The sequence below is a fragment of the Planomicrobium sp. YIM 101495 genome (assembly GCF_009707665.1).
In the GTDB taxonomy this organism is placed as follows: domain Bacteria; phylum Bacillota; class Bacilli; order Bacillales_A; family Planococcaceae; genus Planococcus.
Window position 1 is genome coordinate 1,786,630 of sequence record NZ_WLZW01000001.1, and the last position, 57,671, is coordinate 1,844,300.

Below are 57,671 nucleotides of genomic sequence, written 5' to 3' on the forward strand. Positions count from 1 at the left end.
AAGTAATTGTATTTTTTCGCGTTTGGATACACGTGCGGATTTTGCGCGTAGATGCCGTCAATATCCGTCAAGATAATCAATTCATTCGCATGGACGATGCCGCTGACGAGAGCCGACAACATATCGTTATCTCCGAATGTCAGTCCCTTGACCGACACGGAGTCATTTTCATTGATGATCGGCAGCACTTGCCGCTTCAATAATTCCTTGAGCGCACCGTTAACGTTTTGGTAAAGCTCTTTGTACAGCAAGTTCTGTCGTGTCAAAAGGAGCTGCGCTGTCGTAATGCCGTGCTTGCCGAATTGTTCGGTGTATTTCTGCATCAGCTGCCCTTGCCCGACAGCAGCGGCCGCTTGCTTCCCTGATATTGTTACGGGACGCGAGCTATAGCCCAAATCCTTGAATCCGGCTGCCACTGCACCGGAAGACACGAGAATTACTTCATGTCCTGCCGACTTCAGCTTCGCCATTGCCTCCACATGTTCCTGAAGTTTTACTTCATCCAATTCCCCGTCAACTGTCGTCAATGAGCTGCTGCCGATTTTGACAACCACTCTCTTTTTCTTCAACAACTGTCACCTTCCATTCCTCATTCTCACTTTTCAAACATTAGTATTATTATTCACTCTTACGTATAATAAGTCAATATTGATTCATTAGATTGCATAAAAAATTAACGATCAAAACGAAAGCAAGCGGAGATACCCAATGAGCACTCTCCGCTTGTTGTTTATGTTCGATATAAATGACTTGAAAGAGGGAGGGAGAAAGGAAACCATCCTACAACTCGTTATTCCACTTCGACCGTCCAGTTGAACGTATCTTCCACGCTGCCGTTTTGGATGCCTGTAATCGTGTCGTAGATCTTTTGGGATAATTCGCCGATCTCGCCATTGTTGACTTTCATCGTCCGTTCTTTCCAGCTCAGCTCGCCGACCGGAGAAACGATGGCAGCTGTACCTGTGCCGAATACTTCTTCGACTTTGCCTTGCTCGTACAAGTCGAAGAGTTCATCGATTGCAATTTTTCGCTGACTCACTTTCATTCCCCATGATTCCAGCAATTCAATAACAGACTTACGTGTGATGCCGTGCAGGATACTGCCGTTCATCGCAGGCGTCACGACTTCCCCATCGATCTTGAAGAAAATGTTCATGCTACCGACTTCCTCGATGTAACGCTTCTCGATGCCGTCAAGCCACAGTACGTCGGCTTTCCCTGCTTCTTTCGCAGCTGCTTGTGCCTGGTAGGCCGCTGAGTAGTTGCCAGCTGTCTTTGCCATACCTGTTCCGCCTTTAACTGCACGTGTGAAGCTGTCTTCCGCGTGGATGACGACTGGCGTCAAGCCCCCTGGGAAATAAGAGCCGACCGGTGCTAGGAGGATCATCATCTTATATTGACGTGAAGGAGATACGGCTAATTTCGGCTCCGTAGAGATGATGAATGGACGGATGTAGAGGGACGTACCTTTCGTGCCTGGCACCCAATCCTTCTCTAGTGAAACGAGCTCCTTCAAGTATTCCAGGATTAACTTCTCGTCAACCGGCGGGATACTCATCCGTTCGCTCGATAAGTTGAGTCGTTTAAAGTTTTCGTCCGGACGGAATAGGAGGATGCGATCGTCAGCCGTGCGATATGCTTTCAATCCTTCGAAGACCGTCTGTCCGTAGTGGAAGATCATCGCAGCCGGATCCAGCGTAATCGGTGCGTACGGTTCGATTTTCGGGCTATGCCATCCTTTCCCTTCCTCATAGTCCATGGAGAACATGTAATCGGTCATAACCGTGCCGAAAGGAATTTGGTCACCCACCGGTTTTGATTTCAGGTGAAGGTTTTCGATGATCTCTAGTTGTGTTGTTTTTGTCTGCATGTAAAAAACTCCTTTCGCCATCTCATAGGCTTATCGTTATTTCGGATAATTATACACCTTTCTTTCAAAATTGCATGTGTTTTTAAAATTATTTAAAAAACATGAGAAAAGTCCTAATGAAAGACCCCTTTCACTGAAAAAAATGGCAAAAGAAAAAGGCCATTCAGCGAATGACCTCCAAGAAATGCATTAAAATTTTGGCAGTCATTCCCCAAATGACCTTGTCTCCATAAATATAAAAGTGCTCATCGACTTTCTTTGTGCGCCAATTGTAATTTTCCCCTCCAGCAATCAAATCATAAGGGAAACTCTCTTCAGGCTGGGCGTCAAAATCGACACGATACACTTTCGGCTCCGTTTCATTGAAAAATGACAACGGCACCGTAAAGAAGCTATCGACTTCTGCCAGATTCGGATCAAACACCGCTTTTGGATCGATAAAGCCTGCATACGTGTAGACGAGCATCCCGAACGGGGAAACGATGTAATCCAGCGGCCGGATATTCGTCATATCCGTTCGGCGGATGCCGAGCTCCTCCATCGTCTCACGGATGGCGGCAGCTTCGGGGCTGACATCTTCCGCATCAATCCGCCCTCCAGGGAAACAAATATCGCCCGGCTGGTTGCGCATGTTTAATGACCGCACTTCGAACAGCACATGGATCTCCCCATCTTTTTCAATCAGCGGCAGTAAAATCGCAAATTTCGCGAATTCCTTTGCGCCTAATATATCCGGTTCCCGATTCTCCACTTTTGCTAAAATCTGCTCTGTATCCACTGTCATCACCTCGCGTCTATTCTTCTATCTTACCAAAATCCATGTGATTTTACTGATTCCCCGATTCTTTCTTTTCAACACTGCAATTTGTTAAGATGAATGAAAAAGGATGAGAAAGGAAGATTCCATGCTGATCCGAACCGCTCTCGATTCTCCCGGCCTGATTGCCGGAATCACTTTAAAAGACCACCATGCACCGGAGTCCAATAATATGGCGCTGCACACATGCAGCGACCCTGAAGCAGTGCTTGCCAACCGTAAGGAGCTTGCACGCTCACTTGGCACGGACCTCGAGCAGTTCGTCTGCACGGCGCAGACCCATAGCGCCAATATCCGAAAAGTGACCCGGCATGACTGCGGGAGCGGAGCTTTTTCTGCCGAACACGCCATTCCGGATACAGACGCGCTTTATACAACAGAGAACGATGTATTATTATGCAGCTTTTCTGCTGATTGCGTTCCAGTCATTTTTTCGGAAAAAGCATCTGGCGTGATCGGAACGATTCATTCGGGCTGGCAAGGCACCATCAAAGAAATTTCGGCACACACATTCCGTGAACTTCATCGAGCAGAAGGAACCGATCTTGGACAACTTCAGGTGTGGATCGGTCCAGCGATCAGCCAACAGTGCTTCGAGGTCGATAAAGATGTTGAAAAACGCTTCCGTCAGCTCGGCTATGCTGACGAATGGATTACTTTCGATCCAGAAAGAGGAAAGTATCTGATCGACAACCAGCAAGTAGTGCGCACGCAATGCTTGCTCGCCGGCGTCCCTGCTGCAAACATCTCAGTCGAACCGTTTTGTACGTATGATGAACCAACCGGTTTCTCGCACCGTCAAGACAAGTCAAGCGGCCGCCACCTCGCCTTTATCATGAAAAGGGTTTAGTTTTCTGCGAAAACAGCAATACTGAGAGTATGAGGAGGCGCAATTATGCTGAAAAAATCATTTTACGGCGAGAATTGGCGCTGGCTTATTCTTGATCCTGATTCCCAGCAGGATACAAATTTATTGCCAGACATCACCGAAGTCTGCACAAGCTGGATCGACTCTGTAAGGGATAATAAGACAAGCAACCTGGAAATGGAGACGACCATTCGCGGAGAAGAAGCGGTTTGGGGCGGCCTCGTTTATCACCAAAACATTGAAGATCAAGATGACCGGGCGGATTTTCATTATTATTTATCCCGTGATTTATTAATTACTACGCACTTGGATGCCTCTCTTCTGCATAATCTATCCAAGAAGGAATTGGTAAACAAGATGCAGCATGCTGAAAATGCAATTGAAGGCTTTTTAATTATCATGGGAGAAGTAATTGCTTCTTTTTTGCAGGATATCGATGCATTTGAGCAGCGTATGCATCAGCTCCTGTGGAAAATGAAAGAAAATAACGATGAAAAAGTATTTAATCAAATGATGCACAACCGGCACGAAATTCTCGTTTGGAAAAATCTCATCATTCCGGTTGCTGAAATCCAGGAAGCGATAGAAGAAGCGTTTGGCAGTGAATCCACTGAAAACATCCATTATTTCCGCACGAAAAAGCGTGTCAGACGGTGTCAGAACATCATTCGTGAATACAATGAAGAAATCGGAGAAATGATCGATATCGAAACAGTCACTTCTTCCCAACGCGGAAATGAAATTGTAAAAACGCTGACGGTCATCACCCTCCTCTTCACTCCAGCATCTGCATTAGGTGCAATTTGGGGAATGAACTTTGCCAACATGCCTGAACTGGACTGGCGCTACGGATATCTGCTCTCTCTAATTCTGATTGCTCTCATTACAGGCGCATTTTATTATTATCTTAAAAAGAAAAATTGGATGGGCAGTTTATTGCGCTCAATAAAAGATTGAACCAGCAGAAGGCACCGCGTCAATGCGGTGCCTTCTATTTTTTAAAAATCAAACGGATTGTCCGGACCACTCGTTTGTCTTCGACTGTATAATGATTGCTGCGAAACGGTTTGCTGTCAGTGCACCGATCGATAAATTAAAAATCATATTAAAAATAGGTGCAACAGTGCCGAGCTCTCCGATAAATTGAAATGCCAGAATCGCTGCGAGCGCCGTATTGCATAACCCTACTTGAAAAAGCGTTGCCCGCGCGTCGGCCTCTTCCATCCTGAATAACCTGGCCAGCCAGTAAGCCGCTGCCATTGGGAATACTACTTGAATAAAAGTTGCCGCTGCGACAAGAGGAATGATGGAAAGCTCTGAGGCGATCGCATTTTTTCCGTCCCCTACAAGAGTGTATACGATGACGAGCAAGGCCACCGAAGATCCAAGTTTTGTGACCGATCTCGAATAGACTTTGAGCTTCGGTGCGCTTCTTTGGATGATCAGCCCCGCTGCCATCGGGAGAACGACGATGAGCAGGAACGTCGTCAGCAAATCGAAAAACGACATGGTCACTTCGCTTCCAAGCCCGATCATTGCAAGCGGGGTCACAACAGGGCTGATCGCCACATCGAGCAGCGATGCCGCGACGACAATCGAGGCATTGCCGCCCGCCAAAAATGTATAGACTGTCGCAGCAGTCGCACTCGGTACAGTCCCTGCCAACACGAGACCTGCTGCAATCTCCGGGTAGCTTGAAAATAGGAGATGTGCCAGCGCCACAGAAACGCTGACGGTAAGCGTCCATTTCAGGATGGTGATGATGAATAATACTTTCTTTTTCTGACGGATCTGCTTAAACGCCTGAATGTCCATTGATAGTCCGGCGAAGAAAATCACCACCCCGAGTAAAAAACTCGGCAGCCAGGATGGCGGGTGAAAATAGACCGGAAAAAAATAAGCTCCTGCTGCAGCCAGTACAATCAATAATGGTAATTTCTGCGATACCCAATTAGCAATATTCCCCATACCCAACACTCCCATTTCTTTGACCGTTATACGCCATGTTATTCTAATTATTCTGTGAATGGAAGGACTTCTTTGTTTTCTTTCAAAATGAAATCTTCTTCGCTTCTCTTTTTCAAATAAATTTCCTTTTTACTTCCTCGTCATGCTTAAACTTGGGACGTTCAGGGTATAGAAGATGAGACGAAGCTACAACTATCAGAAGGAGATGAAAGTGAATGGCAGATGCAATGTTTACAGAAGCCGCAACAGCGGCAAGTGGAAGAGAAGGTCATGTACGTTCCTCGGATGGTGTAATCGATTTCGATACGGCGATGCCCGGCACACCAAGAGCAAAAGAGCTGGAAGCTGGTACGACGCCAGAGAAGCTTTTTGCAGCAGGCTATGCATCTTGTTTTGACGGTGCTCTCCAGTTGGTTGCGAAAAAAGACGGTGTGTCATTTGAATCCGAAACAACGGCAAACGTCGATTTCCTGAAAGACGAAGCGGACGGCGGCTTTAAACTCGCTGTACGGCTTCAAGTAAAAGGAACAGGCGTCGAAAAAAGCACATTGGAAGAACTGCTTAAAAAAGCACATGATTTTTGCCCATACTCCAAAGCGACAAGAGGCAATATCGAAGTGACGCTGGAAGCTCTTTAAGCAAAACGGAAAACGTTCTGGAACGCCGGTCACCGGCTGTCCCAGAACGTTTTTTTATGTGCTCCCGATTATCTGAAAACCGCTCTCCCTCTTCTCAGTTTCTCTCAAATCATGTTATCCTATATATCATTTAGCTCGCGAAAGGAGAAAAGATTTTGTCTAACCGCCATATTCTTTTGATTTTATTGCTTCTTCCCCTTCTTCTGCTGGCGATACGGCTCCCTTGGTTATGGAACTCGGTCACAGATCATGGAATAGAGGCGGAAAATGGCAAGCTCGATTTGAGCAATTGGGATTTCACGGATCATCCAAAGCTCTTGCTGGATGGCGAATGGGAATTCTTCCCTGGCGAATTGAATCCGCCGGGAGAGAAGACAGCTTCTGCGCCAGAATTTCTCACCTTACCTGCTTCTTCTGATGCTCTTGAAAAATTCGGACATGGTGCCGGAACTTACCGTTTGTCCATCCAGATGCCGGAACAGCAAGTCCAAAAGGTGCGCCAAGTAAAGATTCCTTCCCGTATGGACAATTTCGCCTTGTATATAAATGGACGATTACTGCTCGATAACCTGGACGATTCGTCTTCCGAAAAAATCATGGATCCTTCTTTTTTCAGTCACGGAGCCTCTTTTCCAATTCCGGAAGATCAGCTGGTGGACATCGTGATCTTGGTCGGTGAAACAAAGCTTCCACGCCATACCGGCATTCTCAAATCGATTTCTTTCGGGAGTGAAGCGTCGCTCGATGCAGCTGCGAACCGTAATACAGCGACCCAATTACTGGTCTTCACCGTTGCCATGCTGGCAGCTTTGTATGCCTTGGGATTCTTTCTTTACAGGCGCAGACAGAAGCATTTCCTTTATTTCTCCTTGGCGACGTTTTCCCTCGGTTTTGCCACTGTATTGGACGATGACCGGCTGTTGCTTGAATGGATTCCGCTTGAGTATGTCTGGGCTGTCAAAAGTTTATTCATCTGCTATATCAGTGTAGGGATTTTTCTTCTCTTGTTCATCCAAGATTTTTTTAAGGAATATCGCGATCATCGGTTATTGAAAATCTGCAAATGGCTTCTGTATGCAGCAGCCATTGCCATTCTCGCCATGCCAATCCATTTGACGGCACAGGTCGGTTTATTTACGTTCTTCATCCTCTGCGCATTTTTCCTGTTGGCGGCAGGGCTGATGGGGCGGACACTTCAAGAGCGCAAAGAAGTGATTTTTCTCATGCTGGCAGCCATCAGTGCGATATCCAGCTATTTATGGGGCATCTATAAATCAAGGAGTGCTGTCGAACTGCCTTATTATCCGTTCGATATTCTGGCGGCGTTCCTGTTTCTATCGATTTTCCTCTTTTTCCTTTTCACACGGATCGCGCATGAATACAAGATTACCGCGATGCAATTACAAGAAGAATTAACATCCAAAGAACAGTTTCTTTCCCGGACCGCCTATGAATTGAAAAATCCGCTTTACAGCATCATGAATTTGACCCATAAAACCGCTCAGCAGGAACAGGAGCGGTTATCGGATCAGGCGAAAGATGATTTGTCCATGGTGCTCGCCGTCGGACAACAAGCAGCGATGACCATCAATTCACTTGTCGACATGGCCTGGATCACAGAAAGCCAGTTCCAATTGAAAAAAAGAAAATTGAACCTCGAAAAAATCATTTCAGGGATTCTTGATCTTTTATCCATTCAGATTCAGCACAAAAAAATCAAGGTGAGCATGGACATCTCTCCTGAGCTCCTTTATATCGAAGCAGATGAAAATCGGCTGCTCCAAATCCTATACAATTTGATCGACAACGCCGTGAAGTATACAGAGAATGGCTCCATCATGATCCGTGCTGTGAATGAAAACGGAAATGCCATCATTCAAATCATTGACACCGGAAACGGAATGGATGCGGAAACAGTTACCCGGATATTCCTGCCATTCAATCAGACACAAGATGCTAATGGCTTCGGTTTCGGCCTCGGTCTTGCCATCTCCCGGCAATTGGCTGAACTGCATGGCGGCACGCTGACCGCTTCTTCCAAGCTGACTGAAGGCTCAGTTTTCACACTCACACTGCCGCCGGGCGGAACAGATGACACTTCCCCGGCGCGCGATACTTTTCCTGCAGGCAAAAGCACTTCTATTGCAGCTCCAGTCACGGCTGCTTACGAATTGCAGCAAAGCCTGCAAAAAGCAGAAGGCCTCACTTTCCGCCCGCGTATTCTACTGGTCGAGGACGACCCGGTGAGCATGAGGGTCATAACCGGCATCCTTTCGGAAAGTGACTATGAAGTGATTACAGCAGGCGATTCAGATGAAGCATTGGAACGACTGAGCGAATACGAGTGGGACCTTGCCGTCATCAACGTACTTCTGCCAAAAGTCTCAGGCTACCAATTGACGCGCATCATCCGTGAGAAATATTCTCTCCTTGAGCTTCCGATCCTGCAATTGACAGCCAAAGACCGGCTGCAGGATATATATCACGGCTACCTTTCAGGAGCGAACGATTATATTTCGAAGCCGTTTCAACGGCTCGAACTGCAGATCCGCGTCAATGCACTTGCATCTTTGAAACGAACGCGTGAGGAGAAAATCCGAACAGAAAGTGCGCTCATGATTGCACAGATCAAGCCGCATTTCCTGTTCAACACGCTGCATACAATCGCTGCACTCAGTGAAACTGAACCATCACGCATGGTCAGCCTTCTTGAGCATTTCGGAAATTACCTGCAGCGAAGCTTCAATCTGGAAAGCCTTCACCGTCTTGTGCCGCTCGAACATGAACTGGACCTTGTCCGCTCCTATTTATACATTGAAAAGGAACGATTCGGCGACCGGATCCAGGTTGTTTGGGAATTGGGAGATAGCCATGGCATTCAAATTCCTCCGTTGTCGATTCAGACCTTGGTAGAAAATTCCTTACGCCATGGCATCCTTTCCCGCGTTGAGGGCGGTCAGCTGAAAATCAGCATACGGCATATGGAGTCATGGACCGAAATTGCGATCAGCGACGATGGTGTCGGGATACCGGAAGAAAAAGTCGAGATATTGCTCAGCGGCAAGCAGAGCGAAAGTGCAGGAATCGGCATTTTCAATACGGACTCCCGCCTCAAGCAAATATACGGAGAAGGTCTGAAAATCGACAGCATTCTTGGTAAAGGAACCACCATCTCTTTCAAGATCCGCCCGGTCACTCTTCTCGATTAAACTAAAACAAATAAGCGTCTCTCCCATCTGTCGGGAAGGACGCTTATTTGCATCTTATTTCTTTTTTATTTCAAGGGATGTCCGGTATGCCTGATATAAGGATTGGATTTCCAGCGTTGGCTCCATCTCATATTCCTCTTTCAACATCTTTTTCAGCTGTGTGTATTGACGTTCTACAGAATGGTGATCCCCGAGCTGTCCATATAACTCCATCAGCTTCAGATAATTTTCTTCGAGGTATGGAAAGTACGACTGAAGCAGGAGGAAGATGGAAACTGCCTCGACCAGCAGGTTTTCCTTTATCAAGAAATCCGCTACTTTTTTTGCGTGGTGAGACCACAATAAATCCAGCCGTTCCCTCTCTCTATCGGCCCATAGCTGATCTTCATCACTTAAATAATGAGCGGGATATCCAGCGACTAGCCGGTGATGAACAGCTATCGAAGAATTTGCTAGGACAGGCAGCTCTTTTAATTCTTCCTCCCACTCTTCCACATCCACTACCGCATCATTCGTTAATAATTGGTAATTATTTTCCCGATTGATGATTTTGATATCCGCTCCAGCGCCAGCACAAGTTTTCCTGATCTGATAAATCGCGCTGTACAATTGAACATACCCTTTTTCAGGCGGCATGTCCCGCCAGAACTCTTCCAGTAAGACGTCCTTTCTTACCGGTTTATCCCGGTGCTGAAGCAAATAGGCGAAAACACTATGAACTTTGGAAGTTCTCCATTTTGTCTGCAATATTTTTTCCTTGCCAGCTTCAACCTCCAGAAATGAGATGGAATGGCTTGTACAGATCTTGATAAAAGAAGTGGCTTCTGCGATGGGATGCTTATCTTTTAGGCGCGATAAACTTTCCTGAAGGCGTTCAAGCCGAACCGGTTTGACCAGATAATCCGCTGCATTCAGTGCAAATGCTCTTACGGCAAATTCAGGGTAGGCTGTTACGAAAATGATAGAAACAGAGGGCAAGACCTGCTTCAGTTTTTCCGCCAGATCCACCCCTTTGATTCCAGGCATTTCAATATCCAGAAACAATAGATCCGGCTTCTGCACCATTGCCTCTTTCAAAGCTTGACGGGGGTCAGTAAATGTTCCGATCACGGAGACATCCGAAAGCTTTGTTAAAAGTCTTCCCAAATAATCCACCGCTAATTTCTCATCATCTACAATCATCGCTCTCATGAACTTCTCAGCTCCTTAAAGCAATTATCCCATGGAAACGCCGCTTTTAAAAGGACTATACGTTTTCTGTATAGTTTTTGTACAGATGAATACTTTAACCTATTCTACGATGGAAAAATAGGTCTCCTTGCACGCGTGTTTTATATAAAAAGTAAAAAGGATGCCTGTCGTCTAAACTTTCGACTCGTTTAATTACCTAAAAGGAGGAAAAGATTCTTATTCATTTAAACCGAGCCGTAAAAAGAAGAACATTCATCACTGATTAAAAAAGAAGATGGAGGAAACAATGAAAAGATTATTTGCTATGTTAATGTGTTTGCTTTTGGTCGCAGATCTGTTCTTTATGCCACTCGCATCAGCGAATGCGGCTGAGCCGGAACAGCCTACAGATGAAACGATTCTGCTGACAGAAGAAACGTCAACCGCCCCTGCTTCGGATGAGACTATGGAAAATACCGAAACCGAAGCCTCTTTGGAACCGAAAGAAATCATCGAGACAGCACCGGAAGAACAGCCGGCTGTCGGTGAACAGCCTGTAGAAGATAACGGAACAGAACTTCCTGAAACAGAAGCTCCTCCTGCTGAAGAAGCACCATTGGAAGAAGAAGCTGAAGAGCCAGTTGAAGAGGAACAATTGGAAGAAGAAATCGTCGAAGAAGACATTGCTGAAGAGGAAGAACCACAAGCAGCTTCAGTCATTGCCGAGAACATCTTGACTGCCGCGACGATTACAATTGAAAACGAAGCAGGCGATGAACTCGAAGGCGCCGACCTCAATTCAATTGTCAACCTTCATTACACTTTCAATTTGCCGAACGGACATGGCTATGCGGATGGATCGACATTCTCATTCCAGCTTCCGAAAGAGCTGAATGTATATGAAAAGATCGAGAAATTACCACTTAAAAAGAATAATGAAACAGTCGCTTATCTGGATGTAAGCATGGATGGCACCGCTACACTTACGTTCACGAAATTCATTGAAGAAAACTCTAATATTAGCGGGAATTTCTCCATCTGGTCCCAATTAAAACGGGAAACCATCATCAATGAAGACAGAACGATCGTCATCACACCGATTGCTGGAGGAGCAAGCATCGTAATCCCGCTGAATTTCAATCCCGGCGGTCCTGATATCTCGAAAAAAGGAACACCGAACCGTGCCTACAACGCGGAAACGATCGATTGGACAGTGGATTTCAACAAGTCCATGCAAACACTTTCGAATGCAGTACTGGAAGATATCTTACCGAGCGACCAGGCTCTGCAAGATGGATCGATCAAAATGTATCACTTGATCACCAACATGGACGGCTCGACAACACTCGGTGCACTTGTGAATCCGAATGATTACACAATCAGCGAGCCGGACTTTTCGATTGCGTTCAAAAATGAAATCGATTCCGCTTACCGGGTGGTGTTCACGGTAGATATCACGAATGACTCTGCCAAGAACCTGATCAATAACGCCACATTGAAAGCTGACGGCAAAAAAGATGCAACAGCTTCCGCGACTGTCACAGTCGGCCGCGGCGAACCGCTTCAAAAGACATCAATCAATTATGACAATCGCACGCAAACAATCGGCTGGGAAATCAAATACAATTACAACCAGCGAACAGTCAGCCCATCCGATGCGATCCTGACTGACTTGTTTGATGCTTCCCAAGATGTGCTCTTAGACACGTTCGTCGTGAAAAAAATCAGCATTGATGCAAACGGCAAAGAAGTCGGCAGCGGTGAAACCGTCAATGACTACAGCATCGTGCCGATCACGAAAGACGGCAAAAACGGTTTTACCCTGCAATTCAATGGTACAATCGATTCCGCTTACAAAATCACGTACAAAACAACTGCGAATGAACGTGTTTTTGAAGATGGCAAAATCACTAACGTCGTAACAAGCGAATCATACAAATCAACTGGAACGCGCAATATTTCCCAGCAGATTTTATCTAAAACAAACAACAGTCCCAACTACAAAGACAAAACGGTCAATTGGGAAATCAACTTCAATAATGACAGACAGGAAATGAACAACTTGGTCTTGAAAGACGTCTTCACGAACGGTGGTCTCACGTTCCTGCCAGATAGCCTGAAAATCTCAGGCTTGACTGCTGGAACAGATTACGTCGTCGAAGCGACTGGCAACAACGGCTTTGATATCCGCTTCCTGAAGACCATTACACGTGAACATAAGATCACGTACAAGACAGCCTTCAACTACGAAGCGCGCGATAACCGCTCACTCAACTATCTGCAAAACGACGCGACACTCACTTGGGTGAACGCAGACGGTGAGCAGAAAGAAAAGAAAGCCGTCAGCAACTTCACACCTGACAATTACACACAATCCAACGGTTTCAAGAACGGCTCTTATAATGCAGTGACGAAAGAAATCACATGGAAAGTCGGCATCAACTACAACTTGAAGACGCTAGAGAAAGCACAAGTTGAAGATGAAATCGCAAGCAATCAGAAATTCCTGAAAGACACGCTTGCCGTTTATGAAATGAGCCTTACCGGCGGTGCGAACGGTACAGAAGTGAAAGAATTGACGCCTGGAACGGATTACTCGGTCAGCTGGGTTTCCGATTCGAAGTTCATCGTCGAATTCAAAAACACTTTGACAAAGCCGTATATGATTTCCTACAACACAAGCTTGAAAGATCTTCCGTACGTGGAAAGCACGTACAAAAACACTGCTACGTTGACGAGCGGAGGCACTGCTGAAACGGCGCTTGAAGCGTCAGTCGACATCCCTCATGGCGGCGGTTATGCAACAAAAACTGGCGCGCAGAACGGTAAAATCCTGAACTGGGCAGTCAACATCAACTTTGCTCAGGCAACAATCCAAAATGCGACACTGACGGATACACCAGATGCCAATCAGGAAGTGTTGGCTGACACGATCCGCCTGTACGCTACAACGATCGGAACGGGCGGTCAAGTGACGAAAGGCGCTTTACTGACAGAAGGAACGGATTATACACTTGCTGTCTCAGAAGAGGCACCATCTTCGTTCACCATTGCATTCAAGGAAACGATCAATAAGCCTTATATCCTTGAGTATCAGTCATTCATTCTGAAAGCTCCTACTTCCATCTCCAATGATGTGAAGCTCGACGGACAGAATCTAAGAGAAGATAAAACAGAAACAACGAAAAGTGTTGAAGTCAGACGTACACAAGGAATGGGAGAAGCAACCGGCGAACTCGGCGGCCTGCTTATCACGAAAACAGACAAAACGACTGGTAACGTTCTTTCAGGTGCAACATTCGAGCTGAAAGATCCAGACAGCGGCATCACAGTGAAAACCGGCACGACTGGTGCTGACGGGACGATTCAATTCGAACGATTGCTGTTCGGTGAATACAATCTGGTCGAAACATCCGCACCATCCGGTTATTTGAACGAAGGCAAAACGACTGCTATCACAATCGATAACGGTTATGAAAAAGATAACAGCGAAGAATCAGGCAATGCAGTTACAATTACAAACAGCAAACTGATCCACGCAGTTCAATTGGAGAAAGTCGACGGTGAAGAGTCGGCCAAGAAATTGGCAGGAGCACAATTCTCCCTTTATGAAACAACAAGTGGGACTCCTGAATTGCGCAGCCTTCACAAAACGGATGCACAAGGCCAAATCTACATCGAAGGTCTTGCACCAGGAGATTATCAATTCGTCGAAATTACAGCACCGTTCGGTTATGCACTCGACAATACACCGATTCCATTCACGATCGGCGAGAAACAATTGGAAATGCTGAAACTGGATCCGGTCAAGAACTTCCGAGTCAAAGGCGGCGTCGAATTGACGAAAGAAGACTTTGACATTCCGCTTCTCGGCTTGCAAGGTGCTGTATTCGACCTGCAGGACGCCAGCGGCAAAGTGATTCTAGCGGATCTGACAACAGATGAAAACGGGAAAATCACCATTAGCGGCTTGACGCCTGGCGATTACCGATTCGTCGAAACAGCAGCGCCGTTCGGCTATCATTTGGATGCTGCTCCGATTCCTTTCACAATCGTGGATGCACAAAATGAAATCCTGAAAGTACTAGTGAAAAACCGCATCATCAAAGGCGGCGTCGAATTGACGAAAACGGATGCAGATGACAGCGCCCTTCTTGAAGGCGCAGTGTTCGAATTGCAGACAGCTGAAGGAACAGTCATTCAATCCGGACTCACAACAAACGAACAAGGCAAATTAGCCATCAACAATTTGCGCCCTGGCGCTTATCAATTAGTGGAAACGAAAGCACCGGCCTTCTATCAGCTGGCTGCAGAGCCTTTCGCTTTCACGATCGAAAATGGAACAACTGCACAAATCACGAAAGTGAATGCACCGAACGCGTTGATCACTGGTTCTGTCGAATTGACAAAAGCTGAGACAAACAACGCGGCGAATGTGCTTGCTGGTGCCATCTTCGAATTACAGGATGCAGAAGGCAATGCACTTGAAACAAACTTGGTCACAGATGCTTCAGGCGTCCTGACGGTAACAGACTTGAAGCCGGGCTCGTACCAGCTTGTCGAGACTGCTGCACCTACAGGATATGTACTCGATGCAACGCCATACAGCTTCACGATCGAGCCTACACGCACGGTCGCTGAAATCAAAACAGTAACAATCAACGCTTGGAACGAAATGAAACCAGGCAGTGTCGAATTGACGAAAGTAGCTGCTGAAGATACAGCGCTTGTCTTGGAAGGCGCTGTATTCGAATTACAGGATGCAGAGGGCAATACACTTCAAGAAGGTTTGACGACGAACGCTGAAGGTAAATTCGTCGTGGACGGCCTTGCTCCTGGCGCTTATCAATTCGTTGAAACGGCAGCACCATTCGGCTACGCACGATCCATCGAGCCGATTGCATTCGAAATAGCCTTCAACCAGCCAGAAATGCTGACAATTGAAGTGACGAACGAATTGGCGAACGGCTTTGTGGAACTTGTCAAAGTCGATAGCCGAGACAGCGACATCACGCTTGCCGGAGCCGTATTCCAGCTTTTGGACGAGCAAGGAAATGTCCTTGTTGAACGCATGGAAACAGATGCAGAAGGAAAAATCAAAGCAGAATTGAAACCCGGCAATTATCAATTCATCGAAGTCGAAGCACCATTCGGCTATGAATTGAACAGCACACCAATTCCATTCACAATCGAAATCGCACAAGAAACTGCTGTAGAATTAACAGCTCAAAACGTTATCATTCCAGGAGCAGTGGAACTTCTGAAAGTCGACAGCAATAGACCAGAACGTGTCCTTGCCGGCGCTGTCTTCAAATTGCTCGACGCACAAGGAAATGTGCTTCAAGAAAGACTCGTCACCGATAGCGAAGGAAAAATCTTTGTCGACGAATTGCTTCCAGGAAAGTATCAATTCATCGAAACTAAAGCTCCTTCCAGATACCGTCTGGACCGTACGCCAGTCGATTTCGAAATCGTATTAGGCCAAACAGAAACGCTCGAAGTGACGAAAACGAACCGCCGCTTCATCCCGGAATTCCCGGACAAACCGGAAATTCCAGTACCACCGACCGACCCTGAAGTACCAGTAGATCCTGAGAAACCTACGGACCCTGAAAAGCCGGTTGACCCTGAGAAACCAACTGATCCTGAAAAACCAGTTGACCCAGAAAAGCCAACTGACCCAGAAAAACCAGTTGATCCTGAAAAACCAACTGATCCTGAAACGCCGGTTGACCCTGAGAAACCAACTGATCCTGAAACACCGGTTGATCCAGAGAAACCTACGGACCCTGTAACGCCAGTTGATCCAGAGAAACCGACTGATCCTGAAACACCAGTAGATCCAGAGAAACCGACTGAACCGGAAACGCCAGTTGATCCTGAACAGCCAACTGAGCCGGAAACGCCAGTTGATCCTGAACAGCCAACTGAACCGGAAACGCCAGTTGATCCTGAACAGCCAACTGAACCTGTAACGCCAGTAACACCTGAAACACCAAAAACGCCTGATGTGTCCGGTGTTACACCAGATACAGGAAAAGATAAAGCCGACAAGCCTTCAGCAGGCAAAGTCGAAAATCCGAAACAACCTGTAAAACAACAAACAGATGCAGAGAAACTGCCGCAAACAGGTGAAGAACATGTGCCGTTCCTAATGATCTTAGGATTCGTTCTCCTCTTCGCTGCGAGAAGACTACTGACTGCTGATCACACGAAAAACTAAGGATGTGAGAAGGAGTGCTGATGATGAAAGTGAAACGAATACTCGGCTGGCTGCTCTTGGCTACAGGACTCCTTTGCTTGGCCACTCCTCTGTGGATCGAGTGGCATCATCACCAGGATGTAACAGCCCTGGAGGAAGCACTCTCGCTTGTCGCTGATGCGCAGGACGGCGAAACTTCTAAAGAAGTAGTTGCACAAAACGGTTTTACCGTGCAGGAACTGGAACAAGTGATGGAGCTTGAAATTCCGTCCATCTCCCTCAAGCAATTCGTCTTAAGCGAGACGACGGAAGAAAACTTGAACATCGCCTTGACCCAGATCAAAGAACACCAACAGCCCGGCGCCGGCAATTTCACGATTGCCGGGCATCGTGGCTACCGGGACGGCAGACATTTCAGCAAGCTGGACCAAGTCGAAGCGGGTGAAGAAATACGACTGCACGCTGGAGGCAAAACGTATGTCTACGTCATCTCCGGAGCTGCCGTCATCGCTGAAACCGATGTCCACGTGCTCAATGACACACCAGACCGGACTGAAATCACCTTGATCACGTGCACCCCCTCTGGAAAGCAGCGTATCGCTGTTACAGGAGAGCTGCAGGAAGTCATTGATAGCTAAGACCAAAAGCCCGTACACGCACAGAAATGTGCTTGTACGGGCTTTTTTTACGTTATACTTCCTCCATGCATTGAAAACAAGTAAAGTTCCTCTTCATCTCCGATTGTCCATCCGTCAAAATAGGAACTTGCATGGAACAAATCAAGAAATACATCATCCGCTTGCACAATCAATAGCGGGCAGTGGTCCAGCAGCAACACTTGCTTGATCTGTTTTCCTACTAACAACTCCTTAGCATCTTCCAAAGCGACTGCGTTGGATTTTATATCTGTTTCGCCAAGCAAAATCATCTCCGCGTTCCGGATACGCCATGGGCATTCTATTGTCAAAAACCCGCGTTCAAATTCAAGCGTAAGTTGTCCCGATGTATCGACCGAGACAATCTTCTGTTCAATGAACACATCGAAACAGAGCGGATGTATATGGAGTTGCCAGCGTTTCCTTGCATCCGCTACAATCCAATGTTGGAGGCTCTCTTTCGTATACGCATGGCTATTATCTCCATCCAAATAATCATCCGTCGCATCACTCAATTCCTGCCACTCTTCCTGAAGGTCGGATAACTCGTATGTAATTGCCGTTTGGTAAATCTCTCTGACTACCGAAATCGCATTTTCTCCTGAATACAGTAATTCCATATGAAGCTTTTTCACATAATGATGCACACAATCCAATTCAGCAGGAGTTTGCAGCCCCAACTCCTGCATCGCCTTTTGAAATATCTCTTCGATTTCGAAAAGATTGTGGTGATTTGTCAGCGACATTCCTGCAAGCACCTTTACATTGCGCGAAAATTTATACAGATTGCCGGTTGCCCAAGCTATATAATCTTTCGCTTCCGCACTTCCCCTATAACGCTTGAAATATAAATCCATTATATCCATTTTTCTCACCTGCCCAATCAGTTCTTTATCTAATTTTACGTTTTAAAGATTCGTAGGTTCCACAAAAAAAGAACTCCCATCTTTTCAGTAGGGAGTTCCAGGTGATTGCGATTAAGATTGGAATGTTTTTTTATCCAGCTCCAAAATTTCACCAGTAGATACTTGTACTTCTTTCAGCATCTCCGGATTTTCCATCAGTGACATACCAAGGGAAGGAATCATTTCCTTCAGCTTCGGCTCCCACTCTCCCACTTGATCAGGGAAGCAGCGGTTCATGACATCAAGCATCGCTGTAACGGCTGTAGAAGCACCTGGTGAAGCACCAAGAAGTGCCGCAACCGAACCATCAGCTGCCGCGACCACTTCCGTACCGAATTGAAGTGTCCCTTTGCCGCCTTTTTCCGTATCCTTAATGACTTGTACACGTTGACCAGCCACGAGCATTTCCCAGTCTTCGCTCTTCGCGTTCGGGATGAACTCGCGCAGCTCCTGCATGCGCTTGTCTTTTGACAGCATCAATTGCTGGACGAGGTAAGACGTCAATGGAATGTTTTTGGCGCCGCCTGCAAGAAGCGTCGTCAAATTGTTCGGCTTGATCGAAGTGAACAAATCAAGCAACGAGCCTGTTTTCAAGAACTTCGGTGAGAAGCCCGCAAACGGACCGAACAACAGTGAACGTTTGTTATCGATGAAGCGTGTGTCCAAGTGTGGAACCGACATCGGTGGTGCACCGACAGCCGCTTTTCCGTATACTTTCGCGTAATGCTTCTCAACGACTTCCGGGTTTTTGCAGACCATGAACAAGCCGCTGATCGGGAATCCGCCAAGGTGTTTGCTTTCCGGGATGCCTGTCTTCTGAAGAAGATGGAAGCTACCGCCACCGCCGCCCAGGAAGACGAATTTCGCCGTATGCGTCTCGATCTTGTCGTTGCTGCGCACTTTCACTTCCCAATCGCCTTCGCTCGTACGTTTCAAGTCTTCAACGGCGTGGTTGTAGCGGACATCGACTTGCTGCTCTTCAAGGTGCTTGAATAGCATACGTGTCAAAGCACCGAAGTTGACATCTGTTCCTGCATCGATTTTCGTTGCAGCGATCGCTTCTTGTGGGTTGCGTTCTTCCATGATGAGCGGGATCCACTCTTTCAGTTTTTCCGCATCATCCGAGAACTCCATCGTATCGAACAAAGGGTTTTGCGACATCGCTTCGTAGCGTCGTTTCAGGAAGTCGACATTGTCCTCACCTTTCACCATGCTCATATGTGGCAAAGCCATGATGAAATCCTGCGGGTTCCGAAGTAAATTATTCTTGACGAGATACGACCAGAATTGCAGCGATACTTGAAACTGCTCGTTGACATTGATCGCTTTCGTCATGTCGATCGATCCGTCCGCATTTTCGCTTGTGTAGTTCAATTCGCAAAGTGCTGCGTGACCAGTACCTGCGTTGTTCCACTCATTCGAGCTCTCTTCTCCTGCTGCGCCCAGTTTCTCGAATACTTTGATATTCCAGTCCGGAGCCACTTCTTTCAGCATGGTGCCGAGCGTAGCGCTCATGATGCCTGCGCCAATCAAAATAACATCTGTACTGTTTTTCATGATCCATAACCATCCTTATTTTAAGATTTGCAAAGCTATCCTTGCGCCTCTTATTTTGTCAATACATTCTTTAACTAGTTTATCACAATTCGCAAAGTTGGGTTGAACATTTCGATTGGCCCGAATAGAAATAATCGGAAGGACAAAACCTGTTCTCAGAAAAAAAGAAAGACATGAACCGCAACGCGATCCGTGTCTTTCTTTTCATTTGGCAAAGAATCAGTACAGCAGTTTCGTTGCTTTCGAATTCACAAGCCGGTGAACGAGCACTGCACCAAGTATGGCTCCGCTGATGCTCGAAACGAGAAAAGCCGGCATGAAGAACAAAGCACCCGCTTCGGTACCCATCAAGATACGCGCATAAGGAACCGCAACAAGAGAGGCAATAATCCCGGTGCCGATTACTTCCCCGGCTCCTGCAAGCCATACCTTGCCGAACTTCAGATATAAAACGCCCGCGAAAAATGCGCCGATCATGCCCCCTGGAAACGCAAGCAGCGAGCCGGTTCCAGTCAGTACACGCACAGCTGCTGTCAGAAATGCGATCAGTACTGCCGGCCCCGGCCCGAATAGCACCGCTGCCAACACATTGACAGCGTGCTGGATCGGATAAGCGCGCGCGACACCTGCAGGGAAATAAATAAAAACTGAACCGGCTACAGCGATGGCAGTAAACATGGCGATCAAGACCATTCTTTTCGTTGTCATACAGGAGCGCCTCCTTTACATGAAAGTCTGAATCGCTGGATCTGTCCTTTTATGTTATCAGCTTGTGCCAAAGAGGAAATCACGGCGACAGATGAGGCGCCTGCCTCCCATACCGCTCCAGCATTTTCTGGCGTAATTCCGCCGATTCCGACAATCGGAAGTTCCGGATACTGCAGGCTGACCGACCGGATCCCTTCTGTCCCAGCAGGCTTTTTTGCATCACTTTTTGTTTGTGTGCCGTAGACCGGCCCCATTCCGACATAGCCCGCTCCAGCAACTTTCGCCCGCTCCGCTTCCACAACAGAATGGACAGAAACACCAAGAATCTTGTCTTCTCCGATTCTCCGCCTTACTTCCGCACAATTCATATCGTCCTGGCCAACGTGTACACCGTCCGCATCGATTCGGCAAGCGAGTTCAACGTCGTCGTTGATAATAAATGGCACGCTGTAAGCCTGGCATAGTGCTTGGCACTCCTTCGCGAATGTCTCAAGTGCGCTATCTGTTAATGCGCCATTTCCTTTCTCGCGCAGCTGGAACCAATCGATTCCGCCTTCCAGCGCTTCCCCGAGCAGCACGAGCGGCTCTTTTCCTCCGCAGTTTTCAGTTCCCATGATGAAATAGAGGGACGGCTTATCGAACAACATATACTTCCTCCCTCTCTTCGGCGTTCCGAAACGCGCTATGATTCGTCGGGCCATGTCCGCCGCCGATATTCAGCGGATGCGCGAGTGCTGCCTGAATAAATTGTTTAGCGGTATGGAGTGCCATTTCGACCGCCTCACCCTTCGCTAATTCTGCCGCCAGTGCCGCTGAGAACGTGCAACCGGTGCCGTGCGTCTGGATCGTTTTGAGGCGCGCGGAACGAAGTAGGAGTGATTCACCATTTCTATCCAAATAAAAGTCTTCAGAGAAATCCGGGGAAGTCCCGTGGCCGCCTTTGATCACTACTCCCTCAGCTCCAAAGACCAGAATGCGTTCCGCCGCCTTTTGTCTGGAGACTGCATCATGAATTACCATCCCACTCAATACTTCCGCTTCCGGAATGTTCGGCGTGACCACTTTCGCAAGCGGCAACAAATACTTTTGCATCGCTTCCACCGCTTCATGCTGAAGGAGGGAGGCGCCGCCTTTGGCAATCATGACCGGGTCGGTGACAATATTTTGCCATCCGTAACGCTGAATGCCTTCCGCTGTTTCTTCAATCAGCTCCGCGTCAAACAGCATGCCTGTCTTCAGAGCAGCAATTTCAAAATCGTCCCCGATTGCATCGATCTGTTGCCGGACCGCATCCCGGCTCATCGGGAAAACGCCGTGCACCCCCAGCGTGTTTTGGGCCGTCACTGCCGTCAGAACAGAAGCTGAATAAACACCGAGTTCCTGGAATGTCTTAATATCTGCCTGGATGCCCGCTCCTCCGCCGGAATCCGAACCAGCGATCGTCAATACTTGCTTAGTCATGTTGCGCCACCTCCATACGTACTCGTTCTGCCATGTCCGTCTCCGTCAAACAAGCGAGCTCATCGAGAAAGTGCTGCTGCAGACTGCCTGGCCCTCGCGACCGCTCCGCAGCCCGTTCTCCTGCAATTGCATAAAACCGCGATGCTTCGGCAACAGCAGCGACAGAAGGTTTTGGCGAAACGGCGAGAAAAGCAGCGGCTACACTGCTGAGCAGACAGCCCATTCCGGTTACCGCACTCATGGCGCTGCTGCCGTACGGAATTCGTTCCACAGTTTCCCCGTCCGTGACGATGTCAATTTCACCCGTTACCGCAACGATCAATCCGTAGCGCCGCGCCGTTTCAATCGCGAGCTCTTCGATATTTGCTGCGCCGTCTCCTGCATCGACGCCTTTCGCTTGCCATTCCGCTCCTGCGATGGCTGCAAGCTCTCCCGCATTGCACCGGAGCAGCGCGATCTCGATTTCCTCCAAAAGCTGACGGACCGTCGCCAGGCGAAACGGCGTCGCGCCCGCGCCGACCGGATCGAGTACGACCGGGATCCCTGCTTCATTCGCAGCTCCTCCCGACTTCAGCATGGAATCGCGTGAACGCTGTGTGAGTGTCCCGATATTCAACGACAATGCACCGGCGATGGATGTCAACGCTTCCGTTTCTTCGATGGCATCTCCCATGATCGGCGATGCGCCGAGTGCGAGGAGGCCGTTCGCCTGGAAATTCGAGACGACGTGGTTCGTGATGCAGTGGATGATCGGGCCCTTTTCCCGTACTTCTCCCAGCACATCAAACACCTGCCTTATTCGAAGTTGCAACGTCCCAGCTTTCCATCGTCCACGCCTGCTGCCAGAAATGCCATTCGTAATAAACGCTGCGCCGGAAATGCGTTTTCAGCTCGTTTCGCCTTTCTTGCGGCAGCTTGTCCGCCAGTTCGTTCATCCGCCCGATCTGTTCGTTCACAAGCTCTCCGAACCATTCCGAACCGTACGTGCCGATCCAGCGGTCATAAATCGGGTGATCCGGTTTCGCATCCTTCAGCCGCTCCCCGATCTCCCAGTACAGCCAGTAGCACGGCAAGATCGCCGCCAAAACATCCGCCAAATCCCCTTCCGCCGCGCGGTACATGTGCGACACGTAGGCGTAGGCGCTTGGAGACGGCTCGAAATTCTTCTTATCCGCCTCCGTCACGTCGAGCAGCTCCATGAAGGATGCGTGCAGCGCGAGTTCCGCCTCGCACGTCTGCCCGGCATGGTGCGCAAAACTCTTCGTCGTCTCCAAATCCGTTGCCTTCACCGCGCCAAGCGCCTGGACTTTGGCAAAATGCGTCAAGTAATAGGAATCCTGTAGTACATAAAAACGGAACACATCGAGCGGCAGCGTGCCATCCGCGATCCCTTTTACGAACGGATGATCGAAACTCGCTTCCCATAAACCGTTGTTCTCTGTCCTTACCTCTTCACAAAATGTCATCTTTCCTATCTCCTTTCTTAGGCAAATAAAAACACCGCTTTCCAGGAAAGGAAAGCGGCGATTGAGGTCAGCAGAAAAACGGGAAAATGCTCACGTTCGCCCACTTTCCTCCGCTGGTATGATCCAGATCAGGTTCAAAGGGTCCAAGCTTCTGCTTGTCTCAGCCGGTACACGGCTCCCCTAGTGGTTTGCGGTATTCGTTTGTCGGGACTACTATAGCACACAGGATTGGAAAGTTCAAAATGTTTCTTTACTTCCTTAAATTGTCTGCTCACTATTCTTTTCCGAGCGGCTCTGCAGCTTCACGGATAGATTGTTCCAGTTCGGCTGCATATGCGTCGCGCTGCTCTGCTGTCCAGCCGAACTCCTGCTCCATGAAGTCGATGACGGCCCGCTGGTGACGGCGAACCCAGCCGATTGCGAAAAACAGCGCACCGGTGCGCCGGATGAAGAAGTCTGACGGTTTATACGCAGCCTCATACTCAATTGCATAACGGAGCATCGCGTAAACGAATGGGTTCCCTAAGCTTGAGAGCCCTGCTTCCTGATAATAAGAAAAGACGGTTTCCACATTCGAGCCGTAGCGCTGGATCAAAAATTTCGCTTGTCGCTCATCGATTCCGGCCTCTTTCGCTTTCACCAGCATCGTAGATTTGAATTTTCGGAACCCGGCGGACCCTCCGGTATCCCCGCCGGAAAGCGGCATCGATCTAGTACTGCTTGCTGGGTACATGCGGCCCGTTTCATCCGCCAATTGTTTAACGACGAGGTCTACAATGGTTTCCGCCATCTTCCGGTAGCCGGTCAATTTCCCGCCGGCGATCGACAACAGCCCGGTGTCCGACAGGAACGTTTCGTCTTTACGCGAGATTTCCGAAGGCGATTTGCCGTCTTCGTGAATGAGCGGACGCAGCCCTGCCCAGCTGGATTCAACGTCTTCCGCTGTCATCCTCACTCCTGGAAAAATAAAGTTGATTGCATCGAGCACATAATCGCGGTCCCGGGCAGTCACGACCGGGCGCGCAATGTCGCCTTTATAAACGGTATCAGTCGTACCGACATAGGTTTTCCCTTCCCTTGGAATCGCAAAAACCATCCGGCCATCCGGCGTATCGAAATACACTGCCTGCTTCAGCGGGAATCGCGTATTATCAAAAACAAGGTGAATGCCCTTTGTTAGCTGAAGCGACTTTCCTTTACGTGAGTGGTCCGCTTCCCGGAGCGTATCCACCCACGGGCCGGCCGCATTGATTGTTTTGGCTGCCCTCACTTCATGCACGCTTTGATCCAGTTCGTCCCGGACCTTCGCACCGATCACTTTGCCGCCTTCATAAAGAAATTCTGTGACTTTCATATAATTGATGGCCAATGCTCCGCACTCCACCGCTTTTTTCATCACCTCAAGCGTCAGACGGGCGTCATCCGTCTTATACTCCACGTAACGCCCTGCACCCTTGATGCCTTCCGATTTCAGCAGCGGCTCCTTTTTGAGCGCCTGTTCTGCTGACAGCATCCGGCGGCGTTCACCCTTTTTGACACCTGCCAAAAAATCGTAGACGCGAAGGCCAATGTTTGTCGTGAGCGGTCCGAATGTCCCTCCTTTGTAAAAAGGCAGCAGCATCCATTCCGGTGTCGTGACGTGCGGTCCGTTCTCATAAACGATCGCCCGCTCCTTCCCGACTTCCGCCACCACTCCGATTTCAAATTGCTTCAGGTAACGAAGGCCCCCGTGCACCAATTTTGTGGAACGGCTCGAAGTTCCCGCTGCAAAGTCCTGCATTTCGACGAGTGCAACTTTCAGTCCGCGCCCTGCTGCATCCAGAGCGATCCCTGCCCCCGTGATGCCTCCTCCGACAACGAGCAGATCAAAATGCTCCTTTTCAAGCTTTGCCACATGGGCTGTACGTTCCTTATTCGTAAATGACATTTCCGTCTCTTCCTTTCTTCTTGCAGAACGAAAAAAAGAGACCGCAAAGCTGCCCCACTTCCATTTGGAAGCAAGGCGCTGCGGTCTCTCTGATTCTCGGTCCGATTTATTAACTTGTCCCCATTATAGCATAGTGGCTGACTTCTTTAAAGCTGTGCATTCTCAGTGGGCAACGGGCATTTTGTATTCCCGGGTCGCGGAAACTGCCCGTTTCCAGCCGTCATAGAGCGATTCGCGCCGGCCCTCTTCCATCTCTGCTGTAAACGTACGATCGATCCTCCACTGTGCGGCGATGTCTTCTTTCTTTTCCCAGAAGCCGACAGCCAAGCCCGCCAGAAAAGCCGCGCCGAGCGCCGTTGTCTCATCTTCGTCCGGGCGGTCGACCGGAACGCCGAGAATATCGCTTTGAAATTGCATGAGGAAATTATTCTTCACCGCTCCGCCGTCCACACGAAGCGAAGCAATGCCGATGCCGGAGTCGGCGGCCATCGCCTCCAGCACATCCCGCGTCTGGTAAGCAAGGGCCTCCAAGGTCGCCCGGATGAAATGTTCTTTCGTCGTGCCCCTCGTCAACCCGAACATCGCCCCTCTGGCATCGCTGTCCCAATATGGGGTGCCAAGACCGACAAACGCCGGAACAAGGTAAAGTCCTTCAGCAGATTCGACGCGTTCGGCATATTGCTCACTGTCCTCCGCATGATTGATCATCCGCAAGCCGTCCCGCAGCCATTGAATGGCGGATCCTGCAACAAAGATGCTGCCTTCCAGTGCATACTCAACTTTTCCGTCCAGGCCCCAGGCAATGGTCGTGAGCAGGCCATGTTCCGATTGCACAGCTTTCTCACCAGTGTTCATCAGCATGAAGCTCCCCGTTCCGAAAGTCGTTTTCGCCATCCCTTCTTCAAAACAGGCCTGTCCGAATAACGCCGCCTGCTGATCACCCGCGATGCCCGCAATCGGCACGTCCAGACCGAAAAAATGCGCATGGTCTGTATGTGCATAAACCTCAGAAGAAGAACGCACTTCCGGAAGCATGCTTTCCGGCACATCGAGCATTTTCAACAGCTCCGCATCCCATTGAAGTTCGTGGATATTGAACAGCAATGTGCGGGAAGCATTCGAGAAATCCGTGATGTGAGCCATCCCTCCTGACAATTTGTAGAGGAGCCATGTGTCCATCGTCCCGAAGAGAAGCTCCCCGTTTTCCGCCTGCGCACGCGCACCAGGTACATGGTCCAGAAGCCATTTGATCTTCGTGCCCGAGAAATACGGATCGAGCAGCAGACCGGTTTTTGTCTTCACCATCTCTTCATGTCCTTCTTCACGCAGTTGCTGACAAATCGCTTCGGTCTGTCGGGATTGCCAGACAATCGCCCGGTGCACCGGCAAACCGGTCTCTTTGTTCCAGACGACTGCGGTCTCTCGCTGGTTCGTGATTCCGATGCCTGCAATCTGCTCGGGCGCTACCTGTGCTTTTCTGAGCACTTCCGCGATACAGGCGAGCACTGAATTCCAGATTTCCAGGGCATCATGCTCCACCCAGCCCGGCTCAGGAAAATGCTGCTCGAATTCCTGCTGGGCAGTTTTCACAACGCTGCCGCCCCGATTGACAAGCATTGCACGCGTACTTGTTGTCCCCTGATCGAGGGACAATATGAATTGTTCCAAAATATTTCCTCCTTCTGAACGGCTGAAAAGCCAAGAAAAAACAAGGGACCGCCTTACCGCCCCTTGTTTTCTTTAAACGTTTAAAAGATTGTGTAGAGCACTGTATTCGCCAGGGTGATCATTGTAAACAGAATCGTGTTCAAGAAAGCACCCAGGTACATATTTCCTGTTTTCCGGTAGAAATAGCGGTTGAACACTGCCGCAATCAACAGCACCGGCACCAATCCGATGACGATGATCGAGGACAGGGATTCCGCTGGATAGCCGCCGGTCCCGATGATGAAGAGCAGACCGTAATGGTAAACCAGATACAGCAGCAAGCCTCCGATAAAGTGCAGAATGGCGGCCAGATAGCCTTTGATGCCATCGTATGCACGGCTCGCCGTATTCATATTGACCGCCAGTCCGACGATGAAATAATAGATCAGGAAGAGCGGTGCATAGCGCAGAAGCGCCCAGAAATGCTGCTCCTCGAACGTCTTGACAGCAAACGTCCAAAGCCGGAAGTCGACGTTGAAGACAGCATCGACTAAATACAGGATACCGTATCCAACTCCCACTGCGACGACGGCTGTTGCCAATGCAGAAACAATCGTCTTGAAGCCTGCTTTGACACCGTACGTTGCAATCGTTGCGCCTTCTGCCTTTCTTGTAGCGAAATGATAGCCGACCAAAATCATCAGCATCACTATCGCCACGTTGATTGCCCAGTAAACGGTCGGGTTGACGGTCGCGCCGCCCATCCATTCCGTCGTTTCAAAGAAGCTCTCCTGCGCGCGCAGGAAGACGTATTGTACGATACTGAGGGCAAGAATCAAACCGGATCCGAGCTTGACGGAACGGCTGGCTCCTTTGACAAGACCGGCGATCAGGATGAATCCTGATAATCCGATGGAAATCATGCTGATCTGGCGGAGCAGCCGCATGCCTGTTTCATCCCCGCTGTAGAGGGCGGTGAAGAACAGGGCCGGATACAGTGCGCCGACGAGCAATAAAATATAGCCGATCAGCCTTGCTCCGTCCGTTTTCGGTGCATCGAATGCTTCCGGACGGGATGTGTAGACCCAATTGAAGAATGGCAGTTTCGTCAATAGCCCGATGAGCGGGATGAACAGCAGGAAAAAGCCGATCAATGCAACGAATGAGAACCACTCTTTCCACATCCATGTCTGATCATCTTCGCCGATTTGGATCAGTCCCTCGTGTTCGGCAAACGCCATGTCATAAAAATCGATTGCATAGCCGGTGGACGTTTTCGAGAAGTGGTTCCACGGGTGTGTTTCTTTTGGCTGGTAAATGACGCGCTGTCCACCGTCCACTTCATAAACTGTGCCCGCTTCGGCGCTTTCAAGGCCGCCTAGGAATCCGAGCCCTTCCGGCGTGCTGACGTAGTCCTTTTTCGCTACCGGCCCGGCAGCCCCTTCTGCGTTGAAGAAGAATTCATCATACACACCGGCGATTTTTCCGGATGGCCGCGGACCATATGCGACATTGATTTCTTCATCCGTGTAGCCCATTGTTTTCAGCCACTGATAGTCCGACCCCATCGTCAGGGAGCTTTGGATTTTACGGATCCCCGATTGTTCATAATCCAATTCATCGAGCATCACAGCGTGTGTGGAGGAGAACCCTCCCATCGAATGACCCGAAACTGCGATCATCCCGTTGCCCTCTTCATCTTTCAGAACGAAATCCTGCTCATACATATACTGAACCGCGTCATACATCGCGAGCGGCCAGAATGAGAAGAACGGAACCGGTTTTTCCATCGTGCCTGTGGAATGACCGTGATCATACATATCCAGCGCCAAGACGACATAGCCGCGTTTCGCCATCTCGATCGCCTGTGCATCCTGCATCTCCCCGGAGTTCAAATAGCCGTGGGTCGCGATCACTGCCGGCCTCGGTTCTGCATCAGCACCGTCCGGCTTGTAAAGAAGCCCGGAAAGTTCTCCGCGTTCCGTTTCAAAATAAATCCGTGAAACGTCTGCGTTTCCGCCTGCCTGGTTGAAATGGGATGCTGCGATGCTTCCCACTAAAATAAGAGCAAGTGATATAACCAGTAACACAAACGACTTTTTCATTTTTCGCATTTTCTTCTCCCTCTCTTCCTGAGTGTTTTCAATCCGGCAGCCGGCGGACTTCCTCTTTGTTACCGCCCTTTGACTTCACGCACATGCGCGCAAGAAAAAAATAGACACATCGAATCAGCCTGGCATCCGCCAGGGCAGTCAATGTGTCTCATTTATCTCGGCACGGATTTATTAACTTGTGCTCAGTATAGCGGACAGTGAAAACGCTGTCAATACGAGTAGGTCGAATTTTGCAAATTCAAAAACAGCCCTTACCACAAATCCACATTCGAAGTCGTCACCGCGTGTGCACCGTTGCGGATGGCAATCTCCACATCATTCTGTGTCCGGATCAGCCCGCCTGCAATTACAGGAATGCCTGTTTCCTCGCGGATTTCCTGAATGATTCCAGGGAGCACGCCAGGCAGCACTTCGATGTAATCCGGCTGCAGCTTTTTGCATGCCTTCAAATTGTGATCGAGCGCATGGCTGTCCAGTGCAAACAAGCGCTGGATCCCGATAATATTGCGCTTTCTTGCAAATGAAATTACATTCGCCCTTGTCGAAATGATGCCATCCACTTTCACATTATTGACCAGGTATTCAAGTCCGTATTCATCCACCTTCAAGCCTTGAATCAAGTCCACGTGCATATAAACTTGCTTGCCCTTTTTCTTGGCATATTTCACGGTACTTTCGACAGTCGATAAACGGGTTTCCAGAAAAATGATTTTTTCGTGGTCTGTTTGGAGCGCTTTCTCGAAGTCTTTCATGTTGCGGATTGCTGGAATAACTGATTTATTCATTGCGTTCCCTCCGTCTCCCTATTCTGCGAGATTTAAAGGGAAATGACAAGAAAGTTGATTGCACTCTCTCTTTTGTTTCACGTGAAACAAAACGCACCCGCACAGGAAGCTTCAGTTGCTTCTGTACGGATGCGTTTGCAATCTTACTCGTCCATCCCCATCGATTCCTTGTACTTCTCCAAATACACCTTCTCAGAAGGACTCGCCATTTCCAACCCGGTCATGGCACGATGCCAGTTCGGATACAGCGGCTTCGGACGCGCGACGCGTTCGATGCGGTCGTGCTCTTCTTCGGTCAGTTGGATGTCAAAGGAAGCAATGTTTTCCTTCAGCTGCTCCTCGTTTCTTGCAGCGATGACGACCGGCCCGACGTTCGGACGGTCCCTGACCCATGCGTAGGCAATCTGCGGCACGGATGCGCTGTGGTTCGAAGCGACTTCTTCGAGGGCGTCGATCACTTGATACAGCCGCTCCTCGTCCTGCACCCAAGGCTCCGGCCAGCCGCCGCCTTGGCGCGTGTTCTCGGGCGCTTCCTTGCCTCGGCCGATTTTGCCGTTCAAGAGACCTTCGCCGAGCGGACTCCAGATCATCGACGAGACGCCGAGTTCGGTTCCTGCCGGCAGCAACTCATATTCCGCTTCCCGCGCTTCCGGCGTATAGTAAATCTGCTGGGTGATCGGCGGAATAAAGCCGTTTTCTACAGCGAACGTGTGCGTTTTCGCGAGCGCCCAGCCGCTGTAGTTCGAAACGCCCCAATGGCGGATCTTCCCGGATTTCACGAGCGTCGTCATCGTCTCGACCGTCTCCTCGACGGGCGTCTGACCATCCCATAAATGGACGAAATACAAGTCCAAATAATCCGTGCCGAGCCGCTCCAATGTTTCATCCAGCGACTTGACGATATTGCTGCGCGACGCTCCCCGCTCCCACGGATTGTCACTGAGCGGAAAGCCCGCCTTCGACGAAATAAGCACATCACTCCGGTGCCCTTTGACTGCTGCTCCGAGCACCCGTTCTGCATCCCCTTTCGAGTAAAGGTTTGCTGTATCGAACATATTGATGCCCGCTTCAAGACTCATATCGACCATCCGGCGCGCCTGTTCTTCTTGAACATCTCCAGCTGCTTCGAAACCATTCGTTCCGCTGAACGGAATCGTTCCCAGAATGTACTTCGGCACGCGGAGACCCGACTTACCAAGATAGATATATTCCATTACGTGATTCCTCCCATTGTTTTCAGCTTTTCGAACAAACTTCAACAATAGTAGAATACCCCTCAACCGCTCGGGCAAAACGGCTGCCGCTCCAAAAAACCGCAGACAGGATTGTCTGCGGGACCTTTATTCAAGTTGCTGCTGAAGACGCTGCAGCCTGATCAGCTTTTACACAATCGATCGCGATGACGATTCCAATGATCAGATGCTCAAGGTCCTCTTCGAGAATCTCCACCTGGTAGCTGTCTCCCCAGCTGAACCATTGCTTGCTGACGCTGCCGATCACTTCGCTGCGGCGCAGCACTTGGAAGTTCATGTCCCAAACATTCCCTTCCACCGTCACGTCTTCTGCATCGATCTGGTAACGCGCCTTGAAGAAAGAAAATTCCTTCTTGATTGTCACCATCTCACGCCCGTCCACCTCCAGATAAAATGTCGGCAGGAAACTGAACGTCTTCTTCGTGATGACTGCAATCTGTTCATTTTCTTCATCATAAACCGAGAATGTCTTCGGAATCTGCAGAAAACTGCCCTCTACAAAATACACATCACGTTCGGCTTCATCTCTCACCGTAAATTTGCCGCTCAAACTGAATACTTTCTGTTTGATATACAACCGCTTCATGCCGCTCACTCCTTCTTTATTGTTACTTCAAGAAAGAGGACCGGAATCCCTGCTGGAAAAGAAAAAAAGCATGCTGTCATGCAACATGCTTTCCAATAAACAAGTTCATATTAAACGGACGGGTTTCGGTACACTTCCACCCGGTTACGCCCTTGCCGTTTCGCAGCGTACAAGGCTAGATCTGCTTTGTTCAGCAGCTGATCGATCGATTCCCCGTCCTCTTGCGAAAGTTCAGCTACGCCACTGCTCAGCGTTACAGAAATCACTCCTGTCGCTGTTTCCAATGACGTCTGCTCGATCTGCCTGCGCAGCCGTTCTGCGAGCTCCTGACCTGCTGCCGCGTCCAATCCTTCAAGTACAAGCACGAACTCTTCCCCGCCGTAGCGGGCAAACAGCATGCCTTCCTCCAGCTGCTCTTCGCACACCTTTACGATATGCCGCAGCAGCCGATCGCCGACATGATGACCATACGTATCATTCACCCGCTTAAAGTGATCGATGTCGATGAGCACGATCGTGAAGTGCACTCCCTGTTCTTTCGCAGACGCGAGCTGCCTGTTGCTTTGTGCGAAAAACGCACGGCGGTTGTAAATACCTGTCAGATCGTCGTAATAGACAAGTTCCTCAAGCTTCATCTTCAGATTCTTCTCCTCGGTGATGTCGTTCAGGATAAGCAACAGCCCTTTCGCGGTGTTCGCGTGCTGCAACGAGGAGATGCGCACTTGATATACCCGCTCCGATTGATCTGTTTTCAACTGCAGCTCCTGGGCGATTTCTGTTTTCCATTCGAATGGAAATGCCTTGCCGGAAAGTTCTTTCCACACTGTTTCAAAATCCCGGCCGAAAAACGATTTGTCTAAGGCCGGAAACATCTGCTTACTCGCTCTATTGAACTCGATCAGGCGATGTGATTCATCCAGCACGATGACGCCATCATTGATGCTGTTGAAAATCGCATCCTTCGCGACCGGCATGAGCGCAAACAGTCGGGCTGAACTGATCGCCCATAAATAGAGCAGCGAGGAAAGACACAACGCCATCGGCACCGGGTCAACTCCTTGTGGACGCAGGCCAAGCAAATAAACGAAGCCGGCTCCCAGCGGAATCAGCTGTCCATATAGTAAGGCCATCAATTGCGGCCGATACGTCACTTCTGTTTCCTTCCAGCGAAGAAGGATGAGCAGGACCGCCCCAAACAGGCACACGCAGGTGTAGATCCCATGGACGATATACCAAATGCCGATTTCGACATGGATGAACGGCGCACCAAGCGCAGGGTCAATTTCGAAGATGCGGTAATGCAGATGGTGCCAATCGTTCGTCGCCACCATCAGGAAACTCATGACCGGGATGACGAAGAGCGCAAATTGACTCTTCCATGTCAGCTTGATACCCAAATAATGCATGATGAACACCAATCCGAGAGCAGTAGAGGCCGGCATCCCGATGTATTGGATGATTGTCCATAATTTCGCCTGCTCCACGTTCGTCGCGGATAGAGCGAATGCTGCAGCGAAGCAATAGATCACGATGGCTCCTGTATAGAGGATAAAATATTTGGCGATGCGCCGATTGTAATGATGCCGCTTGACAAAAACATAGACGCACAGGAACAAGTTCAAGACACCTGACACACTGATCAGTGAGATATATGCCGTTAATGGGAGACTCATAAGCGCCTACCTTCCGAACGTTTAATTTGTTTCTAACTTAGCACATCGGGAGGAGATAGACCACCCTATCAGCCTTCCATCCTGTCCTTGACTTTGTGCGGAATCATGACCACTTCCGTCTGTAAGTCCACTGGCCGGAACGACTTCTCGATACATTGCTCCCAGTATTCCATGTGTTTGCGGTCGATCCAGTGGCCGGATTCCTCGACTTCGACTCCTCCTTCTCCTTGAACCGAATACCAATACAAATATTCCTTGCCGTCCAGCTGTTCCCTGAAAATTGTCTCGACGTACATCTTCTCGCCTTCCAGTGTCACCAACACATCTTCCATGTGCTCATTCAGAAAATGCATCCATTCATCCACGACAGATGATTTTCCTTCCTTCACCTGGAATCTCGTCAGTTCTACATTCACCTTGCTCACCCTTTCACCCAATAAGATGACCCGTCATCATTCCGGTCCATGAAGCCGTACTCGATCAAGTGCCTGCGGAGGGAAACATAGTCCTCATGCACACCCTTCAGAACGGCATTCACTTCCTTCTCGCTGTAAGTCTGCCCTCGTTTGAAACGCGTGATAATCTGCTGCAGAATGATGAGCTTTTTCTTCTCCTTGCTCGGAATGGAGCTGATCGAACCGTCCACCCCATCCTTGAAATAGGTTTTCAGCACTTTCTCCCGCTCCGCCCCTTCGATGCTATACCGTTCGTCCACTTGCCTTGCCCCCTTGTGTACGGTGTACTTGTCCCTTTCCTTCAGCGCCTCCATGAGCGCCAGGAACAGCTTCGCCTGCCGCTCTTTTTCGCGCAGCTTGAAGCGATGCTGCCGGACGGTCGAGACGCTGTTGACGCTGCTTCTCTCCACGATCTCTGCATCCCCGGTCTCGTCAAAGAAATGCTGAAGCATCTCAACTTGGACGCTCGACAAGCCCGTCATCTTTTTATCCAGCGCGATGATCGCATGAAACGGCGACCGGTGCTGTTCTGCGATATGCTGTTTTACCATGCCTTCCGCTGTGAAAAAATGTTGTTCCATTTGAAAAACTTCATCCTGATCGAACAATTCCCCGCAAAACAAACAGTGAAAATGTCCATTCAACGTATGATACCCTTTGACCAACTCATCAACAGACACATCCTGAAAATCCACCAGATCCTCTCCCACATCCATATTTTATAAACAATTATATATTACGTTTATAAATAAGTAAATATCAATCGTTATATCTATTTTAGAGAAAGTAAGAATAGAAAGATTTCTTGTGGTAAAATGAGATCACTCACTAATTATTCTGGAAAGTAAAATAGATTGGAGCAATTACATGTTTACAAAAACCGAGATTTTCAATGATATTGTCCAGATCATGCGGACAGACTACTCCGGAGCTTTTGAAAAAAAGAACGTTAACAAACCTGAAAACTACCGGATCACCGATGGCATGACAGACCGAGCGTTTATCGAGACGGTTCAGTCCTATTTGCTTGATTTCGCAGACGGTCACTTATCATTCGATGCAAAAGATGCCGTCATCCCGAACAGAGGATTCAGAGTAAGACGGTTTGAAGACGCACTGTACGTAACGGAAGCGACCGAAGAAACACGTTTACGACGGGGTGACGTCATTGTGGAAGTCGATGGCATGACAATCGAAGCGGCAGGACAGCTATGGGCGAAGATTTTGGAAGACACTGTACACGAACGCCAATTTTGGAACGTCGCACTGCGGTCTGCGACAGAACTGGTCGTACAGCGGGAAGAAGAAAGCTTCCGTTTGCCTCTTGCCACTTATGAGCACGCATCTTATGAACCGAGTTACACCGCTGAAAAATTGAATGATGAGACGCTTTACATGAAACTGACTGATTTCGCGCAGGAAAAGCCGATTCTCGATCTTCTTGAGCAGCAAAAAGACGCACTCGATCACGTCGACAATTTAATCGTCGATGTGCGCGTAAACAATGGTGGGAACGACATGTTCTATTTCCCCTTGCTTGATTACATTTTCGACCAACCCACCTCCTTCAAAAGCCTCTTCAAAGAAGACGAAGTCATGTACACCAATTACACCGAGCGGAATTGCCGGCTTTGGATAAACGAACTGAACGAATACTTGGAGCAGGAACTTGACGAAGAAACAAAGAAATGGGCGCATGGCGAAATGGCTTTGTTTGAGAAGAGTGCCGGGAAAGGAATGGTCGCTGTAACAGAGGAAGAAGATTATCCGATTCATGGTCGACTTACACCACAAAACGTCTACGTGCTAACGGATGTGGCCTGTGGAAGTTCAGGAGACACATTCGTCAACAACGTCAAAAAATCGCCGAAAGTTACGGTCGTCGGGCGTGCCACGATGGGGATCGTGGATTTCTGCAATGTCGTCACACAGGATTACGGTGCGTATGAATTCGTTTACAGCGTTTCCAAAATGCATGAGAAATACTATACGAACGCAACAGGCGTCACACCGCACGTTCATATCCCTTGGACACCCGAGCATTTGGAGCGGGATGTGGATCTGGAATATGTGCTTAACTTAACAAAAGAACATAAGGAAGAGCGGGGGAACGCACATGTCGCAAGGGCTTCTACACCACATTGAACTGTATGTATCCGACTTGAAACGTTCGGCCGATTTCTGGGGGTGGCTGCTTGAGGAGTTGGGTTACGCGCCTTTTCAAAAATGGGAGCAAGGGCAAAGCTGGAAACTCGGGGACACCTATCTTGTGTTCGTCCAAACGGAAGAGCGCTATCTGGACGTTCCTTACCACAGATCCCGGACAGGGCTGAACCACCTGGCGTTTCATGCGCGTTCCCGCACGCATGTAGACGACATGACGAAGAAACTGGAGGAGCGGAACGTCCGCATCCTTTACACTGATAAGCATCCTTATGCCGGTGGGGAAGATTATTATGCTGTGTTCTTCGAAGACCCTGATAGAATGAAAGTCGAACTGGTTGCACCGCCAATTTAACTTTTCCTAAAAAGAATGCCCGGCCTGCTCAAATGAAGCAGGCCGGGCATCCGTCTATCCTTCATTCACTTTTTACCGATTTCCGCTCAAGCATCTGCAAATGCAGCTTCGCTTCTTCTTGTTCGAACGAGCTGAACCAGCGATAGTTCGCGTCGTCGATGATCCGGAAATGCTGACTGATCATATTTTGCTGAAGCTTGAATTCCCCCCGCTTCTCGACCTCTTTCCACCAGACTTTCCCGCCCAACGTTTTCATCGTAGGCTGTTCGATCGTATCGAACGTGACGAGCCGTACCACTTCGAGCGGCTCATCCCCTAGTCCATTCTGCAGAATCTCACTTTGTTCGAACAAGGCGACACAAGTGACGATCACGTTCCAACTCGCCAAGGTACGTTCTTTCTCAATCTGGACCAATGTCTTTTTGGAAAGACCCAGAATTTTTGACATTTCCTCCTGAGAAAGTTCTCCTTCCAACCTGATCAGCCGCATCCTCTTTGAAACGATTTCGATTACTTCCTCCTGAATCATGTTCCCACCTCGGTTTCATTCAAATTATATAGTGTAATATTACACCATATATCCTTTGCTAGCTATTGTCTTTTTTGAAATTTTCTAAGCGGAAGTACAGGTCTACATATTTATAGACACAAAAAACAGTTTCCAAAAGCTTTGACTCTGCCTTTGAAAACTGTGGTAAACAAATTATTAAAATTTCCTTTATTCGAGTCTATCTCTCCATCTGTGCAGCCGGTTTTTCCGTCAAATAATCACTGGCAACTTCTACGTTTACAAGCCCGCTTTCCCGCAGGAACTGAATCAAGAGGTGAAGATGCCCCGCTCCATAAAGGACGAAGATCCGGTCAGAAGAGGAGGCGGCCAGTGCAATGATATTTTTGTAGATGAGCAGATTCCGGTAGTACCAATACTGCGCTGTCCACATTGTGCCCGCTGGATTTTCCTCATCTCCAACCAGCGCCATTTTCATGTAAAATTCCTGGTTCTTCCTGATGTTGTCCGGATGATTGAGCCATAGCAGAAACTCCGTCAAGGTATGGCTTTTCAAGTATGCTTCGGATTGCTCTGCCATGGTTTGTCCTTCTTTCAGTATTTGGCGGAGTTGATTTGAACCGTTTTCCGATGCCCAAACACTGATATCAGGAATCCCTTCGACATCGCCATTCCAATCAACCGCCTCCACTTCCGAAAGGCCCGTCTCCTTCGCTAAGCGGAAGCCGATCTGATGATGCTCGGATGCCGTCAGCTCGAATTCGCCGTTCGCGTAAGCATCGTATTCTTCGTTCAATTCTTTTGTGTATTCTGCCAAAACTTCCAAAGCGACTTTTGTCGGTTTGAAATCTTGAAGAACGTGGATGAGATTTTGAATTTCCTGTTGGCGTGTCTCACCTAATACGTTGTCCGTCTCCACTTTAAATAAATCCCCGTTTTCCGGATTTGCCAAATGGCTTGATCCCAGAATCAGAACTGTCGGTTTTCCGTTCATTGTCCACTCCTTTCTAATATAGGCGAAGCCAGCTGATCAATTGCATCAGCTTCTTGAGTTTGCAGTAAAGACGTTTATCATGAACAGCAGGCCAAGCCCAGCGGAAGAACGATGAGATTGACTTTAAAAAACGGACGCCAATTGAGCAATGCATTCAGTAAATTCAAGAAGGACATGAAACAGCTTTGATGATCAAGAAATTCGGCTCTGCCATAAGTCTCTCGTAACGTTCAGGAGCCAGCTCCTTGAAGCGCTGCGTCGGCTTCGGCTCGATCACTTCCTTGATGGAAAAGTGCTCGAGTGTTTTGGCGAAGATTTCGTTGAGCGGCCTTCTGTAAAAAGGGACTTCGTGGATTTTTCCGCTCTTTTTCCATTTGTCGATAACCAATTCCGTCGAGAAGTAATGGGCTTCTTCCAATAACTTAATGTCGGTGAATGGATGATGCACTGAAAACAACAAGACTCCACCGGGATTCAGGATCCGATTGAACTCTTCGAATGTTTTGGTCCAATCCTTGATGTAATGCAACGTTAGCGAACTGAGCACAAGATCGAAAGATGCATCTTTGAATGGCAGCTCCCCTTCCAAATCCACGCACAGCACTTCCGCTCCTCCTCCGGTGCGCCGGATAGCCGAACTGACCATTTCCGGACTGACATCGATTGCTGTAACCGCAGCTCCTCTTTTCATCAATTCGAGAGCGTACCAGCCGGCTGCGCAACCTGCGTCAAGAATGCGCAGGCCATCCATTCGTTCAGGCAATTCCGCCAGCATGGCAGGCCTTTCGTATTCGCTGTTGTATAAGTTTTCGTGGTCCACTGAATGCTCATAATCTGCAGAGAGATTATTGAATGTCTCGATGATTTTTTCTTTCATCTTTCACTCACCCATTTTTCGTTTAAAAGCTCTTGGAAACCGGCCAGAATCCGCTCCATCTCCCCGAATGGAAACAGTTTGTTTTCCACTTTCCTCTTTAAATCTTCCAGCGCTCCGACAGCCGAACATTTCAGCTCAGCAGGATAGCAGTAGCGGATACTGTTTGTCTCGAACTCCTCCCCATCGACTACTTGCCACTGCGCTCCGCGTGCTTTCACAAAGTCGAGGTCAAGATCGACGAAGCTGAGGACATCATTAGTTATTCTGGAAGGTATGGCGATATTACAATAATATGAAACAATTTCCCCCTGCTCGATTTCCATTGCGGCTGTAAACCATTCGTTCAGCGAGAAATATTCCAGCGACACGTCGTTGAGCGTGAACGTTTTATTTTTACTGAAATGCTTTAATTGCCTTCCCGGCAAACAAAGAACCAGGACATACTCTTCTGTTTGTTCGATGACTTCCCCCTGCCACTCGTAATGCGGGATATCGGGGAATTTTAATGCTTTGATTGTGATTAAATTTCCCATTTTTCGCCTGCTCTCTTTTTGTGAATTTTTGCGGTAAGCGAAGTGAAAATGTTCCTCATTGAAATGGCATTGGGGATGAATATACAAGACGCCATACATGACTGGATCCAATTGCTTCTCCTTGGCCTCACCTTTTGAAATTCATGTCATTTTTTATCATACCACGGAGGAGCTGCTATCTTTCTTTCTAAACTGAATTTTCCGAACGAAAAAATTAAGAAAACCTTCATTTGTTCCCGCACCATTTCTTCACGTATTTCCTGTATTGTTAACGGTAGATGGAACAGGAGGAAGACGAGATGAAAAAATGGGCATTATTATGCGTGCTCGTGGCAAGCGCAGGACTTTTCTATGCGCTGGATGAACCATTCTCCAGCACCAACACCGAAACGCCGTCAGAAGAGGTACAAGAGCTCCAGGAAGCGCCGGAAGAACCCGCTCCCGAACCGGAACGGAAAATCGAGCTGACGGAAGTGGATATCCGACAAGGCAATCTGTTGCTCGTCAATCAGGACTACCCCGTGCTGCCCGAAAGCATCCGGACCGATGTCATAGATGTATTGCCGCAGAGCGAATGGACGGACGGCTACGCATTGTTGAGCGAAGACATCCAGCTATCCGAGGATCTGGTGAAACGCTTTTCTGAAATGGTCGCGGTCGCGAAGCAGGACGGGATCGATAATTTCCTTCTGACGAGCGGTTTCCGTAGTTTCGAAGAACAGGAAGTCCTGTTTGCAGAAATGGGTGCGGATTATGCTCTCCCACCCGGCTACAGCGAGCATAATCTTGGACTATCACTTGACGTCAGCTCGACCGAGATGCTGATGGAAGTCGCACCGGAAGGCAGGTGGGTCGCTGATCATGCGTGGGAATTCGGCTTTGTCGTACGCTATCCGGCAGACAAAACGGAAATCACCGGCATCCAGTACGAGCCTTGGCATCTGCGCTATGTCGGCCTGCCACACAGCGCCATTATGAAAGAAAAAAATTTTGTGCTGGAAGAGTACCTCGCCTATTTGAAGGAGGAACAGGAAATCAGTGCACAAGTGGATGGAGAAATTTATACCGTCACCTACCACCCGGTCAACGGTTCAACGACCGTCACACTACCGCCTGAAGGAACATTTGAATTGTCGGGTACTAACGTCGACGGTGTCATCCTGACGCTTTCAGAGTCGGATGAGTAAAAAAAGGAACGAAGCAGACAACTAACTGCTTCGTTCCTTTTCCTATTATGTAATTCAAGAAGCCAAAATGACCCCCGCAAACTCTCCCATCAGCACGTCTTTTTTATGCTGGTTCCGGCACCTGAACGACGCGCGAATGGAGATTCGGCCATTTTCCTGATTGTCGTATTGCTCGATTTCCACTTCACAAATGATCGTGTCTTCCGTGAAGACCGGCCGCAGAAATTCGAAGTTCATCGTACGCGCCAGGACGTTGTTGTCGCCTCCCACTTTGGTTGGCAGCGTCGCAGTCAACAGCCCTTGCACCACTAGCCGCCCCTGCTCATCAGGAGTCAGATGATGCACCCCTTCGTCACGTGAAACTTTCGTGAACAATTCTACATCCTCTTTCGTGAACGTCCGTTCAAATGAAATAATCTCGCCAACTTGTAAAGACATCGCTGATTCTCCTTATTTGTTTATTGGGCGCTGCTTTCTTGCTTTTGCACTCCACTTCTCCCTCTTATACCATTCTTTATTACTTTGCTAATCATTTCGACTTTCAAATTATATACTTCAAAAATTCATCAAAACTAAGTATATCAAATTCTCAGAACACTTTAAGTTTGTTTCAGCTTTTTAGCGGTACTCCATATTTATAGAGGGAGGAACAAAAATTGATCATGGACGACTTCCAACTAAAAACCATAGACACCGGCACAGTGAAAATCCGTCTGCGCTATGGTGGCGAAGGCCCGCCACTGCTTCTTTTGCACGGTCACCCGCAGACGCATATGATGTGGCACCTCGTCGCTCCGCTGCTCGCGAAGGACTTCACAGTGGTCATGCCTGACTTGAGAGGATACGGGGACAGTTCCAAACCACAGACGGACCCTGATCATTTTCCTTACTCAAAACGTGCAATGGCGGAAGACCAAATAGCTGTCATGAAAGAGCTTGGCTTCACTCGATTCGCAGTTGCCGGGCACGACAGAGGTGGCCGGTGTGCCTACCGCCTCGCCCTTGATTTCCTTGAAGCCATCACAAAACTTGCGGTTCTCGACATCATTCCGACCGGGGAAGCGTTCAGGCGCACGAACAAAGAATTCGCGACGGATTTCTGGCATTGGTTCTTTTTGGCGCAGCCTTATGATTTTCCTGAAAAGCTGATCGGTGCAAATCCGGATCAGTTTTATTTCCGGGAGACAGAAGCTTGTTTCATCCGGAAGCGTTGGCGGACTATTTGCGCTGCATCCGTCTGCCCGGCACCATCCATGCGATGTGCGAGGACTACCGGGCAGGTGTCTCGATCGATTTCGAGCTGGATGAGAAGGATCGTGGTGTGAAAAAATCGCTTGTCCGGTTCTTGCTTTGTGGAGCAATCAAGGCGAAGTACGAAGTTATACGATGTGCTGGCCGTTTGGCGGGATTGGGCTGATGAAGTGGAAGGCCGCGGGATAGAATGTGGACATTATTTAGCGGAAGAAGCGCCTGCGGAAACTTATGAAGAGCTGCAGCGGTTTTTCAAAGTTTAACGACAAAAAACAGTTCCCGGAAGCAGCCGAATCCACTGCCGGGAACTGATCTTTTTAAATTTTTGGCTCATCCCCACCACATCGCTGTCACGAAAAGGGCAAAATAAGAAGACAGTACCGCTCCGATCGAATAGATTACGACAATGACTGCCAGCACTGGCGTGAGTTTTCCGCGCCGCTTGAACAAGCAAAAGAGGAAGTAAGCACCCAGCAAGTAAAAAAGAAAGCCCGCAATCGACAAGCCCGTCAAGTAATAGAGCGCATCGATCGCAACGAACTGTTCATTCAAATAATACGCGATTCCCTGTCCGTTCCAACACAACCAAGTCGCTGCTGCAAAACTCACAAGCAAACCAATAATCAATTTCCTCACACACATTGCCCCCACTCTGATTCCAGTAACATCTATTTCTTTTAGTGTAATATTACACTATAAGAGGTTTTTCAGCAATTCTTTTATTTAAAAAAGCAGTTCTTGAAGGTTGGAGACTCCACCTTCAAGAACTGCTGATTGTGCACGTCCTATTCTATTTTGTCTTGCTCCATATCTCTATTGCTGGCAGCTGACATTTCTCGAGCGTCAAATCTTCACCGAACCATTCGATGAACACATTCCGGATTCCTGCCGCCAGCTCATCAGCAGAGGTTGTACGATCCAAAAGCTTTACGATATCCCTTATTTCCGGATCATACTCATCCGGCGGGCAATCCATCGCCAATAAATCGATGGGATCCCATTTGTCCACGACCTTTTTCACTAAAAGATATTCTCTCAATTGTCTCCTCGCTTTCGAAATCCGATGCTTCCTATTTTCACTGTCAAGAAACTATCTCATTTCTCGCCGTGAAATACAAGACCACTGCCAAAATTAAAGCACTTACAGGAAAGACGATTAACACCCTTTCAGCGGCATCGTCCTGCATCGCTTCGGCAGAAAGCACCATCATGAGATGGACGATCACGAATAAAACAGAAAATAATACAGCACCCGCAAAAATGGCATACTTACTGGAGCGATCACTCCGCCCGAAGAGCGTGATCAACACAAAAGGCATGGCACATAGCAAAGCCAGCATGCCATATTTCCAATCTGCTAACCCGCCTTGCAGCATATACGCACCAAAAAATAAATTAAATAAAATGGCAGTTCCATAAATAAGGATAAATGCTCCAATTACGCTTCCCGCCAGCATAGCGGCTTTTGATTTCAACATTTCTTCCACCCTTCCCTTTCTTCGAACTCAATTGATTAGCGCCGAACGAGACAAAGAACAAACAAGCTTGCCCCCAGTGAAATCAGGATATTCTTCAGTAATGCTCTTTGTTTTGCTCGCTTCACGAGTTTATTGAACCGGTCATTGTTCATCGGTACTCCTGCTTCTCTTTGCATTTCCTTCCTCCCTTCCCTATCAAAACGTTCAAGGCTTGAAAAAGTGAACAAAAAAGGAGCTGAATATTCAGCTCCAATCAATTATCAGTAACGGTCGGTCGTCGCCCCAAGCACAGCAGCCCGGATGTTCGGCAGCTCATTGAATTGCTGCAATTGTTCAGGCGTTCCAGTCACTACCGCTCCGATGATTTTCAGATTTTGTACTTCCGGCTCCAATTGCCCATTATCCGTGATGGCATCATACAAACGATTGGCTTCCTGCTGAAAGTCTCCCTTTTCTTCCCTCAGAGATTCGATCTGCCGGATGAAAAATTCCACCCGCTGTTCGCGTTCTTCTCCATGAAGAAAGCCATAGACATTGTTTCCAATGATCGGCTGATCTTCCGCACCGTTTTGGCTCAGTGGAGTCGCATCATCCACCCAGTACCAGGACAATTGATCACCAAACATTTCCTGTACTTCCGCAATCGTGTAAGCTGTGTCAAAAGAATAGGCCAGCTCTACCAATTTGTTTTCATCGATTTCATCCAGCAATGACTTGTCATCCGGGATAAATTCGTAATTTCCGTCCGGGTGATAAAATTCAATCACCCGCTCTCCCAGAAAATAAAGCGGGATTCTCTCGTCCTCGATTTCCCCTTTCCCTGAAATTGAGTGAGAATGAATGGCCCGGGAAGGACCGAAAATGGTAAAAACCTTCTCATGATTTCCCCATGGTACCGGCGTATCCGCTAAATATTTATTGATTTCAGTAGTGACTGTAGCCGAGAACGGTGTGTAATTAAATAACGATCCTCCGTATTCAACGTTTGCCCCGATAATGGATTGCCAGGCATAATCATAATTGCTTTCCTGCTCCATTTTTTTATACATCAGGAAAGTCCCCAACCAAAAAAGGCCAATAAATAGAATTACACTGACAATCACGGAAATCAGTCCATTCCTGATCAGCGATTTTCTTTTCGCTTTCTTCACCAGCTTAGAAAAGTCGGCGTCTTTTGAAAACAACTCATTTTTTTTACTCATGCCCCTGCCTCCTGTACTCTTGAACAAATTCCTTGCGCGCACGGTACAAGGTCGTCTTCACCGAATCTTCCTTCATCTCATGCAGCTCCGCAATTTCTCTTATAGACAGATCCAAACTGTATTTCAAAAGCAGAAATTGCTGGTGTTTCGGCTTCAGCTTTTTTAAAACAGCATCCACCCCTTGTTTTACTTCATTCTGCAGTATCGCTTCCTCTGGCGTATGCTCTTCGAATAATTGCCGGAAGTCGAATTTCAAGGAAATCGCCTGCCTCCTCGAACGCTTCCGGTACAAATCATAATAGCCATTGACCGCCACTCGGAAAAGCCAGTTTTCCACATTCTTATGACTGATCGAATCGATGTAGAGGATGAATTTATACGCCGTATCCTGCACGATATCTTCTGCATCTTCTCTGGATGCGCCCATCTTCAGCAAATAAGATTTCACGATCTTCAAGTATTCATATAGCTTTTGGTCCATCAACGAATCGCCCATTCACCGGCCTCCCCCCTTATCAACGTTTCTGCCAAGGAAAAGTGAACAAGAAGATGTGATTATTTTTTTGAAAAATTCCAGGATCCAATGATTTCATTTTATTCTTCCGCCGAGCCGTTTTATAAAAACCTTTTATGATTCATTTAAAAGCTATCTTCATATTACCAATAGCAAAGCTTTCCAGCCGATGTTTCACGTGAAACAAAAAACAGGCACCGAATGAACGGCACCTGAGAGAGGGAAATCAAATCATTCTGTATTTTTCCGACCATTAATAATTATTATTTGGATCAATCATACGCTTGCTGCAAATAACCGAAGATAAAAAGTGAAATTGAGCACCCGCTGAAGCATCGGCTTTAGCGGGTTTCCCAATTACTGTTGCATGGAGTCCCCTGAAATTAATTGCATCGTTTCAAAGAACAAGGACGGCTCCCAATTGTCGAAGCTTAACTCCTCGCTCCGTTTTGCCAGATCGCCATAGGCCAACTGTGTGCGAAGGTCATCAGTCAACGAAAGTTTGACAAATGGACCAGCTGGTGTCAGCCAGTTCAGTTGATCCAGACGATTCTGCAGCGAATGGGCAATCCATTCATCTTCCGCTTCTTCCGTTTCGAATAGCGGCTCCTGCGCCGTCATCATCCACGTCTCGCTCTGATGCTTCGGAGGCAGCCAGTAAGCTTTCGCTAACACGCCTTCTTCCAATGTGTATTCCGGAATTTCGTGGCGGAGCTCCTTCACCCAGTCCCCGTTGCCTAGCTGCAAGTCACGCGAAACGTAGACATTGCCCTGCAGGATTTCCCGGTCTGCTTTCGTAAAGACGCCGTAAGGGTTTCTTGTCGGATCCGAGCCGTATACTTCTTCGTCCAGCCTTTTCGCAGGTTCCGGATTCCACGTCTTGAAGTCGGCTCCGTCCAAGTTTTTGACATTCAACGATAATGCATACGGAATCCATCCGGTATTTGTCACTTCTTCGAAAAGAAGCGTTACGTCGTTTTCAAGCGTCCGTTCGACCAATGTGTATGTGCCGATCTCCATGCCGAGCACCGACAAGTCATAAACCGTCGTTTGGTCACGGCCTTCTTCCATCGCCGATTGTTCGCTAAAGCTGATGAACAACGGCTTCTCGACCGCCAAAGTCATTTCTTCATCGGTGTAGACTTCAACTTCGTCTTTCAAAAACATATTGAGTGTAAAAATGATTAGGACCATGAAAAATACGACCAGTGTTAAAATAACAGACTTTCTAAACACGTTTGCCACCTCTATTTTTTCTGAGCTTCCGTAAAGAAACAGGACTGGATGGTCTTGACCATCGTTGGATCCCGAATTTCCATGTGCTCTTCTCTTTCCAAAATCCATTGCACCACGGCCTCAATTATACCTCTTTCCGCCCAAGATAAGAGCTTTAAAGTATGAACTCTTAAGCAATATTATGGACTAAAAAGAAATAAAAAATGGATGAAAGAAAAAACCAGGAGAACGCTCTCCTGGTTTTCCTTAAACAAACATATCCAAAATCAAGACACCCACAAGACCGACGATTGAAATGATCGTGACCATGACCGACCACGTCTTCAACGTTTGGCCGATTGTCAGGTTGAAATACTCCTTGTAGATCCAGAAGCCGGCATCGTTGACGTGTGAGAAGGTGATACTTCCCGCACCTGCTGCAAGCACCATCAGCTCTGGACTGACGCCTGTCACACCGATCAGCGGCGCTGCAATGCCCGCTGCAGTCATTCCTGCGATTGTCGCGGAACCTACTGCGACACGCAAGATCGCTGCGATAATCCATGTCAGGATAAGCGGTGACAACGTCGAGCCCGACATGATGTCCGAGATGTACTGGTCAATATGACTATCGATCAGGACTTGCTTGAACGCGCCCCCTGCAGCGATGATGAGCAGGATCATCGCGATGCCTGTCACGGCTTCGCCGAGTGACTTCATGATTTCGTCCATCTTTCTGCCGCGGTTCAGGCCGAATGTGAAGAAGGCCAACAGAACCGATAGCAGTAAAGCGACGTTCGGGTTCCCGATGAAGTCGAAGAACGGCATGACCGCAGAATCCGGTGCTGCGATTTCCACGATCACCTGCGAAGCGATCAGGATGACCGGCATCAATGACGTTAAGATACTCGTCATGAAACCAGGCATTTCCGCTTCCGTGAATTCTTTCGGATTGAACAAGCCTTTCGGAATTTTAACTTCCAGCGACTCTTTCTTGAACAGCTTCGTGAACAACGGACCACCGATGATGATGGCCGGGATCGCAATGATGATTCCGTAGATGAGTGTCTGGCCGATATTCGCTTCGAAGACGCTTGCGACCGCTGTCGGTCCCGGATGCGGCGGCACAAAGCCGTGCATCGTGATCAATGCGGCAATAACTGGCATTCCAACATACAGAATCGGTACGCCTGCTGCTGCTGCAATCGTGAAGACCAGCGGAATCAAAACAACAACGCCAGTTTCGAAGAACAAAGCGATACCTGTAACAGATGCCGTGACGACGGCTGCCAGCTGCACGCGGTTTTTCCCGAATGTGCTGATGAGCGTCGTTGCGATTCGTTGGGCACCGCCGGAATCGGTCATCAACTTACCAAGGATGGCACCGAAGATGATGATCATTGTCAGACTGCCGAGCGTACTGCCCAGGCCGCTCTGAACCGATGCCATGGCATCGATCGGCGACATGCCTTCCATGATTCCGACAATCAAAGCGACAATAATCAATGAAATGAAGGCATTCAACTTGAAGACCATCATCAAAATAAGCAATAGGGCGACCCCTATACAAACGGAAACGATCGGCATATCTTTTTACTCCTTTTGGAAAGCCATGCTTGATGGCAAGATTCGAGTAGCACGTGAAGACCATGCGACACGTGCTATAAATTTCATTTTCCGGCGAACAGCCGGACGAATTTGGCCATGACCGGTTCCATCGCACGCTGCATGTCTTCCATGACCGTCGATAGATGCATCATATCCTTATTTTCGAAATACGTCTGCAAATGTGACACGGCCGCCATCGAGACTTCCGTGTTCACGTTGATTTTCGTGATGCCTGACTGGATTGCCTCGCGTACTTTCTCTTCCGGTGTTCCGGAGCCGCCGTGCAGGACGAGCGGGATGTCCACTACTTGCTGAATGCGGCCGAGAAGTTCGATGTCGATCTTCGGTTCCCCTTGGTACATGCCGTGCACTGTGCCGATCGCTGCTGCCAGGAAATCGACGCCGGTCTGTTCGACGAATGCTTTCGCCGATTCCGGATCCGTTAACGTGCCGGTTCCTTCTTCTTCATCAGAAAAAGCACCTTTCGCAAGCGAACCGATTTCCGCTTCGACCGAGACGCCAGCCATATGAGCGATTTCGGTGATTTCCTTCGTCAAGCGGATGTTTTCCTCAAGCGGATGCGTCGAGCCGTCGAACATGACGGAAGAAAAGCCACAACGGATCGCGCGGATGATGGATTCCTTTTCGTAGGCGTGGTCAAGGTGCAGTGAGACCGGCACGCTTGCCTTTTCTGCCATTGCGCGGACCATTGCCGCAAATCCTTCGACATCGACGGTCGGGAAATAACGTTCCCCGAGCGCGATGATGACCGGTGTGTCTTCCTGTTCCGCCACGCGGATAGCCGCTTGTACGGTCTCCAGGCTATAGACGTTGAATGCGGCAACGCCATATTTCCCTTTTTGGGCATTGATCAACATGTCTTTCGTATTCACTAACATCTGATGTGCTCCTTTATTCGTAATAGTGGATGGGTCATCCTTCTAACAATTCAGCTGTTTCTTTCAAGGTCGTGACGGCACCGACATTCCCTGGAAAAATGACATAAGACAGCCCCGGGAATTTACTTTCTTCCCCTGTGTACCATACCGGAATTCCCGGTTTGATCTGGCCTGCGACTGTCGCTTTTTTCACTTCCAACCCTTTGGTTCCGATATCGCTCGAAGTGATGCCACCTTTTGCGATGATGTAACGCGGACGAGTCTGCAAGTTTTGGACGATGCTTGTAACAGCATCGGAAATCTTCACTGACAGCATCAATTCTTCTTCTTTTTTGCCTTCGCCGAGATCCATGCGTTCGCGTCGCGTGTATACAGCGACGGTTTTGCCTGATTGGATGGAGCGTTCTGCCGTCTCTTGCACGCGCGCTGTTTCCTGCTCGAACTTCTCAGGCTCCAGCACAAGATGAACGTCAAATTCGATGAACTCGATAAAGTCACATTTCTTCAGCTCTTCCAGCTGCTCCGTCGTCTTCTTAACGTGGGAACCGACGATGATCAATCCACCGTTTTCCGCCGGACCTGAGACCATCTCGTCTTTTGTCAACAAACCGCGGTCCGGGATGCCTCCAATCACTTTCGTCAGTGCTGCTGCACTTCGAAACATGAACTGCTTGCCTGCCTTCATTGCACGGACGAGGGCAACGGCAAAGATTTCGATGTCGACATAATCGACTGCGTTGACGATGACTTTATTGAAGTCACGGACGTCCATCAGCTGCTTCGTGATGGATTCGAAATCGAGTGCGCGCAAGCTTGCAAGTGTGATGTACGTCGCGTTATCCGCCAAGAAGCGACCTTCTGATTTCTCTTCTGCCCATTTGCCAAGGTGTGAGTTGCTGTAGCCGAATGTCCGGTCTTTTGCGAACTCTGTCTCCCCTGCTGGCACTAAGCCTTCTCCATACTGGACATAGTGGATGTCATCGATCGTGAAGCGTCCGCCTTCTTTGAAGAATGGCACGATCACTTCCCCGTCGAATGCGACAGAAGAACCTGCTTCGACCGTTTGTTTCAACGTTTCCGTCTCGAGCGGATAGTGCCCACGCAACGTCGAATCTCCGCGGCTAATCAAGAGGAACTCTTTGTCTTGCTGCTTGGAGACTGTTAGCGCATTATCCGCGATTTCCTGATGCGCACGTGCTGTTTCCGCCGCTGTGAAGCCGCGTGAATTCGTCAAGATGAAGAACATTGCCTGTTCTTCTGCGAATCCTTGCGAAATGCTTTCCACAGACCAGTCTGTATAAACCGAGACGCCGTGCACGGTCTGCACGCCTGTCGGGTCGTCATCAAGGACAATGATTTTCTTATTCAACGAAGCGAGTTCGGTTTTCAATAGTTCTTGGACAGCACTTCGGTCTACTCCCGGAATTGTAGCGAATACTTCGTCGACCGGACGTGTCTCTTCTTGGTTCACCTTGCTCATTTTTCGACTCTCCCCACTTCAACATTCGCAAGCTTCTCGAAATATTGAACAATCCCGCCGTGGTCGTCAGCCGACTTGCCGTCTACTTTCAGTGCATGGAAAATCTCCAGCAATTGGCTTGAAAGCGGCATAGGTACACCAATTTCGTGCGCCGTGTCGATGACGTTCGTGATGTCTTTCATGTTGATATCGATTCTGCCGCCTGCCACGAAGTTGCGGTCAAGGATGAGTGGTGCTTTTGCGTCGAGCACGGCACTTCCTGCAAGGCCGCCGCGGATCGCCTGATACATTTTCTCTACATCGATTCCTGCTTTTGTCGCCAAGACCAATGCCTCGGACATTGCAGCGATGTTCAAGTTGACGATGACTTGGTTTGCAAGCTTCGCTGTCGTTCCGCTGCCGTTTCCTCCGACAAGCGTCACTTCCGTACCCATCGCGTAAAGGACATCTTTCACCTCTTCGAATACTTCCTCTTTGCCGCCGACCATGATTGCAAGCGTCGCGTCGATCGCTTTCGGCTCGCCACCGCTGACCGGTGCATCAAGCATTTCGACGCCTTTCTCAGCTGCAAGTGCCGCAACTTCCTTCGATACGACCGGTGTGATCGAGCTCATGTCGATGATGACCGTGCCCGGTTTAGCTGTTTGCAAGACGCCGTTATCTCCCAGCACGACTTGTTTGACGTGTTTGTTGGCAGGAAGCATCGTGATGATGACCTCGCTGCGCTCTGCCACTTGCGCCGGTGACGCTGCACGCGTTGCTCCTGCTGCTACAAGCTCGGCTACCGCCGTTTCGTTCAAATCATTGACTGTAACAGAATACCCTTTTGCAACTAAATTCGATGCCATCGGTTTGCCCATGATGCCCAAGCCGATAAATCCGATTTTCTTCATGATTGTCTCGCCTCCATAGCTAGTTAGTCCATATACAAATGAATCATTACGTGTGAATTGAATATAAAGAAAACCCTTACATTCGACATTGTATACTTTTACTAAAAAATTGTACACGATTTGATATCTTTTTGTATACATTTTAGCATTTTATGTGCACATTGCAGTGATTTCTTTGAATTTGTCTTCCAATTATTGTGTGTCTTTCTTTTCCTTGGTTTTTTTGATAAGTTTAAAGCAACAGTTTTCTACAAATAGAGGTGATCGGGATGAGACAGGAAATAAAAAGCCGTACAGCCTCCCAGCAGGCGTACGAAGCAGTACGTGACCGCATTTTGAGCGGAGTAATTCCGAGTGGGACGAAAATCGTCGAGGAACGTCTCGCAGAAGAGCTCGGCTACAGCCGGACTCCAATCCGCGAAGCTCTACGTCAGTTGGAGTACGAGGGATTGATCGTCCGCAAGAAAGTCGTGCAGCCGAGCGAGAAGGATTTGCGGAACTTGTTCCAGGTGCGAATTTTGCTGGAAGGCTTCTCGAGTCAGTCCGCAGCGATTTATTTGCCGGAACGAGAGCTGGAAGAGCTGGCTGCGTGTATCCGCACCGGACGTGAAGCCAATTCAGATGAAGTGATGGTCGCGAATGCGCGGTTCCACGAAATCATCGTCCAGGCGAGCGGCAACGCACAGATCATCGATATCATCGACCGGATGCAGTCGATCATCCATCTGTTCCGCAAAACCGTCGTGCTGCACAAGCGGCCGAACTTGATCGATGAACATGAAAAGATTTACGAGGCGATCAAGGATCGTGATGGAGAATCGGCAAAGCGCCTGATGGAAGAGCACCTGCAGGCAGATCTGGATTTTTGTCTGCATATCATCAGCAGCACGAATTTCGGATGAGTGAGCGAACGATAAAAACCTCATCGCGGCCGCTGCAGAGAACTAAACTGCAGTAAGGCGCGATGAGGTTTTTATGCCCTTTTATTCGTATAGCTCTTCTTCTATCAGCTTGAATCCTTCGATCATCATGTCTTCTTCCACTTCGATCATGATGTAGCGGCGGCCGTTATGATTCACTTGCTTGACGTAGCGCAGATCCTGCGGGCTGATCTTGATTTCCGCCACTTTCGTCTCGATTTTGATCGATTTGGACGCGTAATTCGGGACGACGTGCGAAGCCTTCATTTCGTAGGCGTCATCTTCGGTCACTTGCCGGAACGCGCGCTCCACTTTTTCCGTATTCACTTCTTTGATGCCGCTCGCCTTCAGAACGCGCTCCATTTCCTTCGTATCGAGGACGGGCGCTTCCATCTCTTCGTCGTCTTCTTCCACGACGAGCATGGCATTGATTTCGTCGTAGACGTTGGCAAGCGTCTTCGAATTCATTTCTTCGCCGATGACCGCTTTAACGATTTCTTCGAACACCGCTTTATCTTCTTCCGCCGTCATGATCTCATCACCGTTCAGCACGTTCTCGATAAACTGGAAATCCGGCTTGTTCACTTTTCCTGCGCTGTATAGGATGTGATGGATGTCTGCCCCGTTATCGCTAAAAGCCGGAAAAAAGAAGCCGCCAATCGGTGACGTCAGTTTGATGACCGGATCCGTCATGAGATTCGATTTGAATTCTTTCTCAGTGAAGTCGAATACGAGCGAGCTTTTCGGGAGTTCCGTCTGGTTCATGCTGCAAAGGATGAAGGGAGTCTTAAATACTTCATCGCGCATGTCGATTTCCGTTTCGTCCGGTGCCCGCTTCGTCGTCTTGAAATAAGTGCCTTGGATGAATGTGACGACCATGTCTTTTTCATACGGCCGCTCCTCCACCATCTTCAGCGCGATCGCCTGCATATTCGCCTGCCATTCCTCTTTGTCGTCCGTCTCCAGCCCTTCATACAAGAGGTGCTGCGTATGATCGGCCTGCCCGTCTTCCTGCGGCTGGAATCTCACCTCGAACAGCTTCTGGTCCAGCTTACCGCCCAGCACTTTCTTGAAGTTATTGAGAAACAGCTCCTGCTGCTCCCGCTCTAATAACGAAAACGACTGGCTCTCCTCGTGGAAGATCTCCGTGCTTTCCTTCTGAATGTAGACGTTATAAATATCAGCGATTTTCAATAAATCGGTATCCAGCTTGAATCGTTTGCGGATATCCGCGATGTCGTTCTTGTTCATTTGTCGTTCCAACTCCTTCGGTCGAAAATAAAAAAGAGCAGCCAAAGCTGCTTCAGCTTTTGGTGCTCTTTCATTATAACAAGTTCTTTAGGGGCGAGGGTTGTTCGAATAAATCTGAGGATGCGATGGAACGAACCGGCTTGCAAAATAACAGGAATTTTTACCGCTATTCTTGCTGAAGAGCCTTCAATGGCTAATATAAGGGTATTATTTACCCTTAAACACCGTAATTGGCGATTTTCTAGTGCTTTTTCATTGAATAAAGGTAATTTTTCCTGCTATTTCTTCAGATTTCGGCTCTAACTTCTAAATAACAGGAAATTTTCCTCTTATTTCGCTTCAATTGTTTTTCATCTCATGCGGTACCCGATATGAACGGATTCTATTGACTCCAGAAGCGGGAAATAACATTTTCTTAGCGACTAATTGACCTAACAACTTTTTTATCGTTTTTTCACTCAAGTTCAAATGTGCTTCAAACTCTTTCGGAAAAATAGGTTCACCCTTTTGGATAGCGAAGCGCAGCATTTCCTTCTCCGTCAGGGATAAAGTGACTTGACCCAATTCATCCCCCAGACATTTTCCAATCACCTGCTGTACAATCTGTTGGCATCTGCGGGGACGTTCTTTTACTTGGTCATAAGAAAAGCGCATGACAGTCCACCCATCAATGACCAGCTGATTTTGACGTTCCAGATTATCAGAGAAATTCCATCTGCTTATATTCCTTGAGTGTGGCCCGTAACCGTCAATCTCAAAGCAAATTCGGATACCTGGACGAATATAAGCAAAATCCAAGTACCTTTTGCCATCCTTAAAATCATCGACTTCGTATTCCGGATGGAGATACTGAAAATGACGAAACAGCGGCCACCATATTTGTTTCAAAAACAAAATCTCTGCCTGCTGATGCCCTTCTTCCAAACGTCTTAGCCTTTCTCCGGTCCTAGTCTGCCGATGCGCGTTTAAAAAAGCCTCATATTCTTTTTCGAATTCCATAGAGTCCCTCTTTCAAAGAGATTTTTAAAAGTGCGGTTATTAATGCTTGAATAATTTTTATAAAGAGGTGAAAAGCGGATATTCAAAACAAATGGGGATGGTTGCAGAAGTTTCACTGGAGGATAAGTTTAGATTAACGAATTTTTAGAATTTATCAATTAATATTTTCTTTATAATTGCGATTAGTGAATATGGGTTTTCACCTTTGCTTATTGTTTTAAGCAAAAATAAAAAATAGGCGAAGTTTGTTCGCCTATTTTTAGTTCAAAAACTTAAAGAATTTTTCATTCCATGCTTACCTCTTTGCTTCTCTAAAGAGATTTTCCTAAAGGTTATGAGTATTACGGAACGTTCTTTTATTTTGTTCTCCTTTAAACAAGTAGCGAATTCCTTTTCCAGCCAATAATTCATCTTCATACCTCGGCAACACATGAAAATGTGCATGCGGGATATGCTGTCCTGCAACTTCACCGCAATTCCACCCTAAATTATAGCCGTCCGGTTCGTAAAGTTTGTCGAGATGCTGTTTAACTGCCTGAAGAAGATCATAAGTCGCGACCCACTCTTCCTGCGTTACATCAAATATTGTTTCTCTATGTATTTTTGGAATAATAATTCCTGCTCCTTCTAGCGGGACACCTTTTTCACTGGCTTTTTCAAGCTGCAAAACAGACAAAGTTCATTTCCTTTAAACGAAATCGAAAAATCCCATGAGATAGTCTCATGGGATTTTTCGATTTCAATCTCATTGCTTCCTTTCGAACGAACGGATCTGGAGCTTGCGGATCTGTTCCGCCAGTTCCAGGACCGGCCCTTCCACCTGTGCATCTCTGATGACTTCCCCGATCGGGAGGCTGTAGACAGGACCCGGTTTGGCGCCCAGCTCACTCATCCATCCCGCCAATTGCTCCGAGGAACTTGCGTAGACGATCTTGCCCAATCCGACTTTCCCATGGGCCGCCGAACACATGGGACAATGTTCGCCGGAAGTATAAACGGTCGCTTTGCTTCTTTCCTCAGGCGGCATATTGTTCGCTGCCCACCTGGCGATGGCAAATTCGGGGTGCTGCGTGCTGTCGCCACCCCCGTTATGATTATGGTCTTCAAAAAGTACTTCTCCTGAAGCGGATACCAGGACAGAACCGAACGGCTCATCCCCCTTTTCCAACGCAGTCTCCGCCAATTCCACGCAGCGCCGCAAATGTTTCAAATCCGTTTCTGTGATCATGCTGATTCCTCCTCCTGTTACTGTATTAAGTTGCCAGGCCGATTGAACGGTTTTCGTAGCGCGGGTCGTCCAATGCTTTGACGATAAAATGCGCCACATCCGCACGCGGGATGGACATCGATTTCTCCGGCACGCCTTCAGCCGTTTCCCGGTATTTCCCTGTAAATTCGCCGTTCGTCAAGCCCATCGGCCGGGTGATCGTATAGTTCAGCCCGTGAGACCGGATCTGCTCAACCGCCGCCCCGTGGTCCACCAGCGCGTTTTTCAGCATCGTCATCATCAACTTCCCGCTGACGCCCGTCAATTCCTGGTGGATGCCGGCAGAAGCCGTGTAGACGATGCGTTTCATGCCGTGTGCTTCCATGCCCGCTATGATATTCTTCGTCATTTCCTGAAGCTCAGTGGATTTTTTCATCCCTTTATTGGAGCCGAGGCACGACACGACCGCATCTTGGCCGGCAATCGCCGCAGCCACATCCCCGCGGATTGAACGCGTCTCCCTGCACCACCGTCAAGCTCTCGTGTTCGATCTCCAGCTTTGGTAGTGTCCGCACAAACGCCGTCACCTCATCGCCGCCTGTCTCACGACTTCCCGGCCGACACCGCCGGTTGCACTGAAATAATAATTTTCATTAAACGCTATAAGTGAAAAAACACCTGCCCTAGACGTCCATGTAAGAAGAAAAGGCAGGTGTTTTCCAAAACCTAATTGTAATACAGGTTCTCAGTCGGATATACCGGATCATTGGTGATGTCGATGCCAAGCTTCTTGAAGGTCTGTTCGTTTTCCCTGTTCAATATAACCGTGGAATGCGCTTGTGTATCTCTTAGATTTGGCAATTGCTTATAAGCCAGCTCAGAAGTAGGGTTGGTGACCGCGCTGATTGCCAGTGCAATCAACACCTCATTGGCGCTTAATGTCGGGACCCGGCTGTTCAGATCATCGGTTTTCAGCCGCTGAATCGTCTGCAGAATCATCGGTGACAACAAATTAATTTCATCGGAAATATTGGTCAATTTCTTCAGCCCGTTCAGAATCGCGGCTGCCGAAGCATCCATCAACGTGGTCGTCCGGCCGGTGATCATCTCCCCATTCGGCAGTTCCAGTGCAATGACGGCCTGTAAATTCGTGCTGTCCAGGCTCTCTTGAATCGCTTTCGCATAATTACGGGCCGGCAATACAGGCGCCCGGTCCTCTTTCTTTAAGCCGGTCTCTTCCAGAATCACTTGCATGTGGCGTACACTGTCTTCATCGGCAAGCCCTTTTTTATAATCGTTCTCTACGACGAAACTGCGCCGGATGATTTCCTGCCTGGCAGCTTCCTGCACGGCCATATCGTCGGTGATGCCCGATTTCAGACGGTTAACCCCCATATCAGTCGGTGAGCTGTAAACAGACTCTTTACCGGTAATCCTTTCAATAATCCGTTTGATGACAGGAAACGTCTCCATATCCCGATTATAATTGATCGCTACTTTCCCGTATGCTTCATAGTGATAATTGTCAATCATATTTACGTCTTTCAAATCGACGGTAGCCGCTTCATAAGCGATGTTTACCGGGTGTTTTAACGGCAGGTTCCAAACCGGAAAAGTCTCAAACTTGGCATAGCCGACTTTATTGCCCAGTTTATTCTCATGGTACATTTGGTTAAGGCAGGTGGCGAGCTTTCCACTGGCCGGGCCAGGCGCCGTGACAACCACGATCGGTTTTGTCGTTTCGATATAAGGATTTGTCGCAAATCCCTCTTCTCCAAGGACTGCATCCACGTTTGTAGGGTAGCCGTCGATTTCGCGGTGGATCCCGACGCTGATTCCGCTTCGCTCAAGCTTCGTCATGAATACCTTGACTGTCGGCTGTCCTTGGTAACGCGTGATCAGGACACTGTTGACCGAAATGCCATACGCCCGGTATTCATCGATCAAGCGCAGGACATCCTGGTCATAAGTGATGCCGTAATCTTCACGGACTTTGTTCCGTTCGATGTCTCCAGCGTACACACAGATGATGATTTCCGCATTTTCTTTCAGTGTGTGCAAAAGTTTGATTTTGGCATCTTCATCAAATCCCGGCAGGACACGCTTTGCATGTTTGTCGCCTATCAATTTCCCGCCAAATTCCAGGTAAAGTTTATCATACTGTTGCACCCGTTCCAGGATGTAGGCAGATTGCTCCTGCAA

55 protein-coding genes and 1 riboswitch (2 of these 56 only partly in view) are annotated in these 57,671 nt (G+C 48.4%); of the genes, 12 read left to right on the forward strand and 43 right to left on the reverse strand.

Annotated features, from left to right (window positions below):
- The 3 genes from proB to GIW82_RS08705 all read right to left on the reverse strand — a co-directional run.
- A protein-coding gene (gene proB, locus GIW82_RS08695) for a glutamate 5-kinase (protein ID WP_154749438.1) crosses the window boundary here: on the reverse strand, window positions 1-569 show its 5' portion. It extends 559 nt beyond the left edge of the window; the window shows 569 of its 1,128 coding nt (coding positions 1-569); the start codon lies at window positions 567-569; the stop codon falls past the left edge of the window.
- Window positions 570-790: 221 nt separating this feature from the next.
- Window positions 791-1,870, reverse strand: coding sequence for a branched-chain amino acid aminotransferase (locus tag GIW82_RS08700; protein WP_154749439.1), 1,080 nt, complete (start codon window positions 1,868-1,870; stop codon window positions 791-793).
- Window positions 1,871-2,033: 163 nt separating this feature from the next.
- Window positions 2,034-2,648, reverse strand: a complete 615-nt coding sequence (locus tag GIW82_RS08705) for an NUDIX hydrolase (protein WP_370456180.1) — start codon at window positions 2,646-2,648, stop codon at window positions 2,034-2,036.
- A gap of 109 nt (window positions 2,649-2,757) precedes the next feature.
- Here GIW82_RS08705 and pgeF point away from each other — a divergent pair, with 109 nt between their 5' ends.
- Together pgeF and GIW82_RS08715 are read left to right on the forward strand one after the other, a co-directional pair.
- The gene (pgeF, locus tag GIW82_RS08710) at window positions 2,758-3,537 is read left to right on the forward strand and encodes a peptidoglycan editing factor PgeF (protein ID WP_230309280.1); all 780 of its coding nucleotides are present in this window, start codon (window positions 2,758-2,760) and stop codon (window positions 3,535-3,537) included.
- A 45-nt stretch (window positions 3,538-3,582) separates the two neighbouring features.
- Window positions 3,583-4,512, forward strand: coding sequence for a magnesium transporter CorA family protein (locus GIW82_RS08715; RefSeq protein WP_154749441.1), 930 nt, complete (start codon window positions 3,583-3,585; stop codon window positions 4,510-4,512).
- A gap of 48 nt (window positions 4,513-4,560) precedes the next feature.
- On the opposite strand, the gene GIW82_RS08720 is transcribed toward GIW82_RS08715, so the two are convergent.
- Complete coding sequence (locus GIW82_RS08720) at window positions 4,561-5,523, reverse strand: bile acid:sodium symporter family protein (protein ID WP_154749442.1); 963 nt, start codon at window positions 5,521-5,523, stop codon at window positions 4,561-4,563.
- Between the two features lie 215 nt (window positions 5,524-5,738).
- On the opposite strand from GIW82_RS08720, the gene GIW82_RS08725 reads away from it, so the two are divergent.
- Both GIW82_RS08725 and GIW82_RS08730 read left to right on the forward strand, forming a co-directional pair.
- Window positions 5,739-6,161, forward strand: a complete 423-nt coding sequence (locus tag GIW82_RS08725) for an organic hydroperoxide resistance protein (RefSeq protein WP_154749443.1) — start codon at window positions 5,739-5,741, stop codon at window positions 6,159-6,161.
- Between the two features lie 155 nt (window positions 6,162-6,316).
- Entirely contained in the window at window positions 6,317-9,370 is a 3,054-nt protein-coding gene (locus tag GIW82_RS08730; protein ID WP_154749444.1) for a hybrid sensor histidine kinase/response regulator, read from the forward strand.
- 54 nt (window positions 9,371-9,424) lie between these two features.
- Here the strand turns inward: GIW82_RS08730 and GIW82_RS08735 are convergent, their stop codons facing one another.
- Window positions 9,425-10,561 carry a response regulator gene (locus tag GIW82_RS08735; RefSeq protein WP_154749445.1) on the reverse strand — a complete coding sequence of 379 codons (1,137 nt, stop codon included), beginning with the start codon at window positions 10,559-10,561 and terminating at the stop codon, window positions 9,425-9,427.
- A gap of 304 nt (window positions 10,562-10,865) precedes the next feature.
- Between GIW82_RS08735 and GIW82_RS08740 the strand changes: the two genes are divergently transcribed.
- Both GIW82_RS08740 and GIW82_RS08745 read left to right on the forward strand, forming a co-directional pair.
- On the forward strand, window positions 10,866-16,763 hold the full coding sequence (locus GIW82_RS08740; RefSeq protein ID WP_195913991.1) for a SpaA isopeptide-forming pilin-related protein: 5,898 nt from the start codon (window positions 10,866-10,868) through the stop codon (window positions 16,761-16,763).
- Between the two features lie 23 nt (window positions 16,764-16,786).
- Entirely contained in the window at window positions 16,787-17,380 is a 594-nt protein-coding gene (locus tag GIW82_RS08745) for a class D sortase (RefSeq protein ID WP_230309281.1), read from the forward strand.
- A 47-nt stretch (window positions 17,381-17,427) separates the two neighbouring features.
- Here GIW82_RS08745 and GIW82_RS08750 read toward each other — a convergent pair whose 3' ends face one another.
- The 16 genes from GIW82_RS08750 to GIW82_RS08825 all read right to left on the reverse strand — a co-directional run bounded on the left by GIW82_RS08750 (window position 17,428) and on the right by GIW82_RS08825 (window position 34,630).
- Window positions 17,428-18,255 (reverse strand): hypothetical protein, encoded by an 828-nt coding sequence (locus tag GIW82_RS08750; protein WP_230309282.1) that lies wholly within the window; start codon window positions 18,253-18,255, stop codon window positions 17,428-17,430.
- 120 nt (window positions 18,256-18,375) lie between these two features.
- Window positions 18,376-19,860: a malate dehydrogenase (quinone) gene (mqo, locus tag GIW82_RS08755; RefSeq protein ID WP_154749449.1), complete on the reverse strand. Its 1,485-nt coding sequence runs from the start codon at window positions 19,858-19,860 to the stop codon at window positions 18,376-18,378.
- Window positions 19,861-20,079: 219 nt separating this feature from the next.
- Window positions 20,080-20,568, reverse strand: a complete 489-nt coding sequence (gene thiW, locus GIW82_RS08760) for an energy coupling factor transporter S component ThiW (protein ID WP_154749450.1) — start codon at window positions 20,566-20,568, stop codon at window positions 20,080-20,082.
- The gene (gene thiE, locus GIW82_RS08765; protein ID WP_154749451.1) at window positions 20,565-21,215 is read right to left on the reverse strand and encodes a thiamine phosphate synthase; all 651 of its coding nucleotides are present in this window, start codon (window positions 21,213-21,215) and stop codon (window positions 20,565-20,567) included. The genes thiW and thiE overlap by 4 nt, the downstream gene beginning before the upstream one ends.
- Window positions 21,202-22,029: a bifunctional hydroxymethylpyrimidine kinase/phosphomethylpyrimidine kinase gene (gene thiD, locus GIW82_RS08770; RefSeq protein ID WP_154749452.1), complete on the reverse strand. Its 828-nt coding sequence runs from the start codon at window positions 22,027-22,029 to the stop codon at window positions 21,202-21,204. Before thiD ends, thiE begins: the two co-directional genes overlap by 14 nt.
- A complete protein-coding gene (gene thiM, locus GIW82_RS08775; protein WP_370456145.1) occupies window positions 22,022-22,819 on the reverse strand; it encodes a hydroxyethylthiazole kinase in 798 nt (265 codons plus the stop codon). Before thiM ends, thiD begins: the two co-directional genes overlap by 8 nt.
- Complete coding sequence (tenA, locus tag GIW82_RS08780) at window positions 22,812-23,495, reverse strand: thiaminase II (protein ID WP_154749454.1); 684 nt, start codon at window positions 23,493-23,495, stop codon at window positions 22,812-22,814. The genes thiM and tenA overlap by 8 nt, the downstream gene beginning before the upstream one ends.
- A gap of 88 nt (window positions 23,496-23,583) precedes the next feature.
- Window positions 23,584-23,687, reverse strand: a riboswitch (TPP riboswitch).
- Window positions 23,688-23,769: 82 nt separating this feature from the next.
- Window positions 23,770-25,422 carry a glycerol-3-phosphate dehydrogenase/oxidase gene (locus tag GIW82_RS08785; RefSeq protein ID WP_154749455.1) on the reverse strand — a complete coding sequence of 551 codons (1,653 nt, stop codon included), beginning with the start codon at window positions 25,420-25,422 and terminating at the stop codon, window positions 23,770-23,772.
- 162 nt (window positions 25,423-25,584) lie between these two features.
- Window positions 25,585-27,090: a glycerol kinase GlpK gene (gene glpK, locus GIW82_RS08790; RefSeq protein ID WP_154749456.1), complete on the reverse strand. Its 1,506-nt coding sequence runs from the start codon at window positions 27,088-27,090 to the stop codon at window positions 25,585-25,587.
- 80 nt (window positions 27,091-27,170) lie between these two features.
- A complete protein-coding gene (locus GIW82_RS08795; RefSeq protein ID WP_230309283.1) occupies window positions 27,171-29,174 on the reverse strand; it encodes a dienelactone hydrolase family protein in 2,004 nt (667 codons plus the stop codon).
- Between the two features lie 260 nt (window positions 29,175-29,434).
- Entirely contained in the window at window positions 29,435-29,968 is a 534-nt protein-coding gene (locus GIW82_RS08800) for a glycerol-3-phosphate responsive antiterminator (RefSeq protein WP_154749458.1), read from the reverse strand.
- A gap of 143 nt (window positions 29,969-30,111) precedes the next feature.
- Window positions 30,112-31,182: an aldo/keto reductase gene (locus tag GIW82_RS08805; RefSeq protein ID WP_154749459.1), complete on the reverse strand. Its 1,071-nt coding sequence runs from the start codon at window positions 31,180-31,182 to the stop codon at window positions 30,112-30,114.
- 130 nt (window positions 31,183-31,312) lie between these two features.
- The gene (locus GIW82_RS08810) at window positions 31,313-31,807 is read right to left on the reverse strand and encodes an LURP-one-related/scramblase family protein (RefSeq protein ID WP_154749460.1); all 495 of its coding nucleotides are present in this window, start codon (window positions 31,805-31,807) and stop codon (window positions 31,313-31,315) included.
- 110 nt (window positions 31,808-31,917) lie between these two features.
- On the reverse strand, window positions 31,918-33,480 hold the full coding sequence (locus GIW82_RS08815; RefSeq protein WP_154749461.1) for a histidine kinase N-terminal 7TM domain-containing diguanylate cyclase: 1,563 nt from the start codon (window positions 33,478-33,480) through the stop codon (window positions 31,918-31,920).
- 68 nt (window positions 33,481-33,548) lie between these two features.
- Window positions 33,549-33,896, reverse strand: a complete 348-nt coding sequence (locus tag GIW82_RS08820) for a DUF6176 family protein (RefSeq protein ID WP_370456146.1) — start codon at window positions 33,894-33,896, stop codon at window positions 33,549-33,551.
- Window positions 33,897-33,901: 5 nt separating this feature from the next.
- Window positions 33,902-34,630, reverse strand: coding sequence for a DUF2087 domain-containing protein (locus GIW82_RS08825; protein ID WP_370456147.1), 729 nt, complete (start codon window positions 34,628-34,630; stop codon window positions 33,902-33,904).
- A gap of 172 nt (window positions 34,631-34,802) precedes the next feature.
- On the opposite strand from GIW82_RS08825, the gene GIW82_RS08830 reads away from it, so the two are divergent.
- Window positions 34,803-36,080 carry a S41 family peptidase gene (locus tag GIW82_RS08830; RefSeq protein ID WP_154749464.1) on the forward strand — a complete coding sequence of 426 codons (1,278 nt, stop codon included), beginning with the start codon at window positions 34,803-34,805 and terminating at the stop codon, window positions 36,078-36,080.
- Window positions 36,052-36,453 (forward strand): VOC family protein, encoded by a 402-nt coding sequence (locus GIW82_RS08835; RefSeq protein WP_154749465.1) that lies wholly within the window; start codon window positions 36,052-36,054, stop codon window positions 36,451-36,453. The genes GIW82_RS08830 and GIW82_RS08835 overlap by 29 nt, the downstream gene beginning before the upstream one ends.
- A 61-nt stretch (window positions 36,454-36,514) precedes the next feature.
- Here the strand turns inward: GIW82_RS08835 and GIW82_RS08840 are convergent, their stop codons facing one another.
- The 4 genes from GIW82_RS08840 to GIW82_RS08855 all read right to left on the reverse strand — a co-directional run bounded on the left by GIW82_RS08840 (window position 36,515) and on the right by GIW82_RS08855 (window position 39,365).
- Entirely contained in the window at window positions 36,515-36,901 is a 387-nt protein-coding gene (locus tag GIW82_RS08840; RefSeq protein ID WP_483313248.1) for a transcriptional regulator, read from the reverse strand.
- A gap of 280 nt (window positions 36,902-37,181) precedes the next feature.
- Complete coding sequence (locus tag GIW82_RS08845) at window positions 37,182-37,955, reverse strand: DUF5694 domain-containing protein (protein ID WP_154749467.1); 774 nt, start codon at window positions 37,953-37,955, stop codon at window positions 37,182-37,184.
- 163 nt (window positions 37,956-38,118) lie between these two features.
- A complete protein-coding gene (locus GIW82_RS08850; protein WP_154749468.1) occupies window positions 38,119-38,832 on the reverse strand; it encodes a class I SAM-dependent methyltransferase in 714 nt (237 codons plus the stop codon).
- Window positions 38,829-39,365 carry a DUF402 domain-containing protein gene (locus GIW82_RS08855; RefSeq protein ID WP_154749469.1) on the reverse strand — a complete coding sequence of 179 codons (537 nt, stop codon included), beginning with the start codon at window positions 39,363-39,365 and terminating at the stop codon, window positions 38,829-38,831. The genes GIW82_RS08850 and GIW82_RS08855 overlap by 4 nt, the downstream gene beginning before the upstream one ends.
- 299 nt (window positions 39,366-39,664) lie before the next feature.
- On the opposite strand from GIW82_RS08855, the gene GIW82_RS08860 reads away from it, so the two are divergent.
- A complete protein-coding gene (locus GIW82_RS08860; protein ID WP_154749470.1) occupies window positions 39,665-40,552 on the forward strand; it encodes a M15 family metallopeptidase in 888 nt (295 codons plus the stop codon).
- Between the two features lie 54 nt (window positions 40,553-40,606).
- On the opposite strand, the gene GIW82_RS08865 is transcribed toward GIW82_RS08860, so the two are convergent.
- Entirely contained in the window at window positions 40,607-40,990 is a 384-nt protein-coding gene (locus tag GIW82_RS08865) for a hotdog family protein (protein ID WP_154749471.1), read from the reverse strand.
- 224 nt (window positions 40,991-41,214) lie between these two features.
- Here GIW82_RS08865 and GIW82_RS08870 point away from each other — a divergent pair, with 224 nt between their 5' ends.
- A complete protein-coding gene (locus GIW82_RS08870; RefSeq protein WP_230309347.1) occupies window positions 41,215-41,877 on the forward strand; it encodes an alpha/beta fold hydrolase in 663 nt (220 codons plus the stop codon).
- Between the two features lie 27 nt (window positions 41,878-41,904).
- Window positions 41,905-42,066, forward strand: a complete 162-nt coding sequence (locus tag GIW82_RS14885; protein ID WP_230309284.1) for a hypothetical protein — start codon at window positions 41,905-41,907, stop codon at window positions 42,064-42,066.
- A gap of 67 nt (window positions 42,067-42,133) precedes the next feature.
- Here the strand turns inward: GIW82_RS14885 and GIW82_RS08875 are convergent, their stop codons facing one another.
- The 11 genes from GIW82_RS08875 to garR form a co-directional block, all read right to left on the reverse strand.
- Complete coding sequence (locus GIW82_RS08875; RefSeq protein WP_154749472.1) at window positions 42,134-42,439, reverse strand: hypothetical protein; 306 nt, start codon at window positions 42,437-42,439, stop codon at window positions 42,134-42,136.
- Window positions 42,440-42,593: 154 nt separating this feature from the next.
- The gene (locus GIW82_RS08880) at window positions 42,594-42,824 is read right to left on the reverse strand and encodes a DUF1871 family protein (protein ID WP_154749473.1); all 231 of its coding nucleotides are present in this window, start codon (window positions 42,822-42,824) and stop codon (window positions 42,594-42,596) included.
- A 61-nt stretch (window positions 42,825-42,885) separates the two neighbouring features.
- Window positions 42,886-43,290, reverse strand: coding sequence for a hypothetical protein (locus GIW82_RS08885; protein WP_195913992.1), 405 nt, complete (start codon window positions 43,288-43,290; stop codon window positions 42,886-42,888).
- Between the two features lie 26 nt (window positions 43,291-43,316).
- On the reverse strand, window positions 43,317-43,457 hold the full coding sequence (locus GIW82_RS08890; RefSeq protein ID WP_154749475.1) for a hypothetical protein: 141 nt from the start codon (window positions 43,455-43,457) through the stop codon (window positions 43,317-43,319).
- A gap of 84 nt (window positions 43,458-43,541) precedes the next feature.
- Window positions 43,542-44,483 (reverse strand): anti sigma factor C-terminal domain-containing protein, encoded by a 942-nt coding sequence (locus GIW82_RS08895; RefSeq protein ID WP_154749476.1) that lies wholly within the window; start codon window positions 44,481-44,483, stop codon window positions 43,542-43,544.
- Window positions 44,476-44,979 carry an RNA polymerase sigma factor gene (locus tag GIW82_RS08900; RefSeq protein ID WP_154749477.1) on the reverse strand — a complete coding sequence of 168 codons (504 nt, stop codon included), beginning with the start codon at window positions 44,977-44,979 and terminating at the stop codon, window positions 44,476-44,478. The genes GIW82_RS08895 and GIW82_RS08900 overlap by 8 nt, the downstream gene beginning before the upstream one ends.
- Window positions 44,980-45,354: 375 nt before the next feature.
- Window positions 45,355-46,242, reverse strand: a complete 888-nt coding sequence (locus GIW82_RS08905; RefSeq protein ID WP_370456148.1) for a hypothetical protein — start codon at window positions 46,240-46,242, stop codon at window positions 45,355-45,357.
- 237 nt (window positions 46,243-46,479) lie between these two features.
- Window positions 46,480-47,799 (reverse strand): gluconate:H+ symporter, encoded by a 1,320-nt coding sequence (locus tag GIW82_RS08910; protein WP_154749478.1) that lies wholly within the window; start codon window positions 47,797-47,799, stop codon window positions 46,480-46,482.
- 83 nt (window positions 47,800-47,882) lie between these two features.
- Window positions 47,883-48,719, reverse strand: coding sequence for a class II fructose-bisphosphate aldolase (locus GIW82_RS08915; RefSeq protein ID WP_154749479.1), 837 nt, complete (start codon window positions 48,717-48,719; stop codon window positions 47,883-47,885).
- 34 nt (window positions 48,720-48,753) lie between these two features.
- The gene (locus tag GIW82_RS08920; RefSeq protein WP_154749480.1) at window positions 48,754-50,199 is read right to left on the reverse strand and encodes a four-carbon acid sugar kinase family protein; all 1,446 of its coding nucleotides are present in this window, start codon (window positions 50,197-50,199) and stop codon (window positions 48,754-48,756) included.
- Complete coding sequence (garR, locus tag GIW82_RS08925; RefSeq protein WP_154749481.1) at window positions 50,196-51,233, reverse strand: 2-hydroxy-3-oxopropionate reductase; 1,038 nt, start codon at window positions 51,231-51,233, stop codon at window positions 50,196-50,198. The genes GIW82_RS08920 and garR overlap by 4 nt, the downstream gene beginning before the upstream one ends.
- A 128-nt stretch (window positions 51,234-51,361) precedes the next feature.
- Here garR and GIW82_RS08930 point away from each other — a divergent pair, with 128 nt between their 5' ends.
- On the forward strand, window positions 51,362-51,994 hold the full coding sequence (locus GIW82_RS08930; protein WP_154749482.1) for a GntR family transcriptional regulator: 633 nt from the start codon (window positions 51,362-51,364) through the stop codon (window positions 51,992-51,994).
- 81 nt (window positions 51,995-52,075) lie between these two features.
- On the opposite strand, the gene GIW82_RS08935 is transcribed toward GIW82_RS08930, so the two are convergent.
- The 6 genes from GIW82_RS08935 to GIW82_RS08960 all read right to left on the reverse strand — a co-directional run.
- Window positions 52,076-53,263, reverse strand: a complete 1,188-nt coding sequence (locus GIW82_RS08935; protein WP_154749483.1) for a DUF4317 domain-containing protein — start codon at window positions 53,261-53,263, stop codon at window positions 52,076-52,078.
- A gap of 339 nt (window positions 53,264-53,602) precedes the next feature.
- Window positions 53,603-54,262, reverse strand: a complete 660-nt coding sequence (locus tag GIW82_RS08940) for a DNA-binding response regulator (protein WP_154749484.1) — start codon at window positions 54,260-54,262, stop codon at window positions 53,603-53,605.
- 325 nt (window positions 54,263-54,587) lie between these two features.
- On the reverse strand, window positions 54,588-54,929 hold the full coding sequence (locus GIW82_RS08945) for an HIT family protein (protein WP_370456149.1): 342 nt from the start codon (window positions 54,927-54,929) through the stop codon (window positions 54,588-54,590).
- Window positions 54,930-55,007: 78 nt separating this feature from the next.
- Entirely contained in the window at window positions 55,008-55,490 is a 483-nt protein-coding gene (locus tag GIW82_RS08950; RefSeq protein WP_154749485.1) for a nucleoside deaminase, read from the reverse strand.
- Window positions 55,491-55,515: 25 nt separating this feature from the next.
- Window positions 55,516-55,965, reverse strand: a complete 450-nt coding sequence (locus GIW82_RS14890) for an NAD(P)-dependent oxidoreductase (protein ID WP_370456150.1) — start codon at window positions 55,963-55,965, stop codon at window positions 55,516-55,518.
- 230 nt (window positions 55,966-56,195) lie between these two features.
- Window positions 56,196-57,671, reverse strand: partial view of a DUF1846 domain-containing protein gene (locus GIW82_RS08960; protein ID WP_154749486.1) — the 3' portion only. It continues 33 nt past the right edge of the window; 1,476 of the gene's 1,509 nt are visible here — the last part of the coding sequence; the start codon falls outside the window, past its right edge — the gene reads right to left on this strand; its stop codon occupies window positions 56,196-56,198.

Excerpts from the sequence above, each read along its gene's own strand:
- GIW82_RS08835 (WP_154749465.1), top strand. The coding sequence starts at position 36,052 with ATGTCGCAAGGGCTTCTACACCACATTGAACTGTATGTATCCGACTTG.
- GIW82_RS08725 (WP_154749443.1), top strand. The coding sequence starts at position 5,739 with ATGGCAGATGCAATGTTTACAGAAGCCGCAACAGCGGCAAGTGGAAGA.
- GIW82_RS08840 (WP_483313248.1), bottom strand. The coding sequence starts at position 36,901 with ATGTCAAAAATTCTGGGTCTTTCCAAAAAGACATTGGTCCAGATTGAG.
- garR (WP_154749481.1), bottom strand. The coding sequence starts at position 51,233 with ATGTATACAAAAAGATATCAAATCGTGTACAATTTTTTAGTAAAAGTA.
- GIW82_RS08900 (WP_154749477.1), bottom strand. The coding sequence starts at position 44,979 with ATGGGCGATTCGTTGATGGACCAAAAGCTATATGAATACTTGAAGATC.
- GIW82_RS08870 (WP_230309347.1), top strand. The coding sequence starts at position 41,215 with ATGGACGACTTCCAACTAAAAACCATAGACACCGGCACAGTGAAAATC.
- pgeF (WP_230309280.1), top strand. The coding sequence starts at position 2,758 with ATGAGAAAGGAAGATTCCATGCTGATCCGAACCGCTCTCGATTCTCCC.
- GIW82_RS08750 (WP_230309282.1), bottom strand. The coding sequence starts at position 18,255 with ATGGATTTATATTTCAAGCGTTATAGGGGAAGTGCGGAAGCGAAAGAT.
- GIW82_RS08915 (WP_154749479.1), bottom strand. The coding sequence starts at position 48,719 with ATGTTAGTGAATACGAAAGACATGTTGATCAATGCCCAAAAAGGGAAA.
- GIW82_RS08940 (WP_154749484.1), bottom strand. The coding sequence starts at position 54,262 with ATGGAATTCGAAAAAGAATATGAGGCTTTTTTAAACGCGCATCGGCAG.
- tenA (WP_154749454.1), bottom strand. The coding sequence starts at position 23,495 with ATGACATTTTGTGAAGAGGTAAGGACAGAGAACAACGGTTTATGGGAA.
- thiD (WP_154749452.1), bottom strand. The coding sequence starts at position 22,029 with ATGACTAAGCAAGTATTGACGATCGCTGGTTCGGATTCCGGCGGAGGA.
- GIW82_RS08950 (WP_154749485.1), bottom strand. The coding sequence starts at position 55,490 with ATGATCACAGAAACGGATTTGAAACATTTGCGGCGCTGCGTGGAATTG.
- GIW82_RS08920 (WP_154749480.1), bottom strand. The coding sequence starts at position 50,199 with ATGAGCAAGGTGAACCAAGAAGAGACACGTCCGGTCGACGAAGTATTC.
- GIW82_RS08800 (WP_154749458.1), bottom strand. The coding sequence starts at position 29,968 with ATGAATAAATCAGTTATTCCAGCAATCCGCAACATGAAAGACTTCGAG.
- GIW82_RS08855 (WP_154749469.1), bottom strand. The coding sequence starts at position 39,365 with ATGGGAAATTTAATCACAATCAAAGCATTAAAATTCCCCGATATCCCG.
- GIW82_RS08895 (WP_154749476.1), bottom strand. The coding sequence starts at position 44,483 with ATGAGTAAAAAAAATGAGTTGTTTTCAAAAGACGCCGACTTTTCTAAG.
- GIW82_RS08890 (WP_154749475.1), bottom strand. The coding sequence starts at position 43,457 with ATGCAAAGAGAAGCAGGAGTACCGATGAACAATGACCGGTTCAATAAA.
- GIW82_RS08830 (WP_154749464.1), top strand. The coding sequence starts at position 34,803 with ATGTTTACAAAAACCGAGATTTTCAATGATATTGTCCAGATCATGCGG.
- GIW82_RS08720 (WP_154749442.1), bottom strand. The coding sequence starts at position 5,523 with ATGGGGAATATTGCTAATTGGGTATCGCAGAAATTACCATTATTGATT.
- GIW82_RS08930 (WP_154749482.1), top strand. The coding sequence starts at position 51,362 with ATGAGACAGGAAATAAAAAGCCGTACAGCCTCCCAGCAGGCGTACGAA.
- GIW82_RS08795 (WP_230309283.1), bottom strand. The coding sequence starts at position 29,174 with ATGAAAAAGTCGTTTGTGTTACTGGTTATATCACTTGCTCTTATTTTA.
- thiW (WP_154749450.1), bottom strand. The coding sequence starts at position 20,568 with ATGACAACGAAAAGAATGGTCTTGATCGCCATGTTTACTGCCATCGCT.
- GIW82_RS08785 (WP_154749455.1), bottom strand. The coding sequence starts at position 25,422 with ATGTCATTTACGAATAAGGAACGTACAGCCCATGTGGCAAAGCTTGAA.
- GIW82_RS08845 (WP_154749467.1), bottom strand. The coding sequence starts at position 37,955 with ATGAACGGAAAACCGACAGTTCTGATTCTGGGATCAAGCCATTTGGCA.
- mqo (WP_154749449.1), bottom strand. The coding sequence starts at position 19,860 with ATGAAAAACAGTACAGATGTTATTTTGATTGGCGCAGGCATCATGAGC.
- GIW82_RS08700 (WP_154749439.1), bottom strand. The coding sequence starts at position 1,870 with ATGCAGACAAAAACAACACAACTAGAGATCATCGAAAACCTTCACCTG.
- GIW82_RS08935 (WP_154749483.1), bottom strand. The coding sequence starts at position 53,263 with ATGAACAAGAACGACATCGCGGATATCCGCAAACGATTCAAGCTGGAT.
- GIW82_RS08805 (WP_154749459.1), bottom strand. The coding sequence starts at position 31,182 with ATGGAATATATCTATCTTGGTAAGTCGGGTCTCCGCGTGCCGAAGTAC.
- thiE (WP_154749451.1), bottom strand. The coding sequence starts at position 21,215 with ATGTTGTTCGATAAGCCGTCCCTCTATTTCATCATGGGAACTGAAAAC.
- GIW82_RS08860 (WP_154749470.1), top strand. The coding sequence starts at position 39,665 with ATGAAAAAATGGGCATTATTATGCGTGCTCGTGGCAAGCGCAGGACTT.
- GIW82_RS08910 (WP_154749478.1), bottom strand. The coding sequence starts at position 47,799 with ATGCCGATCGTTTCCGTTTGTATAGGGGTCGCCCTATTGCTTATTTTG.
- GIW82_RS08865 (WP_154749471.1), bottom strand. The coding sequence starts at position 40,990 with ATGTCTTTACAAGTTGGCGAGATTATTTCATTTGAACGGACGTTCACG.
- GIW82_RS08815 (WP_154749461.1), bottom strand. The coding sequence starts at position 33,480 with ATGAGTCTCCCATTAACGGCATATATCTCACTGATCAGTGTGTCAGGT.
- GIW82_RS08735 (WP_154749445.1), bottom strand. The coding sequence starts at position 10,561 with ATGAGAGCGATGATTGTAGATGATGAGAAATTAGCGGTGGATTATTTG.
- GIW82_RS08745 (WP_230309281.1), top strand. The coding sequence starts at position 16,787 with ATGAAAGTGAAACGAATACTCGGCTGGCTGCTCTTGGCTACAGGACTC.
- GIW82_RS08850 (WP_154749468.1), bottom strand. The coding sequence starts at position 38,832 with ATGAAAGAAAAAATCATCGAGACATTCAATAATCTCTCTGCAGATTAT.
- GIW82_RS08740 (WP_195913991.1), top strand. The coding sequence starts at position 10,866 with ATGTTAATGTGTTTGCTTTTGGTCGCAGATCTGTTCTTTATGCCACTC.
- GIW82_RS08810 (WP_154749460.1), bottom strand. The coding sequence starts at position 31,807 with ATGAAGCGGTTGTATATCAAACAGAAAGTATTCAGTTTGAGCGGCAAA.
- GIW82_RS08715 (WP_154749441.1), top strand. The coding sequence starts at position 3,583 with ATGCTGAAAAAATCATTTTACGGCGAGAATTGGCGCTGGCTTATTCTT.